25 protein-coding genes, 5 tRNA genes and 1 riboswitch are annotated in these 44,228 nt (G+C 49.1%); of the genes, 4 read left to right on the top strand and 26 right to left on the bottom strand.

Annotated elements, in window-relative coordinates:
- Window positions 1-452: 452 nt before the first annotated feature.
- The 5 genes from sdaAA to DWY89_RS07560 all read right to left on the bottom strand — a co-directional run bounded on the left by sdaAA (window position 453) and on the right by DWY89_RS07560 (window position 5,541).
- Entirely contained in the window at window positions 453-1,337 is an 885-nt protein-coding gene (gene sdaAA / locus DWY89_RS07580; protein ID WP_118468104.1) for an L-serine ammonia-lyase, iron-sulfur-dependent, subunit alpha, read from the bottom strand.
- Between the two features lie 42 nt (window positions 1,338-1,379).
- Entirely contained in the window at window positions 1,380-2,039 is a 660-nt protein-coding gene (sdaAB, locus tag DWY89_RS07575; RefSeq protein WP_107000463.1) for an L-serine ammonia-lyase, iron-sulfur-dependent subunit beta, read from the bottom strand.
- Window positions 2,040-2,060: 21 nt separating this feature from the next.
- Window positions 2,061-2,825, bottom strand: coding sequence for an SDR family oxidoreductase (locus DWY89_RS07570; RefSeq protein WP_333491434.1), 765 nt, complete (start codon window positions 2,823-2,825; stop codon window positions 2,061-2,063).
- A gap of 211 nt (window positions 2,826-3,036) precedes the next feature.
- Window positions 3,037-3,909: a phosphoribosylaminoimidazolesuccinocarboxamide synthase gene (locus tag DWY89_RS07565; RefSeq protein WP_022359439.1), complete on the bottom strand. Its 873-nt coding sequence runs from the start codon at window positions 3,907-3,909 to the stop codon at window positions 3,037-3,039.
- A 348-nt stretch (window positions 3,910-4,257) separates the two neighbouring features.
- Window positions 4,258-5,541: an O-acetylhomoserine aminocarboxypropyltransferase/cysteine synthase family protein gene (locus tag DWY89_RS07560; protein WP_118524559.1), complete on the bottom strand. Its 1,284-nt coding sequence runs from the start codon at window positions 5,539-5,541 to the stop codon at window positions 4,258-4,260.
- 547 nt (window positions 5,542-6,088) lie between these two features.
- On the opposite strand from DWY89_RS07560, the gene DWY89_RS07555 reads away from it, so the two are divergent.
- Entirely contained in the window at window positions 6,089-6,517 is a 429-nt protein-coding gene (locus tag DWY89_RS07555; protein WP_022359441.1) for an Rrf2 family transcriptional regulator, read from the top strand.
- Between the two features lie 93 nt (window positions 6,518-6,610).
- Here DWY89_RS07555 and DWY89_RS07550 read toward each other — a convergent pair whose 3' ends face one another.
- Window positions 6,611-7,129, bottom strand: coding sequence for a MazG nucleotide pyrophosphohydrolase domain-containing protein (locus DWY89_RS07550; protein WP_207663373.1), 519 nt, complete (start codon window positions 7,127-7,129; stop codon window positions 6,611-6,613).
- 533 nt (window positions 7,130-7,662) lie between these two features.
- Here DWY89_RS07550 and DWY89_RS07545 point away from each other — a divergent pair.
- On the top strand, window positions 7,663-8,601 hold the full coding sequence (locus DWY89_RS07545) for a DUF4392 domain-containing protein (RefSeq protein ID WP_118468109.1): 939 nt from the start codon (window positions 7,663-7,665) through the stop codon (window positions 8,599-8,601).
- Between the two features lie 144 nt (window positions 8,602-8,745).
- Here DWY89_RS07545 and DWY89_RS07540 read toward each other — a convergent pair whose 3' ends face one another.
- From DWY89_RS07540 to DWY89_RS07490, 11 genes are all read right to left on the bottom strand, one after another.
- Window positions 8,746-10,149, bottom strand: a complete 1,404-nt coding sequence (locus tag DWY89_RS07540; RefSeq protein ID WP_022359445.1) for a sodium:alanine symporter family protein — start codon at window positions 10,147-10,149, stop codon at window positions 8,746-8,748.
- A 149-nt stretch (window positions 10,150-10,298) separates the two neighbouring features.
- A riboswitch (glycine riboswitch) is annotated at window positions 10,299-10,403 on the bottom strand.
- 120 nt (window positions 10,404-10,523) lie between these two features.
- A complete protein-coding gene (locus DWY89_RS07535) occupies window positions 10,524-11,507 on the bottom strand; it encodes a hypothetical protein (RefSeq protein ID WP_118468111.1) in 984 nt (327 codons plus the stop codon).
- Between the two features lie 142 nt (window positions 11,508-11,649).
- Complete coding sequence (locus tag DWY89_RS07530) at window positions 11,650-25,245, bottom strand: SpaA isopeptide-forming pilin-related protein (protein WP_118524558.1); 13,596 nt, start codon at window positions 25,243-25,245, stop codon at window positions 11,650-11,652.
- Window positions 25,246-25,304: 59 nt separating this feature from the next.
- Complete coding sequence (locus DWY89_RS07525; protein ID WP_118524557.1) at window positions 25,305-26,249, bottom strand: hypothetical protein; 945 nt, start codon at window positions 26,247-26,249, stop codon at window positions 25,305-25,307.
- Between the two features lie 108 nt (window positions 26,250-26,357).
- Complete coding sequence (locus tag DWY89_RS07520; protein ID WP_118524556.1) at window positions 26,358-30,260, bottom strand: peptidase A26; 3,903 nt, start codon at window positions 30,258-30,260, stop codon at window positions 26,358-26,360.
- A gap of 116 nt (window positions 30,261-30,376) precedes the next feature.
- The gene (locus tag DWY89_RS07515) at window positions 30,377-31,606 is read right to left on the bottom strand and encodes a DUF6273 domain-containing protein (RefSeq protein WP_147353330.1); all 1,230 of its coding nucleotides are present in this window, start codon (window positions 31,604-31,606) and stop codon (window positions 30,377-30,379) included.
- An 852-nt stretch (window positions 31,607-32,458) separates the two neighbouring features.
- On the bottom strand, window positions 32,459-33,910 hold the full coding sequence (locus tag DWY89_RS07510; RefSeq protein ID WP_118491573.1) for a 4Fe-4S dicluster domain-containing protein: 1,452 nt from the start codon (window positions 33,908-33,910) through the stop codon (window positions 32,459-32,461).
- A gap of 15 nt (window positions 33,911-33,925) precedes the next feature.
- Window positions 33,926-35,110, bottom strand: coding sequence for a SpoIIE family protein phosphatase (locus DWY89_RS07505; RefSeq protein WP_107000473.1), 1,185 nt, complete (start codon window positions 35,108-35,110; stop codon window positions 33,926-33,928).
- Entirely contained in the window at window positions 35,111-36,826 is a 1,716-nt protein-coding gene (locus tag DWY89_RS07500; RefSeq protein ID WP_118522987.1) for a [Fe-Fe] hydrogenase large subunit C-terminal domain-containing protein, read from the bottom strand. It lies immediately after the preceding gene.
- Between the two features lie 37 nt (window positions 36,827-36,863).
- Entirely contained in the window at window positions 36,864-37,109 is a 246-nt protein-coding gene (locus DWY89_RS07495) for a (2Fe-2S) ferredoxin domain-containing protein (RefSeq protein WP_022358982.1), read from the bottom strand.
- A 304-nt stretch (window positions 37,110-37,413) separates the two neighbouring features.
- The gene (locus DWY89_RS07490) at window positions 37,414-38,028 is read right to left on the bottom strand and encodes an HAD family phosphatase (RefSeq protein WP_118524554.1); all 615 of its coding nucleotides are present in this window, start codon (window positions 38,026-38,028) and stop codon (window positions 37,414-37,416) included.
- A 188-nt stretch (window positions 38,029-38,216) separates the two neighbouring features.
- On the opposite strand from DWY89_RS07490, the gene DWY89_RS07485 reads away from it, so the two are divergent.
- A complete protein-coding gene (locus DWY89_RS07485) occupies window positions 38,217-38,552 on the top strand; it encodes a cyclic-di-AMP receptor (RefSeq protein ID WP_022358984.1) in 336 nt (111 codons plus the stop codon).
- Window positions 38,553-38,701: 149 nt separating this feature from the next.
- Here the strand turns inward: DWY89_RS07485 and DWY89_RS07480 are convergent.
- The 9 genes from DWY89_RS07480 to DWY89_RS07440 all read right to left on the bottom strand — a co-directional run bounded on the left by DWY89_RS07480 (window position 38,702) and on the right by DWY89_RS07440 (window position 43,879).
- Window positions 38,702-38,785, bottom strand: a tRNA-Leu gene (locus DWY89_RS07480).
- 11 nt (window positions 38,786-38,796) lie between these two features.
- Window positions 38,797-38,876 (bottom strand) — tRNA-Leu (locus tag DWY89_RS07475).
- 265 nt (window positions 38,877-39,141) lie between these two features.
- Window positions 39,142-39,214, bottom strand: a tRNA-Ala gene (locus tag DWY89_RS07470).
- Between the two features lie 103 nt (window positions 39,215-39,317).
- Window positions 39,318-39,390: transfer RNA gene (locus DWY89_RS07465), tRNA-Thr, on the bottom strand.
- Window positions 39,391-39,624: 234 nt separating this feature from the next.
- Window positions 39,625-40,389 carry a 23S rRNA (guanosine(2251)-2'-O)-methyltransferase RlmB gene (rlmB, locus tag DWY89_RS07460; protein WP_022358985.1) on the bottom strand — a complete coding sequence of 255 codons (765 nt, stop codon included), beginning with the start codon at window positions 40,387-40,389 and terminating at the stop codon, window positions 39,625-39,627.
- Between the two features lie 19 nt (window positions 40,390-40,408).
- Complete coding sequence (locus DWY89_RS07455) at window positions 40,409-40,846, bottom strand: ribonuclease III domain-containing protein (protein WP_118524553.1); 438 nt, start codon at window positions 40,844-40,846, stop codon at window positions 40,409-40,411.
- Window positions 40,831-42,240, bottom strand: a complete 1,410-nt coding sequence (gene cysS / locus DWY89_RS07450) for a cysteine--tRNA ligase (RefSeq protein WP_107000478.1) — start codon at window positions 42,238-42,240, stop codon at window positions 40,831-40,833. Before cysS ends, DWY89_RS07455 begins: the two co-directional genes overlap by 16 nt.
- 18 nt (window positions 42,241-42,258) lie before the next feature.
- On the bottom strand, window positions 42,259-42,834 hold the full coding sequence (gene ispF / locus DWY89_RS07445) for a 2-C-methyl-D-erythritol 2,4-cyclodiphosphate synthase (RefSeq protein ID WP_118522989.1): 576 nt from the start codon (window positions 42,832-42,834) through the stop codon (window positions 42,259-42,261).
- A gap of 97 nt (window positions 42,835-42,931) precedes the next feature.
- Window positions 42,932-43,879 (bottom strand): YegS/Rv2252/BmrU family lipid kinase, encoded by a 948-nt coding sequence (locus DWY89_RS07440; RefSeq protein ID WP_243022792.1) that lies wholly within the window; start codon window positions 43,877-43,879, stop codon window positions 42,932-42,934.
- 241 nt (window positions 43,880-44,120) lie between these two features.
- Between DWY89_RS07440 and DWY89_RS07435 the strand changes: the two genes are divergently transcribed.
- A tRNA-Val gene (locus DWY89_RS07435) sits at window positions 44,121-44,193 on the top strand.
- Window positions 44,194-44,228: the final 35 nt, after the last annotated feature.

Below are 44,228 nucleotides of genomic sequence, written 5' to 3'. Positions count from 1 at the left end.
TTAGAATTTTCAGGGTTTTACATACTGTTCAGTTTTCAAGGTTCTTTGTTGTTGCCTCAGCAGCAACTTTTATAGTTTATCAAAAGTTTTTGCTTTTGTCAACACTTTTTTATTTTTTTACAAATCCACGTTTTTTTGAAATTTTTCTGAGTTCATCAAGAATCTTCAAATCATTTCTTTCGTTTCGTGTTTTGTTTTTGTCCTTGTCTCGAGGACGTATGTTATGATACCAGAGCATTCCCGGAAAGTCAAGCATTTTTCTAAATTTGCTATTTTATATGTTTTTTTGTGATTTTCAAGAATATTCTGGCATCATTTAAACAGAGCTATTTCTATATTGCTGTTCTTTCTTCTACAATTTTATTTTCTAATCAGCAGCTGGAACAGTTCTGACAGGTTCTGCAATCGCGTGCTGTCTGGTTCTATTGATTTTCATTGCCTTCCCGGGTTTTCTACGCAATGTTTTCCTTCTTTCCCATCCGTTCTGCTATCTTTCTGGCGCTCTCGGTCACTGCCAGACCGCCTTCACTCGTCTCGCGTAAAGCAGCCGGAAGCGCATTGCCGATCCGGCGCATGGAATCGACGACCTCGTCTGCCGGGATCGCGCTCTTGATTCCCGCCATTGCCATCTGCGCGCTGACCGCCGCATTGACGGCGCCGGCGGAATTCCGCTTGATACACGGAACTTCAACCAGACCACAGACCGGATCACAGGTTAGTCCCAACATATTTTTGAGGGCAAATGCCGCTGCATTCGCGATACACTCCGCATCGCCGCCCTGCAGATATGCCAGCCCCCCTGCTGCCATCGCACTTGCTGAACCAATCTCCGCCTGGCATCCACCCGATGCACCGGCGATGCTCGCATTTTCTGCAATAACCGCACCGATTCCTGCACTGACAAAGAGTGCCTCGACCATCCGGTTCTCCGTTTCCTTACAATATTCCTCATACGACAAAAATACCGCCGGAATCACCCCGCATGCGCCCGCCGTCGGAGCCGCCACGATTCGTTTCATACAGGCGTTGGACTCTCCCATTTTCACCGCTTTTTCCATCACAAGCCCCATGTATCCGCCCGCCAGGCTGCGACCGGAGGCATTGTATGCGTGCAGTTTTTCTCCGTCGCCGCCCGCCATTCCACTTGCCGAGACGATCGAGCCGTCGTATTCCTGATCTGCCTGGCGCATCGCCTGATACATCTGCCGCATTGTTTCAAACGATTCTTCCACCGTCACCTGGCGTTCCTGCACATCTGCCAGAAGAACCACCTTCCAGAGCGGAATTTGATGTTCGTTCGCTAAGCGGACCAGATCACTCACTGAATGATATAACATTTCCATTTTCCCGTTCCATTCCTTTTCTTATATGAACCTTTCCTATCGAAGACTTAAATATGTTACCTTTCGGATACCCTCCTGACGGCGCAGCCACACAAGCCCTTCTTCCGGAATCTCTTGATCGCACTCAATAACCATCACTGCCATGCCGCCGCGCGCCGCACGGTAGAGCTGCATCGTCGCAATATTGATCGATTTGTGCGCCAGCATCGCCGTCACATCCGCCACATGTCCCGGCTGATCGTCGTTGTGGACAACCAAGGTTGGATAACTGCCGGAAAAATTGGCTTCAATCCCATCGACCTTCGCAATATTGATCCGGGAACCGCCCAGTGATTCACCTACTACCGTCAGACTGCGTCCAGAAATACCCTCAAGCTCCAGTTCCGCCGAATTTGGATGCGCCTCTTTTAAATTAGCTTCCTCAAAGGAAAACTCAATCCCTTTCTCCTCTGCCAGGTGAAAGCTGTCCGGAATCCGCATGTCGTCCGGCACCATTCCTAAAAGTCCCGCAATCAGCGCTTTCTGGGTTCCGTGTCCGGTTCCCGTTGCCAGAAATGAGCCGTACAGACCAATCCTTGCCCGCTTAACCGGTTCCCCAAGAAGCTTCTGCGCCACAAATCCAATCCGAACCGCGCCCGCTGTGTGGGAACTGGACGGTCCGACCATCACCGGACCTACTATATCAAATAGATTCATATTTCTTTCCTTTTCTCTCGTTTACTTCGCCAGGTAGCCGCCATCCACCGGGATTACCGCTCCCGTTATATATTCTGCCGCGTCACTCGCTAAAAACACGGTAATTCCTGCCAGATCCTCCGCCTTCCCCCAGCGGTACATCGGGATCCGCGCCGTTACCTCTTCATACTGATCCGGATTTTTGGCTTTCATATCCGATGTGAGCTTTGTCTCCATATAACCAGGTGCGATCGCATTGACGGTCACACCACGCGATGACCATTCATTGGAGCAGGCTTTCGTGAGCTGCGCCACACCGCCCTTACTTGCCGCGTATGCCGGTATCATCACACTTCCGAAGAAGGAGGTCATCGATGCCACATTAATAATTCTGCCGTATCCATGCTGCAGCATATCCCGCGCCGCCAGCTGAGACATCTGGAACATAGCACCTAAATTTACTCGCAGAATCCGATTCCACTCTTCCATCGGAAAATCTTCTGCCACGCACCGGTGCTGAACTCCCGCACAGTTTACCAGTATATCCGCCTGACCATCAAGGCTTTCCACCAGACGCTTATAGATATTCGGAACCTCCTCTTCTCTTACCAGATCTCCCACTATTCCGTGAACCACCACACCGGTTGTCCGTGCAAGCGCATCAGCGCTCTCCCGCACCTTCTCACTTGTTCCCAAAATAGCAACCTCCGCCCCAGCTCTGCACAGTCCCTCTGCCATGCCATAGCCGAGTCCTCTGGTTCCGCCCGTGACGATCGCTTTTTTCCCCTTTAAGCTAAATAAATCCATGAAATCGCGCATCTTTTATTTTCCCTTTCAAAAGCACACATCTGTAAACAGCCCCTCTGCTGCAGATTACGAACTAGCGATATATTTGTTTTTTATTTCCATATATAAAAGCTGCCGCGAAACAAGAATTTCATTCTTTTCACAGCAGCTTTTTGACTTTTATTCAATGCATTTTCTTCCGCTGCCTGACTGGCTGCATCGAGTAATCCGCTTATGCCAACTTTTCGCCGGTCAGCATCTCATAACTCTGAAGATATTTTTCAATGGTCTTGTCCACAATCTCCTGCGGGAGTGTCCAGTCATTGCCCGGATGAGCGGTCAGCCAATCGCGTGCAAACTGCTTGTCGAAGGACGGCTGGGAATGTCCTGCCTCGTAGCCCTGTGCCGGCCAGAAACGGGAGCTGTCCGGAGTCAGCATCTCATCACCAAGAACGATGTTGCCATTCTCATCCAGACCGAACTCAAACTTGGTATCTGCGATAATGATACCTTTTTCCAGTGCGTACTCCGCACATTTTTTGTAAAGTGCAATCGTGTATTCACGCAGCTTATCTGCATACTCTTTTCCCTTGCCCGGGAAGTATTTTTCCAGATGATCTACGCTCTGCTCATAGGAGATGTTTTCATCATGATCGCCAATCTCTGCCTTAGTGGACGGTGTGTAGATCGGCTCCGGCAGTTTGTCAGACTCTTTTAAGCCTTCCGGCAGTTCAATTCCACAAACCTTTCCGGTCTTCTGGTAGCTTGCCCAGCCGCTTCCTGTGATATAACCGCGGACGATGCACTCAATCGGAAGCATCTCAAGCTTACGGCACATCATGCTCTTTCCTTCGAATTTCTCCTGCTGGAAGAATTCCGGCATGTCTTTTACATCTACGGAAATCATGTGATTCGGGATAATGTCTTTCGTCAGGTCAAACCAGAACTTGGACATCTGTGTCAGTACTTTGCCTTTGTTTGTCACTTCATTATGTAATATAACATCAAAGCAACTGATACGATCCGTTGCAACCATAATCAGGCTGTCTCCATTGTCATAAATTTCACGGACTTTTCCTTCTTTAATCGGTTTCATCTCCTGCATTTTTTGCACCTCATTCTTAAATTTTATGGTGGAATCCAGAGCCCCCCTATATCACAAATGTACAGCTCTGTATCCTTCTATCTGATAAATTACCACTTACCCGCCCTTATTGTCAAGACTCGCCTCCCCGTTTCCTCCTTAAATCCCAACAATTCAGCATTTTACCCTGTGGAAGGCGGTTTGGTATGAATTTTTCTACGCCGTTTTCTTCCAAAATGGAATAGTAAAAATGCAGCGTTATCTGCCGTTCTTCCCTGCTTAAAGAAGAGTTGGCAGATGACACCGCATTTTATCAATTTACCATTTATTATGTATATGCTTCGGATTCTCAGACCGACACACTCTTACTTATTTCAGAGCTGCAAATCCACGCTCCAGATCCTCGATGATATCGTCGATATGCTCAGTACCGATGGAAAGACGGATGGTGTTCTGCTTAATGCCCTGATCTGCCAGCTCCTCGTCAGTCAGCTGGGAGTGGGTTGTTGTTGCTGGATGGATAACCAGGCTCTTTACATCTGCTACGTTTGCTAACAGGGAGAAGAGCTGCAGATTGTCGATGAACTTATGAGCTTCTGCCTGTCCGCCCTTGATCTCAAAGGTGAATATAGAAGCGCCGCCGTTCGGGAAATATTTCTCATACAGTGCATGATCCGGATGATTCGGCAGAGACGGATGATTTACATGCTCTACTAACGGATGTTTGGACAGGTACTCAACAACCTTCTTGGTATTTTCTACATGACGGTCGATACGCAGAGACAATGTCTCAGTTCCCTGAAGAAGCAGGAATGCGTTGAACGGGGAAATCGTAGCGCCCATATCACGCAGAAGGATCGCACGGATGTAGGTAACGAATGCTGCCGGACCTGCTGCCTCTACGAAAGATACGCCGTGGTAGCTCGGATTCGGATCTGCGATTGCCGGATATTTGCCGCTTGCTTTCCAGTCAAATTTACCGGAATCTACGATGATGCCGCCCAGAGTGGTTCCGTGTCCGCCGATGAACTTGGTAGCGGAATGTACGACAATGTCTGCGCCATGCTCGATCGGGCGAATCAGGTACGGTGTACCAAATGTATTGTCAATGACTAACGGAAGTCCGTGTTTGTGTGCAATCTCAGCAATCGCGTCGATGTCCGGGATATCACTATTCGGATTTCCGAGAGTCTCCAGATAGATAGCACGGGTATTTTCCTGAATTGCACTTTCTACCGCTTCAAGATTATGAGCGTCTACGAAAGTTGTAGATACACCGAAATGGGAAAGTGTATGCTCTAAAAGGTTGTAGCTGCCGCCGTAGATGGTCTTCTGTGCTACAATGTGACCGCCGTCCGCTGCCAGTGCCTCGATTGTATATGTAATAGCAGCTGCGCCGGATGCGGTTGCCAGTGCTGCAACGCCGCCCTCCAGTGCTGCGATCCTCTTCTCAAAAACATCCTGTGTGGAGTTGGTCAGACGTCCGTAAATGTTACCGGCATCTGCCAGACCAAAACGTGCTGCCGCATGTGCTGAATTTTTAAATACATAAGAAGTGGTCTGATAAATCGGAACGGCTCTGGAATCGGTTGCCGGATCCGACTGCTCCTGACCTACGTGTAACTGAAGAGTCTCAAATCTATAGTTTCCCATCTCAAAATACCTCTCTTTCTATTTCTGAAAGTTTATTTCCTAGTATGTAAATTTGTTTTTATTTTATATTCATTTTTTATTTGAGCAAGCGTTTTTCCATTTATTTTCAAGTTTTATATAAAATAATTGCTTTTTCCGCAATATTATATTTGCTTATGCAAATGTATATTTAGCTTTTTGGGTAAACAAAAAGCCGGACCGCTTAATTTTCTTTAAGCTCCCGGGCAAATGGCTTGCATCTTAAATCGTTGTCATTCTCTTAAATGGCAGATATGCAAATTTACCTGACCATATAAAATGCCCGGGAATTACACATTCGACAACAACACATCAGATTTCCGTTCCATATAATATTCTGTCTTGCCATTGTATCTGCCTCCTTTTTATTTTCATGTTCTTTCTGAACTCGATGGCTTAATGATACTCTTATAAACCAACTTTGTCAATAGGTATTAGAAAAAAACTTTTTTCTATGTTTTCCACGCTTTTCTCCTTGAAAGTCCTATTACCTTGCGTTATAATTGGTTAATAGTAAGGAGGTTACCGAATGATATCGACAAAAGGAAGATACGCTCTGCGCGTTATGATCGATCTGGCGGAACAAAATTCTGCTGGATATATACCACTGAATGAAATTGCCACCCGTCAGCAGATTTCTGAAAAGTATCTGGAAATCATCTTGAAGGTTCTGGTCAAAAATAAATTACTGGAAGGACAGCGCGGCAAAGGCGGCGGTTACCGTCTGACCCGTCCGATTAATGAATATACCGCCGGAGAGATTCTGGAACTGACCGAAGGCTCTCTCTCTTCCGTTGCCTGCCTTGCACCGGATGCGCCGCCGTGCGAACGTCAGACAAGCTGTGTGACCCTGCCGATGTGGAAACGCTTTGATCAGGTTGTACACAATTTCTTCTATAATATTACTTTAGAAGATCTGGTAAAGGAAAGTCAGTCTTTGCCGAAAAGTACGAATTAGCATTTATAAATGAACGAAGGCATTCCATTTTGACCGAATGCCTTTTTATATATAGATTTTTCTATTTATTTCAGTATTGAAGCATCTCAAACGTTATTTTTTGATGCCTTTCCGCTCCTCTGCCCGCTCGAGCAGTTTCTCCGCCTCTTCCAGAGCTCCTGGAAGATACGCTTCCGTCCACTCTTTTCCGGCTTTTTCCTGCTTCTTGATTGCATCCCAATCTGTGATCGGTTCCCCCTGTTCGGACAGCATAGGCTTACCAAACACGTGCGGATGGCGGCGGATCATCTTTTCGCTGGCGCCATCCATGACCTCCCGTATCGTAAACAGTCCTTCTTCCTCCGCGATCTGCGCGTGAAGAAGAATCTGCAGCATTAAATCCCCCAGTTCTTCTTTCAGGTTCTCCGCATCGCCGGTCACCTCCCAGATATTGATACCGCCAATCACCTCTGCCGCTTCTTCAATGCAGTACGGTTTCAGCGATGTATGCGTCTGCGCCCGATCCCACGGACAGCCGTCCTCGGCACGGAGATGGCGGACTACCTCGCAGAAGCGCATGAACGATGCGGCGCGGTCATTTTCTTTTTTTATCTCATTTGATTCTCGTTTCATTCTCTCTATCCATTTTCTTGTCTGCTTTTATTTCTGAGCTTGTTTATATGCCTATTTTGTAGCTGTTCAGTACCTTCACAGCCACAAGCAAAAATCCATTAAAAATTGCCTACGGCAATGGGATTTTTGCCTGCTGACCCATATTTTCGTACGGTCAGCGCAGTAAATGCGCTGACCTACTGAACAGTTACCCCATTTTTTATTATATTCCAAATTTTGCTTTCTGTCAGCCGTAAAATAAATTTGGAATTGACAGTCTGATATTTTTCATTTACAATATAATTATAACAAAACAGATTCTTTTATTTATCGGGACTCCTGCCCGGATGCTCCCTTCGTAAATAAGAGCCATGAATCTTACAGGATACGTGGGTCTTTTTTTATTGCACATGATTCCGATACAGCTACCATACCGGACTGCTTCCAATCTTTTTTGATTTGGAAATTATCCAGTAAATAAGCGCTCGGATCATCCAGATAGAAAATCCCCTGTCAATTTCTGCACAATGCAGTATACCTGGAGGATTGATACCATGACTTTTTATGAAACTTTAGATTTAATTATGAAACAGGATTTTGGCGGTCGCGGACTTTTAGCATCTCTGCCTGCTTCCCCACTTGCGGCTGTGTCTGCTTCTCTCGCCCATGCGAAAAGAGCCGTTCTTCTGACCGGTTTCCCGGTTCGAATGCCAGACGGTTCTATTACCGGCGAGACGGATGGACCTTCCGGAACTGCCAACCTCGCAGCAGCGCTGACGGCAGCTGGCTGCGGCGTGTCAGTCGTAACCGACTGGTCTTCTTATCCGCATCTGGAAGCGGCTCTCCGCTTCCGCGCTCCGCAGGCAACCTTGATCCGTCTGCCGGAACAGAATACGGATAACTTTATCCGCACCTTTATCCGTGATGCAAAACCGACCCATCTGATCAGCCTGGAGCGCCCAGGTAAAGCTGAAAACGGACATTATCACAGCATGCGCGGTGAACAGCTCGACGACATGATCACGGATTCGGCTCTTTTCCTGTCTGCTGCCAGAGAAGCTGGTGCCACGGTCATTTCCATCGGAGATGGCGGCAACGAGATGGGAATGGGGACCTTCCGCCGTGAAATTCTCGCAGGTGTTCCACACGGCGAACTTATCTGCACCGCAGAAGCAGCAGACCTGACGCTGGCAAGCGGCGTTTCCAACTGGTGGGGCTGGGGCATTGCCTCCCTGCTCTCCCTGGAATTAGGACGGAATCTTCTCCCCTCTGACCGCACCGAGACAGAATTGCTCCGCCGGGTTGTGGCAGCAGGCGGTGTGGATGGATGCACGAAAAAAGCGGAACTGACCGTTGATGCACTCCCTCTGGAGACGCATCTGAGGATTTTGCAGTCTGTCCGCAAATTGACCGATGAAACACTTAAAAAGCAGACAGCAAAGAGAGAAACTCCTTATTTTTACAGAGAGCGGAAGGTAATGGCAGCTATTTAGGGATTTTTGGTTTTTTATTTGTTTTCATTTTCATAAAAAAGACCTGCTTATGTATTTCACTACATAAGCAGGTCTTTTTTGAATGATTGTTTAATGCTTGCTTTTTACGCTTACAGTTACCTTTTATCTTCTCTTTATTTGCTCTTACTTTTCTTCTGCAGCCCGATATGCCTGTGTCACATTTTTCGTGATCGCTTCCGCTTTCCGATCAGCCGCCACAACCACATGACTCAATGCAAGTAATGCCAAAACGTTCGGAATAACCATCAGCGCGTTGAAGAAATCTGCCAGAGCCCATACTAAATTTACCTTTAACATAGAACCAATGACAATACAAATCACTACGATGAAGGAATAAACCTTTGCCGCCCCCTCGCCGAACAGATATTTCGCATTCGTCAGGCCAAAGAAATGCCATCCCAGAATCGTCGAAAATGCGAAGAACAGCAGGCAGATCGCAATAAAAATAGAACCAAAGTTTCCAAAACTCTGCATGAATGCCGCCTGCGTCAGCGCTGTACCATCCTTGCCGGAGCTCATCGCATCCGTTGTCAGGACTGCAAATACGGTCAGATTTAAAATAACAAATGTATCAATAAAGACACTGATCATCGCACAAAGCCCCTGATGATGCGGGCTTTCTGCTTTCGCACGTGCGTGAGCATGCGGTGTGGAACCCATACCTGCCTCATTGGAGAAAAGTCCTCTCGCTACACCAAAACGGATTGCTTCGCGGACGGTGATACCAGCACCAGCGCCCATTACCGCTTTCGGATCAAACGCGCCCTTGATGATCATCATAAATGCTGTCGGCACGTGATTGATATGAAGACCAATCAGAATCAGGCTTCCTACAATGTAAACGCCTGCCATAACTGGCACAACCTTCTCTACCACAGCTGCCAGACGTTTGGTTCCACCAATGAAAATGAATCCTGCCAGTACTGCCAGCACAAGACCGATCGTGATCGGCGGAATATTGATTCCATATACCTGAAATACCTCTGTAAACGCAGCACCGATCGAGTTGGACTGTACCATATTGCCCATAAACCCAAGTGCTAAAACAATAAAGATAGCAAACAGAGTGGATAATACCTTTCCAAAATTACCTTTAAATGCCGCCTTGATGTAGTAGACAGGTCCGCCTGTCACCTCACCATTTACCTCTGTCTTGTAGGTCTGTGCCAGAACCGCCTCGGAGTAGATGGTCGCCATTCCGAAGAACGCGCTCAGCCACATCCAGAAGATTGCCCCCGGACCGCCGCCAAACAGCGCTGTCGCCGCACCTGCCAGGTTACCAGTACCAACCTGTGCTGCGATCGCCGTCATGATCGACTGAAACGGGCTCATTTCCCCTTTTTCATGTTTTTCTCCGTTCAGGCTGAAATGTCCAAACACATGCTTGCAGCCCTCTCCAAATTTTCTTACCTGAATGAATTTGAGACGAATCGTGTAATAGATGCCCGTTCCACACAGCAGAATCAGCAGAAGAAAACTCCACAGAAAATCATTGCCTTTGTTTACCAGTGTCAAAATCGTGTCCATTTTTTATCCTCCTCTATGTTTTCGTTACGATTCCGGCTCTTTTATAAATCCGGGATCGAGTAATAAAATAAGAGCTGATACAAATCAGCTCTCCAAAGAGTAGAACATATGCATACAATAGAACTCATCCCCTGGTTCCATTGTGATTGGTTGTATGCCCTGTCCTTTTGCCTGAGAGATCAACGAATACCATGGACGTGCATCCGTCTTACACCTTCGGCGCTCCTTCTTGGAGACTCTCCAGAGTGTCCCTGCCTGACTGACCTTCGATCACTCGTCAGGACGGTTCAGTAAACAGGAACGAACTTATGTGAGGTATGCTATCACATTTCTTCTGCTTTTTCAACTGATTTTTATAAATTATACGAAAATCCTCAAAATATTACGGTTCGCGACACGTTTTCCCCCTTTTCATTAAACTGCTCATACTTTTCCCCAATCAAAAGAGAATCCATCTGCGGGTATGCACCATCTTTTAAAATATACGATGGAATTTCCCCTTCTGGCTGCCATCCCGGCTTTTTCCCTCCCCATTCTTCCCGGTTTTGAGCTGCCTCTGCCTCCGTCACTTTCCTCCATGCCGATTCTGCTGCCTGACCACGCTTTCCCTGCTTTGTCAGAGGAATCACTTTAAAATGATATACACCCGCAGTCTGCATCAACGGTACAAAATCGTACTGTTCAGCACTCGTCCGATGCGGATGTCCGACACGCTTCGCATCCCGGTAAAGCATCACCAAATATGCCGAAGCCCCCGGCGCTTTCTTCCACCTGCCAATTCCTCTTTCCGCCCAGCCTGCTGCATCCACCGTTCCTATTATCTCTCCGGCATCCTGTAATTCGATCGTCAAAAGCAACGTAGTGCCATTATCTTTCCGAACTGCCTTGCTGCATACCGCGCCAAGCCCTGAAAACTGGATGTCCTCCTGGCGAAGGACGGAAAAAGAATCATCTGCGTCGGATTCCAGTTCTATTTCGTATAGAATTTCCGGAGCAGGTTCTTCTGCATGGATTTCTTCTATCTTTCGTTCTTCTAAAGAAACTTCTTTGGTACCTATATTTTCAGAGTCGGCTTGTATGCTCCCTTTATATTGTTCATTTTCTTTTTTTCCCACCTCTGCCCCATCCATCGCCGGTCCGCTTGCCGGATCACCGGAGATTCGTTCCACACCAGTGACGCTATATGCCCTGTCCCGGCTTTCTGCCTCCAAAACAGGCATTCCCATTTCATCCAGCTCTTCTGCTGCCAGCCGAATCCTGACCCGATCGATGGATGCTGCGGCAGCGGAGAAACATCCCGCAGCCGTCTGGCTCAGTACGGCTGCTCCGAAGAGCAGCCCTTTCGCCATCTGATTCATAAAATTCCTCCTCTCCCACTTTATGTGCTCTCGAAATCTTTCTGTGCTTGATTTTGTGAAATGTTTTTTGTTAGCCGCAAAAGCAAGTGCAGAAAAGACTCCGAGAGTACATCTTTCTTCTGTTCATTTTTCTCTTATTTTTTTACTCCTCCTTGCCCTTATCATTCCTCTCCATATTCTTTTTTATATTTTCCTCCTTTCTTCGCCGCTCTGCGAGCGCCAGTCCTGTCCCAACGCTCATACATATCAGTCCAATCACCAGTTTCCACTTCCAAATCAGTGAAATCACTTCATTCAGACGTTCTTTTTCGTCCTCAATCTGATAAGCGCCTTCCACTCCCCAGGTGGCTGATTCTCCATATCCCATCCTCGGAAGCGGCTTCATCTGTCTGCTGTCGAGAACAATTTTCCCCTCTCCACAGATCGACTCTGGCACGTGAACTGTTAAATAGCCCTCTTTCAGCTCTTCTATCACTTCCTTTGGATATTCCGGCTGACCATGTCCCGGTCGCCCTGGCTTCTCCGGCTTCAAACGGTCATACATCCGCACAACCGTCACCGTTCCGTCCTCTGAAACCGTAAATGAAACTGGTTCGGCTTTTTCGTAGCCCTCCGGCGCTTCCAGCTCTTCCAGAATATAGCGGCAGCCCTCCTTTAAAATGCCCTGTATACATTTCTCCTTTTCTTCAGAAATCCATTCCAATATTACCTTTCCAGCCTCATCGGAAATCCTCAGGAGGGCACCTTTTACAAATTCGCTATCTCCTTTCTGCTCCCTCCATTTCCGCTTCTCCACCTGCACTTCCGTCGGTCTGTCATACATCTTCACCTGATCGACTCGACCGTCCAGTGATACCGTAAATGTCACTTTTTCTGCTTTCCAGTACCCATCCGGCGCTATTTTTTCTACCAGCACATAGTTTTTTCCAGCGTTTAACTTTCCTTTTATCACATGGGCGCCCCGATCAGATACCCACGAATCAACCAAGGTTCCGCCTTCCTTCTCCTCCCAGAGTTCCATCCGCGCCCCCGGCAGTTCCTTTTCTCCCGTCACACTGTATTTTGTGATTTCCACGTGCGTCGGCTTGTCCTGCATGGAAATCCGCTCGACCGTTCCATCCTCGGAAACAGTAAACGGAATCTCTTCCGCATACGCAAATCCATCCGGCGCTCCCGTCTCGCGCATTATATAACTCTTTCCCGGTGTCAACGTTCCAATTATCTCATGAGGATGATCCGCAGAAATCCATGATTCGATTACATTTCCAGACTGATCCAGAATCTCTATCTGAGCACCCGGAAGCTCCGTTCCGACCAGATCTGTCTTTGAAAAGACCAGCTTTGTCGGGGAATCTATCATTCCAATTCCGTCTATCTGTGCATCGTCCCCCAGAGAAAAAATCATCTGATTCGACTCCACCTCTTCCGTTTTTCCACCGTCCAGTTCCAGCAGTTCAACTAGGCGGTATCTATTCCCACGTTTGAGCACTTCGCGCACCGACCGATCATTCTGATGAAATTCCCAGAGCACTGTATTTCCCTGCCGGGAGGTCCGTCCCGTGCTTCCTGTACTCTTCCACTCGATCGGCAGTCCATCCGGAGTCTGTGCCGGAACTTGTGCCCGAACCTCATAGTTTGTTCCCCACGGCATTCCTGTCAAAACAACCGATTCGCCACAAGAAAGCGTCAGGCTTCCTCCACTTCGCAGCGTTCCCGATTTAGAACCTGTGTACGAAATCAAGCCTGGAAGCTCTTTTCCCTCCGCATTCTTTAAGTATAACGTATATGTTATATCTACCTGCCTTAACAACGCCGCAGCAGTTCCCGTCACCCGCCCGGCGATAGCAATTGCGCCCGGAGATAGAATTGGATGGAAGGATTCATAGCTTTTGCCCGTTTTTCCCCATATCGTTGCCGTTACCGTCATACCAGAATGATTTTCCTGTCCGTTTTCATTTATATGATCTCCAACCAGAACAGCCACCCGCAAAATGCCTCCTGATCCGGCTGCCACATTCTCTATATTCCAATACCAGGATTCACCTATTTGTTCCGCTCCGCCCATCGAAGCCGCTGTCATTAGTTCACACCCAGCTGGAATTTCCAGTCCAATCTTCATATTTTCTTTTTTATCTGACTGGTTCCGATATGTAATTTCATATACAATTACACTTCCCGGCAGCACCGCTGCTCCGTCTTTTCCAATCGGGGAAACGGCGCGGATGCCACATGGATCGCTGTATTCCGGATTTCGTATTTCATGGATATATCCCAGGCCATCTCTGTTTTCCGGGATCCAGCTTTCCACTTCCCTGCCATCTGTCTCTTTCTGATGATATTCTTCCAGACGATACCTCGTTCCTTTTAATGTTCGAAGCGTCAGCGGATAATGTCCGTTCTCATCCCAATTCAGACGGAATGTATTTTTTCCTATCGTCCGACGGCTGCCGTCACTGAACTCAATGATCTCCCGCAGTTCGAAACGATGTCCTTCCGCCACCCCCTCTTTTTCACATTTTTCTCGTTCCAGATAAGGCACAGAAGCTTCCATCAGTGACGAAAGTACAAATTCTTCCCCACTGTCCAAATCCCACAGAGTTCTCACCAGACGAAGCGCTTTTCTTCCCTGCACCTGCAGAGACGTTATGCTGTCAAATAAACCGTCTGCTGTCTCTGTCTCCAGCGCATTTGCACCATCTCTGGCTGCGTTAATCCCCCTGCCTGTATCTGACACCGTGAAAATCATCGGTTTCTGCACAGTGTATCCATCCGGCGCTTCCAGTTCTTTCAGAAGATACGTGTGCCCGGCAATCAGCTTTCCTTCTATCACGTGTGTTTTCCCATCGCAGATCCAGGTTTCCAATGCCTCACCCGCTTCAGTGTACACACCATCCAAAAATCCGGCTTCATACACTGCCAGCTTTGCTCCTGACACAAAGAGACCCGTATCGAAATCCAGCTTGGAAATTTTGATTTTCGTTGTTTCATTCGGCACCGTCAGATCATACGTTAGCACCTCGCATTCCTTCTGATCTTCTATCAGCACCTCGTACACGCGCGGAATAAGTTGATATCCATCCGGCGGCATCGTCTCACGGACTTCGTAATGGTACGGAATCCAGCTTCCATTCTCCCCTATCGTTCCGATTGGCAGCAATGGGCTTTCCGCCTGACCGCTCTCGTCTGTCTCCATCTGAACCTTTTCTCCCGTCTCTCTGTTTTTCACTTCAAACACCGCACCTGCCAGTTTTTCCTCTGGCTTTCTCTCATCCACCTTTTCAACCCGAACCCGTCCCTGTTTCAACGTATTAACCGCTTCGATTGTCTCCCCCGAAGCAGCCGCCACCGTAAATTTCTTAGGTTCCATGAGGCGATAACCTGCCGGTGCCGAAAGTTCCACCAGATAATACACTCCATAGGCAATCGGAGAAATCCGATGCGGCTTCCAGTCCCCTACCTTCCAGCCTGCCGGAATCTCCTGTTTTTCTGCTTCTTCCTCTGTAAATTTTCCATCCGATCCAGAAATCCAGCGTTCCACTAAATATTCTTTTTCCTGCATCAGACTTCCATCCTGTGCCGCCCGGAAAACAGCAAGTTCTGCGCCTGCCAGATAAATTGCCTCTTCGGATGCCTCTCCTGAGCTTCCCAGCTTGGAAATATAGACAGACTTTGCCCTGTTTTCCAGCCCGTAAAGCTGAATTTCAGCAGTTTCTTCGACAATCACCGGCTTCGGTGCTGCTTTCTGATAGCCGCTTGGTGTTTTCGTCTCCACCAGAACGTAATAGCCTTTCTTTCTGTTCGAAGCCAAATCATTTTTCGTCGGATTCAGCGGTAAATAATCAATCCGGTGAATCCCATCGGAGGTATCATAACTGACCAGAGTCCCCTCCGTCTGGTAATTCCAGCGGAAATCATAGCTGTAGCCTGCTTTTCCATCCGGCTGCAGATTTTTCGTTACCTGAACAAGCACCTGCGAACCATTTCCCAGATTCCAGAGCTGACGCACTGATTCGCCCTGTTCTGTCGCTGTTTCTTCCTGTTTTTCAGCGGTATATCCACACCATGTAACCGTGTTGAACCTTGTATGATATTCTGCATACAGCTTCTGATAGCGGGTTGCAAAGCTGTCGCTTCCTTGGCTGTAGGCTTTCGCATCTTCGGTCTTCCAGCTCTTCACCCGTTTTTCCCGGTCATAGCGCGGTGTTCCATCCGCTTCCATGACAATTCCATTTTCATCTGTCACTGCCTCGTACAGGGTCAGCTCCGCCGCATATGCATTCGGCAGACATTCTTTTTTTCCATCCTTCTTCTCATATTTGAAAAAGGCGGTTTTTATATGATCTTCCTGCATCGTGATGAGCTGCAGCTTAGAAGTTTCCTGGATTTCCACCTCCATTTGATTTGTCAGATATCCCGGAGGCGTCTCTATCTCCCCGAGAATATAATCGCCTGCCGGAATCCCCTCCCATGCCATTGGCGTCTTTCCGACGGTCCATTTGGCAGTCACTGTCTTTTTCTGGTTTCTCTCATCCAGTACCGTCCAGTTCGCCGGAAGTTCCCCTTTCTTTTCCAGATAATACCCGGACGGATGTGTTTCCAAATCACCACTCGCAACTCTTTTTGCTGGATAGAGCGCTAACACGGCTCCTTCCACACTTGAAAACGTATAACCTCCTTTTCCTTCCTCCCAGGTCTTAGAATCCGATTCGTTCAAAATGCGATCATAGTCCCGGACTGGCTGCTGATATTGTTCTGGCGCGTCGATCTTTTCAATCTGCACCGTGATCGGGCGGTTAGTAAGGCGCAGCTCCTGTACTTCACAGGTTTCCTCTACCATAAGACCTGTCGGCATCCGTTTCGCATAGCCGGATGGGGCACGCGTCTCCTCTAAAATATACACTCCCACCGGAACGCGTTTTAAAACGTCCACCTGCCCATCTCTGATCCGTGTATGGAACGGATCGTTTGGCGTTTCATCCCCGGTTATCCAGCTGTTTTCCATCAGATACGCCTCCCCCTGACGGTGGTACAGCGGTCGATCGTCTTCCCGGTTTTCCGGATCATTTCCAATATCATAGAGCGCTGCCTTCAACTGCAGATCCCATGCATTGGCATTGTAAGCTCTGAGAAGATCGCTGTATCGGTAACGCACATAATCGCCATCCCGATCATAAACGGGATATCCTTTGATATAGGTCTGATCGGAACGCTGGTAATAAACCGGCAGCCCATTTTCATTCAAAACCGGATTGACATGGGGCTGCAGCAGACCTCCGTCATATGTTCCAATCGTGTACTCCTGTTCCGTATCAGCATACATCGTTGCCACGCGGCCGGTCTTTACCTTATCCCTGGCAATCACATTTCCATAGTGATCCTTAGATACCTGGATCACCCACACCAATGTTTTACCGGTTTTCTCCTCCGTCACATATGCCATTCCCGTGTACGGTTCTACCTCGCTGTCCCGGCTTCCGTCTGATGCCAGATGATAGAATTTCGTCCCGGACGGAACGTATTCAAACCGCCTTTCTTTCCGGCTGTACGCCAGTTCTTCATAGCTTGGGCTTACAATTTCCAGAAATGGAACGCCATCTTTCATCGCATAGATCGGTTCGCTGTCTTTTGGACGCACTGGTTCGCCTTTTTCGTTATAGGCATACCGCACACCCCGGAGTGTCGTAAATACCTCCAGAGCCCCGAGATCATAATATAAAATGTCTGTATCTTCGCGTTCAATCCGCTTGAGAATCCATCTGCCTTTTCCCTGGTCGTTGAACCGGTCATCCTGCGTATATCGTGTATAATTGTTATTTTCTCCTTTGCTATCTTCCCCCTCTTGATCTTTATCCCTCACATACAGAAGCCGGTTTCCCGCATAGCCTTTCTGCACATACATCCGGGTCACATTTCCAAACGAATCGCGCACCACATTGACACCGGCATACGCCCGGTCCTCACTGTCCCCGTTCTTCTTTACCTCGATCGCATCATACAGGCGCATTGATGCACCTGGAAGATATCGGTTGAATGCGTGCGCTGTATCTGGAACCCGATGCCAGATCGCCTTTCCAGTAAAAACCTGATCCTCATAAATCAGGTCAATCCATTCCCCGGCTTCCTGTTTTGCCCTCAGACTGTCCAGCCAGCCTTTTGACCACCCGTACCCAAGGAACGTTCCCGACGCATTGTACGCCAGTTCCAGATTTTCAAGACCATAACGGTTCGAAAGCTCGGTCAAAGTTCCCTCTCGCCGATCGCTCAACTCAAACAAAATCTCCGTTTCCTCCTGTTTTACTTTCGCGATTTCCAGCCGGATCGGCGTATTTCCTACATAAATCCGCGCCACATCCCCCCGGTCCTGCGGCTTATTGCCATTTGGCTTCGTTCCATCCGGGTTCTGTACTGCTTCTCCGTTGCTACTTATCCGGGTTACCATTTCTCCATACACGGCAGCTGCCACCCGCTGACCGCGCTCTCCGTCCCGATAATACGTCACTTCATCCGAATACACTTCCACCGCTATCGGTTTCGTTCTCACATATCCTTCCGGTGCAGATAATTCACACAACACATAGGCTCCTGCTCCCAGCGGCTGCGGCGTAATCAGATATCCTGTATTCTGGTTGGACGGCAGAGTTTCCCCCAAACCACCAAAATCCTGCAGCGTCGAATAAACCCGGAATGTGCCCGTCCGCGTCCCAAAGGCATCCTGCATCACCACCTGATCGGTTTCACTGCAAATCGGAGTTCCTGCCGGGATTATGCCTGTATATTTTCCTGTATAAGGTGCTTTCCAGGGGTATTTTGACGGAATTAGCGTTTTCAAATCAACCGGCGCGATTTTCTTTGCCCCCATTGCCTCCAAAAATTCCCGGCTGGCTGTCACCTGTGTATCTTTTTCATAAAACTGCACCTCCCCCTCGCTGTACTTCGACGTGTCCCGGCTGGCGGCATAAATAGCGAACACCGCATCATCATGCAGAATATTCTCTCCCGTCTCCGAATCTAGTTTTTCAATCCGAAGCTTTGCAGCATAAAACGTATTCCGGTATTTTCCATCCGCGTAGCCGGTAAATCCCAACGCATCATAGGCTGACTCCGCCGCTGGTTCTGTCACACTGTAAGGCACCAATCCCTGAAAATACCGCCCGTCAAACCCGGTCAGCGCCCCGGTGATTGTCCTGACATGATCTTTCAGATAAAATCCCGCCGGATTGTTATCATCCGTCTTCTCTCCATACGGATATTCCACTGAATCTGCCCACCCTGCCTGCTCTGAGATCGAACCATAACGGTAATAGCTTTCTACCTTCTCGTTGCTCCGGTACCGGCTGTTTGCATTTTCAGACCGATAAATGTCCTTGTACGGCGCCATTTCCCTCTGAGCGGGCGAAAATCCGCTGTAGTCATAGCTTCCGCCTGGATAGGAAATCGTTCCCTGCCGTTTATCCGCATCCAGACCATACTTATAAATCTCATAATTTCCATCCTGTCCATGTGCGCGGATCACATATTTCCTCAAATCCGCCTGATTTGTATCTCCCCACTCTTCATTCATCCGGATCTGATAGTTCGCCGCCAGCGTTTCCGGCGATGCCGAGGCGTCATATTGATAATCCGCTGACTTTTTTTCCGGAGATACGAGGTTTCCACCTGCCTCATAAACCGACGGGACTTCTATTTCTTTCGGCTGGTCGATCCGATAATGCTGGTTTTTGAAATCTTCCAGTGCTCCCGAATACGGCTGCTGCTCGACTGCCACATAGGTTCCGTAAGGAAGGTATTTCGAAACGCCATAATAATAACCTTCCTCGGATTTTTTTAATTTTTCTGCTGACAACGTTGTTTTGTCCCGATCGGAACCTCCATTTTCCGCGCTGTCCCACTCAATCGCGTATAAATCGTCCAAATCATAGGAGAAAAACGGCTTCAAATATTCCTCTGCTTTTAAAATTGCCTGATATAATGCTTCATCATAGATATAATCCGGATAGCTTTCCTGTTCTCCTGATGCTTGAATGTTCTGCTTCTTTACCTCATTCTTCAAATACCAGTCAATCGCAAACTGACGGACAGCATCCGACCGTTTTGCATTTTCTATGGCTGCTTCTGACGTACGGCTCTGATTCTGTATCGCCGCATTGTTATGATGCACCGGATCTTTTGTTTCTCCGCCGCTGCTTCCAAAAATACCCGTACGGATCCACGCAAACGGCTTAAAGGATGTATCTGCTGCATCTGCCCGCTGCCATTTATCCCGGTTCGCCACCGCCATCGCATCGAAAAATTTCTCATACTGATAGCCTGGAACTTCCCGTACCGCTCCCGCTCCATCTTCCTTGATCCGCATGACTGTCTCAAGAAGTCTTGTATACCCCTGATTGACCTCTTTCGAATCCGCGATCTGCCCGTCTTTTCCATATTCGTACAGACGATCATTTGCCGTCACTGCGCTGTCCCAGACATTGTTATTGACGGAACCAGCCGTCTGGGAATCTTTTTTATGAGTTACCTGCGTGAAAATTTTCTGAACCGGAGCAAAGGATTCTATAAGCAGCGGAAAATTCTTTTTTACCTCCGGCAACGAGACAACTTCTCCATCCCGATTCATCCACACGATTTCGCCATCCGTATTCCGGTACAGACGTTCCAGATTGGATTTCAAATAGAGCTTAAAACGGAATTTTGGCAGTGCCGAAGCGACATTTTCCTTCCCTCCCTCTTTTTCCGTAAACAGATCGGTATGTCCACTTTCCGCATAAGTGTTATGTGCATAGGTGTTCTCCGGGGTCGTCGCTATATCTTTGATGATTTTTATCTTTTGGCGGATCACACGCTCCAGTACACCCAGCGGTTCTTTTCTTGTCCCGGCATCCTGATAGGTAGTCTCCTGCCCAGGGTATGCCAGTGCCACCGGGATCACATAGGAATCATCCCCTATCAAGCCGGAACGTCCAGAATCGATATATGCCTTTGCCCGCGCCTGTTTTACCCACGTGTAATAGCTGGAACTGTTCATCTGGTGGCCGGCAAAGAAACCATTTCCCAGCATTGCGGCTTCTTCCTCGTTCAGTGTAACCTTCTTCTCTTTCAATACCGCCTTAAATCCCAGCTCTTCCAGCACACCCGCATTTGTTTTTTTTACACCAAAACTGTCGGTAAAATTCGCGTTGATCTGCAGTATGTATTTTCCGTCTGCATTCCGCTCTGCTGCCTGATGAACCCATTTTGTCTCCGTCACCTCCCGCTGCTGTGTTTCTGTCTTTTCCTGGTAAATAAATACCCGAAGCGGCTGCCCATCCGCATCGTGCGGAATTTCCCCGGTTTTGTAATAGACATTTACCTCATTTTCCTTCGGAACAATCGTACCATCTCCCTCAATCACAGCATCGGTCTGCAAAAGTGCCGACGCCATCACCTGATTTCCAGCGGTAGTTTCCCTATAATCAGTATACGTTCCAAATGCGTCCCGACCTCGATTATTTGAATATGGTATATACACATAACGCGGACACATTTCCATATTCTCCGGCAGCCACTCTGCCCGGTGAAAAATCAGGCTGTCTTTCTCCGGATCACTTCCCAGTACCATGAAATTCTCCGGTATTCCTAAAATTCCTGCATATACCGTAAATTCAAACGAATCCGAAGACTCTTGCACCGCGTCCAGACCGCCATAGCTGATATATGGATGGGTATGATAAAAATCCAGAATGGAAGTGATCACATCTCCCACTGTCATTGAAATTCCATCTTTTGTTTTCGGCACCGCAATCGTCTGAACCGGAGAACCATACACTGTTTTTTCTGCCTTTTCTCCCGGCGTCACACCGCTGACGCCGTACACATCCCGCTCTCCTTCCCGGACACCCCGGTCAAATACGCCGGTATAGATACTGGAATATGCATTTCCTCCTGCTCCCGGTGTCCTCGGTGTTATTTTCGCATGTCTGCGGAGTACCCGCTCGGCTTTCCCTTTCAAATAACAAAAGTCATCCACATCAAATATCTTTGCCAGCTTGTCCGCATTTTCTTCCTCGGTCATTCCCGTTTCTGCCTGCAAAAGAACTGATTCCACTGTCTCCGGCACAAGTTCCTGCACCCGGACCTGGCGCATCCACCCCGCCGCATACTCAATCGGAACTTTTTTATTCATCGGCGTGCCATCCGCATTGTACTTTGGATACTGATAGTCGTTCTCTGCCACTGCCAGTTCCCCGGTATAAACTTTTTCATACTCACCTGTCCCAGCTTCCACCGAAACCGTTCCTTTTCCCTCGTCTTTTCGATAAAAGCTCACGCCCTCCGGCAGCCCTGACACCACAATCTCATAAACTCCATCTTTCGTGTTCTTCGACTCTGCCGAAAAGAAAATTTCATTCGTGTCAGCGCCGCCATCGCCTGCCTGCTCTTCCCCGTACATCTGCATGGAAATATGGGCATATCCTTCTCCCGGTTCCAGGACCGCTGCCTCCAGATCCTGTCCCAGGTTTGTAACTGCGTGAAGTTTATTTCCAACCGAAAGTTCAAAGCCCTCGGATCGGCTTAATTCCTTGACATAATATTCCCCCATCAGAAGCGGGCGTCCAATCCATGCATTTCCATTCTTTGACGTATTGTTATAATAAATCCGCTCCCAGGCTTTATCTGCCGTATAATCATCGATCGCCGCATCTTGTGTATACAGATTTCCCGGCGCTTTCTTTCGCCATCCATCCGCTGCATCCGCAATTGTCCCCTTCGAATAATCATAGGTTCGCCCCGGCGCCTCTGTACATGCCAGAAACGAGGCATCTCCATTTTTGTCTGTCGTCGCCACCGCCACCAGATGATTGGCCCGGTAAACTACCCCTGTTTTCCCATCCGGATGCAGCAGATCTTCTGCTGCAAACAAGCCATACACTGCGCCTTCCAGCGTCGCATCCCCCTGTGCGTCTCCAAGGGCATTGTAAGACTCATTTTCGCCCCTTTTCAGATCCAGATCCTTTTTATTGATATGTACCTCGCCCTCTGTCCGATGATCGTAGATCCTCCAGGCATCTTTCCCGCCGTCTGCCCCATTGCAATGGCTGAAATTGCCAGCACTTCCCGGCTCTATCGCTGACCCCACACTCGCGGAGACGAGCGCCGATTCATAGGCAGGGGAAAATAGTGACTCTTCTGCCGCACCCGCCAATGTTTCCGTTCTTTGTGACAACTGAGGATTTTGATACAACGAAGAAGGTGAATGCCAGCTTGTATAAAAATCCGCCTCGGTTGTCAATAAATCTGATCCGGTTGCCGTATATCGCCGAATACTTTCACGTTCCGCTTTTTCTGCTTCTTCTAAATCATCATCCGCTTCATCAATAAACACAAACCCTTTCTGGACGCGATTTACCAGACGCTCCGAAATAGAGACTTTCATCTCCGAGGCAGTTGCTTCCTTCTTCTCTTGTGTCAATTTTCTGCCTTTTTCATTTATGTCCTGTTTGTTTTCACTTGTCTTACTCCTATTTCTCCCCGCTTTGCTTCCTGTATCTTGCGGTTTTTCTCCTATCTCCGCCTCCGACGGTGTCCCTTTCCCCAGAAGCGCTGCATCCAATGCCGTAAACAGAACCACTCTCTGCGGCAAAACACGCATTTTTAACGACCCTGGAAATGCAGGACTCTCCCCCAGAAAAGCCGCTAAATTTTCCCGGATCGTCCAGCCAGACGCACTTCGACGATCCCAGCCATTTTTTTCAGAAATTCCTGCCTTCGCCTCACTTTCTCCATTCTGATTTCCGGAAGCCTCTCCGATGCCCTGACTCCTTCTCACACTCTTCGTTCCCAGCGCTACATCACGCGAATATCCGCCTCCAAAGGCTGCATTTGCCCCATGCTCAGATGCATCGGTTGTGATAATCTCAATTGGCAGGTCATCTGCATGTTCATCATGCAGAATATATCCATCCCGCGCTTTAAATTCTTTCCAGGTATAACTGTACTTCATGGAAATGAACTTCTCATACGTCTGCCCACAGTCCTCCTGGCAGCCAGACTTTGCATACGAAGTTTCCCCGTCTGCCCCTGTCGTCGGTCCCGCATCGGGTGTTTCTCCCTCGGAGCCGCCGTCTGACGCGATACCTTCTATCTCCCCTGCATCGACCTCCTCCATTATCCAGTGGAAATGGGCGCCCTCAAAGTCTCCGCCCGCCTTTCTTTCACATTCCTCTTCGCACAAAAGCCAGCTATTTGCCAGGCGGATATTTTCTGCCTGCGCCGCCTCAATCTCATCCTCATTGATGACTTCTCCCTCTTCATCCTCCTCTTCCTCTGGAACAGGTACAAAGACCGGTGCCGGATGACCGTCACAGAACGTCTTGTCATAGTGATAACCATGCTCCACCGTCTGGGAGGCGTAGCCATCGCCATCTGTTACCGCCGAACCCACTTGTCTGAAACCATCCCAGAGAACCGGCTCATCCTGATAATGGCTGGCATATGGTTCTCCGCCCTCATACAATTCGGCAGCTCCGTCCCGCTCAGTATTTACCCTGTTCTTATCGTCAAAGCGCTCAAAGAAGCCAAACCGCGCCCCTTCCAGCGCTTTCCCTGTCTCATGATCGTATTTATACATTTGCAGATTATAGGTGGAAGTAAAATCCTCTTCATGCCTAAATACCTCAAATCGAATGCCTCCCTGCTCCGGTACCGGGGTTGGATCGCCCGCCAATGCAGCAAAATAATTGACCGGAACCATTCCGAGCTCCATCCATGCCATCCGCTGATGAATCCACGGATCACTTTTGGCAGGCGTTCCGCCTCCGTGTGTCCCCGAACAGGTCACACACTCCCAGATTTGAAGCGACTGGTCAATCGCCTCCTCCGCCGAAGCATATCCCCCGCCGCCCGAAGCGTATGGGGTTCCTTCCACCCGGAAACGAATCAGGGCTTTCGACGGTTTTGGATTTGGATTTTTAAATATGATCTGCGAGTCGGTTTTTGTATACGTCCATCCATCGGTCGGAACCGGGCTGAATGAAACACCGTCATTGTTTGAAAATTCAAGCGGTACAGAACGGATAAAATCCCAATCCGAGCCATCCGGCGCAAACGACAGCGTCAGAGTCGCCGCATCTACCTGTTTTGCCGTTCCCAGCGAGGTGCTGGAAGCTATCACATTTGGAATCTTTCCGCCGCCGACACCGGTATTTTCCTTTCCGCTGCCTCCGCCAGACAGCATTCCTCCCATTTGCATGTACGCCTCACTATTTGACGCAGCTGCCTCCAGCCACGGATATTTTGCCCGCACAGCTGGAACATAGAGGATTGTTTTCAGATCTTCCTCGGACACCATCTTGATAATTTCCGGTTTTCCCTGTGCTTTTGCTGCCACATTGATCGCCCGGATAAATGTATTTGCCTTTTCATCCCCCAGCGCGGCTCTGAGCGAGAGCATCGCCCAAAATACATATTTCTGTTCCTGACTGCTCAGCGGAACGGATGCCTGGGAGGGACGGTGTGCTTCATAGAGATCCCCTTTTTCTGCAATTCCCCAGATCGCATAACCGCCCTTATCGATACAATAAAGCTTGTGTCCCAGCAGCGTATCGCCATGGGCTGTCGTCAGTGTTGTCTGCTGACCGCTCGCAGGTGCCGCTTTCGCCGGAAAAACCGGGAATCCTGGCAAAAAAGCCATTCCTCCCAATATAATTGCCAGTACAAACGCCATCCCCCGTTTCACATTCTCTCTGTACCGATACTCCCCCATAAACTTCCTCCTCATTTTTACTGCCCGCGCCCCTTAACACCGGCAGTCCCTCGTTTTCTTTATTTTTCAGTTCCCCAAACTGATTTCAGCAGCGAGATAATCCCCGTTTCATACTCCTGTCTTGGTATTTCCTGTCGTCCCCACTTTTCTTCTATCTGCCCCATCGGTGCCTGTATTTTCTCCCAGGCAGCCTCGGAAATCGTCCCCTCTCCCCGCATACTCAAGGTCAGCGCCAGCACATTGGCAAGACTGTCTGGATCCGCTTCATAGTCCTTTCTTCTCTGCTCCCGCTCCTTATTTTCATAGCGGTAAAACTCCGTCTCAAAGTCAACCGGATACGTTTTCGCATTTGAAAATAGCGGCAGACTGGAGGTCGGATCCGTCGCATACCACTGTGTGCCGATCCGCACCAGGCACGCATCATGGAGATATTCCGGCGTGTAGGTCACACACTCCAGCCCTACGATCCGGCATAGGAACTGAAATTCTTCCGCGAAATCCCGGCAGACGCCAACGCCTCCTTCCAAAACCGGGAAATTCTTTGCCTCTTCCGGCGAACCGTAATGATTCTGGTTAAAACCTCCCTCTCCGTTTGCAATCCGGTTATGCACATACAGAAGACGCGTTTTTTCATCCAAATGAATCCAGTCAAAACTATTGACAAATTTCTGCAGTTCTTCGACCGAAGCCCAGCTATAATTTGCTTTCGGTTCTCCCTTCGTATTCCACCCTGGATTTGCTTCCCCCGGATAACGGACTGCCTCTTTCAGGTAATATTCCGGATCGCTGATCTCTGGGTACTGCTCTGAAAAAATACTTCCATTTCCATAAAAACTCATCTCTCCATTCTGCCACTCCCATCTCAGACTCTCTGTGTCCTTCCATTCACCGCCATGCGTCCCCTGATTGCCCGCATAAGCGCTGAAACCTCCGGCTGCGATCATGGCTGCTGCCAGTACGGCTGTACATTCCGATTTATTGGTTGTTTTCTTATCCTGTTTCATCTTTTTATACCCCCATTTTTCATTCTTTTTGTCTCATTCCACTTCATTTTTTATGGAAAAAATCCCTCCATTTTCCTGTTTACCTCTGTTTTCTTCTCTCCTCCTCTCTCAGCTTCTCGTCTGTACTATTCCGTCCAGCACCCAGGAACCATCCGCATTGACTAAATTCCCATCGGGCGTGTGCGTATTTCGATACAAACGTCCCCTCATTCCATCAGATTTTTCCTGAAAATAGTAACAATGAAACACTCCATCGCTTCCCGGCAGCCAGTTCCAGCCAGTCAGCATACGCCCCTGTGTTCCATCCATTTCCTTCCAGAGATAATATGTGTTTCCATCCACATCCGTATACCAGCCGTTCACCATCCTGCCATCTGCATCAAATCGGAACCAGTCAAACGTACTCTGCCCCTTTGCCGGATCGGCATATGGATTGTGGACAGCCGCCCATTCAGAAGCATAGTTTCTACCGCCCGCTTCAAACTGCCAGCTTCCATCTGCATTCTTCCGCCAGTTTCCAGCTACTACATATTCCGGTATGGCTGCCGCATCCGCATTCTGCCCGGGGCCTGCCTGTCCTTCTGTCAGATTTCCAATACCCGCTCCTGTCAAATCACTGAACCCCGATGCCGGTCCGGTTGCATTCGCTGCACTGCTTCCTGCCGCTGCCCCCTTTCCAGAAGAAGAGCCTCCACCCAAGCCGCCGCCCGAATGAGAACCTCCGCCCGAATGGGAACCTCCGCTGTATGTCTGATCGACCGCCTCATACTGAATTGTGACTGCCGCCCGGTCCGTGAAGCCACCATCCTCGGTTTTCACGGTCACATATGCCGTATGGCTGCCTGATTTTAAGTATTGACGGTCAAGCTCCTGTATCCAGGAAGCCGTCGTATTGACCGTCACGGTTCCATCCGATGATACATACAGCGAATCATCACTTGCCTGATATGTCACTTTCTGGTTAAACGCCTGCGCCGGAAATACCGACGCTGCCAGCTTTTTCGCACCGGTTCCCGTCCATGCCTCCACCGGACGATAACCCGCCCCCGTCCGGGTGCGTTTGATCTCGTATTGCAGCGTTTTCGGTATAAGGCTGATGCCTTCCACACAAATCTTCGATTCGTCCACTGTCCGGAAATCCACCTGTACTCTGCACGATGCCGTCTGCCGGTTTCCAAGCATATCATCGCCGATCACTGTCACCTTCGTCGTGCGGCTGCCGGAAGCTGTCTGTATTTCATACGGTGTATTCACATGTCTGCCCTGATCTGCCGCGATCAGATCCCGGATCCATTTTGCATCCTTTTTCGCCTGCACACCGGCAGACTTGTCCTCGCCGTCCACCGAAATCAGTGCTGCGTCACCGACAGTCCACGATATATCTTTCCGGTCAAAATAATCGGGTGTAAAAGACGCACTCAAGACCTGCGGTGCCGTAACCCGGATCATTTCATCTGGATGTTTCCGATTTCCGTTTAATGTCCGCACCACCTCAAATTTCAACTGATCCTGATTTAGTACCGCACCTTCATTGGCTACATAGGTCTGATCCTTGATCTGGAACGTAACCTCAATCCGCGCATTTCCCCGGCACGGCTTCCCATCAAAGCTCGCCGCCGGTTTCGTCTCTGCCGTCAGCACCGCTACGCCGCCGTTCTGATACCCTGCTCCGTATATGTCGCTTCCGATCGCATACTGGTATCCGCGGTCTGCCTGCTCTTTTTCCAGTTTCCGGACTATATCAGTGATAAACGAACTATTTAAATTTACCTGGACTGACGCGCTCTTTTTCGTATAACCACTTTCCTCATCGTCATTTGGAAGTAACGTAATCAAATCTGAATCATCGATACTCCAGCGCACCGATGCATCCGCCACATCATTATTCCGATCCACAATCGCCTGCACCGTCACCGGCTGTACCTGTGTTCCCGCCTGCAGATTTCCATGGATGTACGTCGCAATTAATTTTCCATTTCCATCCATCACGCGTGTGACTTTCGTCGGATGTTTCCGGTTTCCGGTCCGCTCCTGCACCACCTGGAATTTCGTCACGCCCGGCGTCAGCCCGACCGAAACTGCCACCTTTTTATAAACCGCCGACACCTGCGTATTTTCCTCCGGCATCGTAAAACAATACTCGCCGCCATTTACATAAGTAGTATCTTTCCGGCTCTTCCCACGCGTATACGTCGGAACTCCCTCCATCTGAAAGCGTGCTTTTTCCGCCTGCTTTGCCGAGGTGCTGACCGTCACCGTCTTTCCCGGTGCCACCGCACCGCGGTGTTTTTTATCGAGTGTCCGGTAATACGCGCCATTTCCCCGTGCTTCCAGCACTGCCACATCGTAATAATTCGTTCCATTGGAGACGGTATCGACCTGCGGAATCGTAATCAGATAACCACGGACCGGGCGTCCCGCATCATTTGGTGCAAAATGGTCAAGATCGTACCCGACCGACTCCGCATCCATCTCCCCGCCCAGCTCTTCATCCACAATCGAGAGAATCCCCTGTTCCAGTTCTTCATAAAAATATCGCTCGTCCACATCCCGCGTGACACCGCCGGATACCAGCGTGAAGAAATTGTCTTTCGCGTGGGAATATCCGATGTGCGCCGCGTATGTATACTGGTTATCATCTGAAATGCCGCTTCCACAGACATTGTTTGCGATTTTCGCTTCCGTATCCGCAAACAGGTACGCGATGTCATCCCCATATTTAAAATAATTAGCTGGTGCGCGGTATCCGATGAAGGTTCCTCTGTGTCCGGCAGCCCCGGTTCCCGACTGACCGATCATTCCCTCAAACCGCCCCACTTTCAAGTCTCCGCTGATTCGTTCTCCAACGAGTCCTCCGACATTCTGGCTGCCAGAACCGCCGATCGTGCCATTTACATAGGTATTGTAGAGAGCCGCCCCATTCTGAAGCCCCACGATTCCGCCGACAGTCGCATCCGTTCCCTGAATCCGCGAGGTACTGTTATCCCCGGTGCGGACCTGGCAGTCAATGATACGAGAATCATCCGCCGCTTCCCCGGCGATTCCGCCCGCAAGCGCCTGCGCTCCGGCTGCACGTCCCGTCGTTCGGACGGTTACCTGTGCCATTCCGTTTTCCACCGTGCTGCCTTCCATGTGCCCGATCATTCCACCGACCGCTCCGGTTCCTTCCACATCGCCTTTTACCTGACAATTAAAAATCTTGGAATTCTTCGCATTTCCTGCCAAAATTCCCACCTGACGCACTCCTTTGACCGGCTTTCCTGGTTCCAGCGTCAGATTTCGGATCTCCGCCCCATCCAGCGCACCAAAGAATCCAACATTCGGCGAACTGCCTCCTGCAAACCGGAAATTTGAAATCTTATAACCGTTTCCATCCAGATTTGCCGTAAACGGGTGCGTCACCTCCCCTGAAAGTTCCGAATCATCCCGGTAATAACCGATCGGATTCCAGTCCATTCCTCCCAGATCGATGTTCGCCGTCAGCTCAAACCATGCGCCCCGGTAATCCCCCACGATCTCTTCTTCCACCTCACCGTAATCCGGCTGCATGCCAAACGCCGCCAGGAAGCTAAGTCCCATCAGCTGATGTTTCGTGCGTATCTGATACGGTTTTTGTTTCGTTCCAAGTCCATGTGTTCCATCCAGAAAGCTCAAATCCGCCACATCCCAGTTTTCCCAGAGATTTCCGAGGCTGGCGCTGACGCTAACGCGCGGCATGATTAATTGTGAAGGAGTTGCCTCTATAACTTTGGAAGAACGTAATTCTGAGGGAGTTGCCCTCACATCCGCATTCATAAGCTCACTGGACGATGCAGCCAGTTTCTGCCATTCTTTCTGCCTTTTTATGGCATCGTCTGTATCATCCAACTTTTCCTTTCTTTCCGAAACAATCCCCAAATCCCAATCCTCAAACACAAACCCGCTCGCCGCAAACGCCGGCAGCGTCGCCGACAAAAGCATCGTCGTCATCACCGCAAATGGAATCACTTTTTTCATCTTCTTTTTCCCCATACACGTTCCCCTCTTTCCCCAAACATTAGATTGCTTTCCCCTTGTCCAATCTTTTCTCCTAATCAAACTGCCAAACAGCTTCACTCCCGCTTTCCAAGCTCAACAAGTATTCTTTTTTACATCTGTGACAGTGCAAATGCCGGACGTACTCCATATGTCTCACTGTCCGTCCTCACCGGACGCAGACAGCCATTTACCAGATCAACGCCATAAATCTGCTGATTATAAATGAATTTCCCGTTTTCATCCTGCAAATAAAAAGGCGTCCGCAGATAATATCCCTGTGAATAGGCACTGACCTGACTTTGTGGGTTATCATCCCCGGAATCAAACCGCCATAGATATTCCCGGTACGCAAGTGCCTCTTCCAATGACAGGCAGAAAAGCTGGTCGTTCATAAACTGAAAACCAATATCATGACGCGCCAGTTCCCGCCCGGACGTCTGCGAAAATGCACCAGCCGCCGTGCTTCCCATGTACGCGGTCTGGATTCCCGTATGGATCGGTTCCAGACAGAAGCTGCTGTTCTGACTGTTTTTCTGCAGCCATGCGCGCACCTGCGAAGTTTTATAATTATTGTCTTTGCCAAACGAGAAAATCTTCATCTTTTTTCCCGGTGCCGTGTCCACATCCGCCCGGATCACGCGGTCACAGAGAAACAGCGCTGCTTTCCGGTGTTCATTCTGCCAGTCATGGTAATCGTCGTCGATACAGGTAAATGACAAAATCTCTCCGCCCACCTCGCGCAGCTGGACATCGCCCTCCTTCCAGATCACTTTTTCGGGCATTTCACTTTCACTCCAATCCACGCTTCCACAGCGGTCACAGATTTGATCCCCGTTTTCATCCAGGTGCCCCAGCGCCGGAAGGCGCTCTATCTTTTCTTTCTGACATCGTCCGCAGACATACACTGCCCGCCCATTCTTTAAGCAATCATTTTCCTCCCACTCCCATTGGCTCCACTGATGCGTACAAGTACGGTCATCCCAGTTTCTCCGCACCCGGATGCGCGTAATGATATATTCCTTTCCATCCACCGAAAAGGAATCCTCTTCCACCTCAGAATAAACTGCGTCGTATTCCACCCCGATTGTTTTTGCCGACGGTGTAAAATCCTGACCAATCAGATAAAATTCATGCCACGCTGCATCCCCGATCGCAGATACCAGATTCCGGATCCTGGCATCATTTTCCGACTGATTTTGAACGGTCAGACCGGAACCGCTGCCCGATACCGCCGCATCCTCGCGCCCAAATATGGCGCACTCCGCCTCCCATGCCCTCTGTTTCCATCGTTCCAGGCGTTTCCGAAGTGCCAGCATGGCGGCATCCTCCTCTGCTCCCATTTCTGGAGCCTTGCCGCCTCTTTCATATTTGATATAAATTTTTTCAGTTCCTGTTCCATACAGTTCAAATATTTGCGGTGACTGTACCGCTGATTTCCAGATATGCCCGTCGCTCCCTATGATTTGCTCTGGGAAAGATACATTCAGGGAAGTTCCTTCCAAAACTTTGCCCGTTTGCGTATGAAATATAAGATGATTTGCATTCTCAGCATCTATAAATGAGACGCTGTAGCCGACTATGACAGCTGTTTCTGCCTGTTTCACTGCATTTTCAGCTGCCAGCGCCATTCTACCGGATGAAAATATCAATATCAGTGATATTCCCAAAATGGTACCATTCCGGCAGCGACGCCCTTTATGAGCCCCCATGTTTATTTTTAACAACTCAAACCTCCCCCCTCAAACCTTTTTCACATCCTCACTCTGAGTTAAACAACGGTTCTTTCCGTCTATAAAAAGCTTTCATTTTGCATTGCATATATCATATAATATATTGCACATTTTTTATAACGATACCGTTATTCGATTCTCCCAAATTTTCCTAAATCATCGAATTCTGTGCGAAACGCACCTCACAAATTACTCAGAATAAAAAGATAAATTAGAACGAAACCACCTGCGACCGCAGTTCATTTCGATAAGATATACTGAGTCTAACACATCTATTCTCTAAATGCAAGAACTCTTTTGGAATTTTCACAACGAAAAACGCCCGCCCCAGAAAGTCAAATTCACATTCCAAATTTCATTTTCCAGAGCAGGCACTTTCCCACTAACTCATATATAAATTTTAGTTTATTTTATCTCAGCCAAATTCTCAGAACACGCACATTCTCCCAAGAACATCCCGCATCAATGCCGATGCATCGAGAACGACGACATATCATACGCCTTCAGGTTCTCATGTACTTCTCTTGCATCTGCCTCGGCGATGAGTTTGTCTCTCGACTTCTTCGCCTCCATCTCGGCTTTGTGCTTGCTCGGTCCGCCGACACAGCCGCCGACACACGCCATACCCTCGATGAAGTCCTCCGGCAGACGTCCCACTTTCAGAAGAAGAAGGGCTTTCTTACACTCAGCCGCACCGTTGCAGCGCGCTACCTTGATATCGGTATTCTCACCAGACTCTTTCAGACATTCTAATACCGCCGCTGTTACGCCGCCGCCATTGCCGAAGCGTTTTCCAAATACACTGGCTTCCTGCATGCTGTTCTCTTCCGGCTCCAGATTTACATCTTTCGCCCGCATCATCGCACGGATCTCTCCGTAAGTCATCGCATAGTCCGCATTGCCCTGGATATTCAGATCCAACGTCTCGCTCTTCTTCGCGATACACGGTCCGATAAAGACGGTGACAACCTCCGGATCCTGAGCCTTCAGCATGCGGGAGACCGCACACATCGGGGAAACCGTCGTGGACATATTGTCAAGCAGCTGCGGGAAATGCTGTTTAATCATGTTGACAAATGCCGGACAGCAGGAGGTCGTCATCTTCTTGCCCTCTTTGTAAGCTTCCGCCCACTCTTCTGCCTCAGCTGCCGCGGTCATATCGCCGCCCAGACCAACCTCGATCATATCTGCAAACCCAATCTTCTTTAAAGCTGTTTTCCAGCTTGCAAACGTGATGTCCGGTCCAAACTGGCCTTCGGTCGCCGGTGCCAGCATCGCTACGACCTTTTTGCCTGCGTTGATCAGGCGGATCACATCGACCATGAAGGTCTTGGAACCGATCGCACCGAACGGGCAGGAATGGATGCAGGCGCCACACTGGATACATTTTTTCTCATCGATCACACATACACCATACTCATCGTAGGTAATCGCATCCACTGGGCAGACCTTCTTACACGGGCGCTCCAGATGGGCAATCGCATTGTATGGGCATGCCTGGGAACACTTTCCGCACTCGCGGCATTTATCTGGGTCGATGTGCGCCTTGGTATTTCCCATGCTGATCGCTCCAAACGGACAGGAGTTCTGGCAGGCTTTACCCATACATTTACGGCAGTTATCGGTGACTGTGTAGGACGCAATCGGGCACTCCTCACAGGCTGCATTGATAACCTGTACGACATTGTTTGTATTGCGGTCAGACGGACATTTACCTTCTGCCAGACGGATTCTCTGGCGGACAATCTCTCTCTCCTTGTATACACAGCAGCGGTACTGTGCCTGCGGACCAGGACTGATTTTATACGGAATATCGTCTCTTCCGTCCTCTAACTGATCATTCCAGGCAAGCTTTGCTACCTCGTAAAGTATCTCATGTTTGATGCGCAGAATTGTCGCGTCATTCGTTACCATGGTTTATCCTCCTTATTAATAATACGTTACCGTAACTTTCTTTCCCATACCTTCGACTGCTTCTTTTAGCTGTTTGACCAGGTTCTGGCGGATTCCCAGATCAAACGCCAGCCCTGGATTCTGGTAGGCGCTGTTCGCCGCCGTTCCCACAAACATATGTAATTCCGTGCAGTCTTCAATCAAAATCTTCGCGATCATGGACGCACCATTTTTCTTGTCCAACTCGCTGAAAAACTCAGAACTTAAATCGCATTCGATCAGATAGCGTTTCAGAAGTTCGATCGCTTTTCGCAGCGTCAGGACTCCCTCCGTCACCAGATCGATGCCTTCCATAAAAGCGATCGGCGGAATATCCGGGTCGCTGTAATCCATTGATACCCGCAGCGGTCGTCCCAGCTCCCGCGACAGGATCGTCGCGCTGGTTCCGCCCGATACAATGTGCTTTGCCGACTCATCTTTCATAAAATCCGCCGTGATCGTCTCATCGTCATTGCGGTCGAGCGGCGGTCCCGTCATCAGGTTGACCGGTTTCCGGTCAATGATCCGAGCTACCACAACCGTCGTATCATCGCCCGGTTTTCCCTCGTAAATCTGGCTGCATTCCGCACAGAGTGCCGCCGCCATACGTGCCGACGAAAGAGAGGTCAGACATTGTTCCGAAACAAACTCTGCCACCGACTCCCACGGCCAGCCAAATTTATATTTGCCGCTCTTTCCGACTCCCGCGTGCGTCACGCCGTCGCTGACAAGTACCAGCGCATCACCCTTCTGAACCTGGAACCGGCACTCGCTGATCTCCTTGTCCTTGACGAGACGCTTGTATTTCTGCAGCTCCACCACATGACCACAGCGCAAAAAAATGCATCGCGGGTTATCATATTCAACTAAATATACCTCGCCGTTGTTGAAAATCTGGAGAATCGAGAACGTCGCATACGCCACCTGTCTCGTCTGACAGATCGGAAGCGTCTGCACAATCGTCTCCACACATTCCTCCAGCGTGGCTCCATTTAAAAACATCGTACCCAGAATCTTTGCCGTCAGCGTTGAAAGAATATTCGCCTTGACGCCGCTTCCCATGCCGTCCGCCAGAATGATAACGTCCGAATCTTCCGTTTTCAGGCACTCTACCGTATCGCCGCACAGGATCTCTGAATACTTATTCAGACTTTTAAACGTGACATCTACGGTTACTCCCATTTATCGGACCTCACTTTCGCTCTCATCGTCAATCAGGGAACAAAGCTTCATCAGGGTTGTCTTCGTCTCCGCCGTCGTCTCACCCAGGAGTCCGGCAATATTCTGTGCAACCATCATCTGTTTGTAAATGACATTCTGTGCCAGATCAATGGTCGCCTTTTTCTTGGCATATTCCTGTTTTGCCTGTTTTTCCTCGCGCGTCACATCAATGATCGTGGCAATGACAAAATTGCCGTCATCGATATACGCAATGTTTTGAAGCGTCACAAGATTCCGATCCGGATAGATCACCTTCCGGCTGTGGACGCTTGTGTGCGTCCGGAATACCTCGCGTACATCCTCGGCGTTGATAAAGTCCTCCAGCGGTTTTCCCTTGATCGCCTCCGGTTTGACGCCGAAATACATTTCTGCCGCCACCGAACACTCCCGGATCCGCATATCATCGTCGATGATCATGATCAGGTTCGGGGACGTATCCATCACCAGATGAGACAGCGACTGCGCCCGGTCATGCAGGTACGGAATACACATATCGACCTCCGCCTTTTTCTGGAAAACAGCGATCGCCTTCTCCCGACAGGTCGGATAACCGCATGCACCACAGTTTAATTCCTGCTCCGGCGTCATCTTGCCCGTCTTTTTCAAGATCTCCCGGATCTCTTCCTCGGTCGGAATCCGCTCCTTCTGGGAACGATCCACAAACGTTCGGTGAATCTCCACCTGGCGCGCCGCCTCATGCATCAGGGATAGATCTGCCGGTTCCTTCGGAAGCATCGCTTCCAGATCCAGCTTAACTTTAAAACTCGACACGGAGGTCGCCGTGGACGGTCCATTGACACAGCCTCCATGACAGGCGTTCATCTCGATGAAACAGCCAGCCACCTCGCCGGTTTTCATCGCCTCACAGACATCCAGGCAGTCCTTCACGCCGCTGACGTAGAACTTGCGGTACTTGTCCGGTTTCTTCTGGGTCGCCGTCACCGCCGTAAGCAGTCCGCCGCTGACCGGATAACGCAGATTCGCGCCCGGTTCACGATCTTCGAACGGTTCTTCCTCACATGCTTCGATCTCGATCTGTTCCTCTGACAGCCACTGTTTTAAATCCTCAAATGTGAGGACTGCATCGGGCTTCACAACCCTGTTTTTCTCTTTTTCCGCGATACACGGTCCGATCACAACCACCTTCGCCGCCTCGCCGAACTCCGCGTGCAGCATGCGCGTATGGATCCCCGACGGAATCAGCACCGGTGCCAGATATTTGATCAGTTCTGGATAATGAATCTCAATCAGGTTCACGATACTCGGACAGGCAGTTGTGATGATATTTTTCATCTCGCCCTGCTCTAATAAACGGACATACTCTTCCGTCGCCAGCGCGGCTCCCTCCGCCGCATCACAAACATTCGTAAATCCCAGCTTTTTTAATGCTGACTTGACCTGCCCCCGCTTTTTATACGGCAGAACCCCCATATAGGAAGACGACAGCGATGCAATAACCGGTGCGCCGCTCTCAATCAGCTTTTTGACCTTGGAAAGTTCGCTCGGAACACGTTTTGCCGACTGCGGGCAGTTCAAAAGGCACTGCCCACAGAGAATACAGCGATTTGGCATGATATATGCATGACCATCCCGGATCATGATTGATTTCACTTCGCAGCCCCGCACACATTTATAACAATGCTTACACATCGTCGCCTTAAAATCAATAATCGGCATAGACTCTCCCTCTCTTTTTGCCGCTATATGTAAACGATTACGCGTTCAGGCGTCCCAGAATCTCCTTCTGGAAAAATTCTTCCGTTGTCTCCGGTTTTACGGAATACAGTTCTCCATCTACCGTCACACAGACACCTTTACGGCAGTTGCCGCTGCAGAAATCTCCATTTAAATCCACCTCACTGTCCAGATGATTCTCTGAAACCAGCTTCTGCAGCTTCTGGATTACCTCGCGGGATCCTTTCAGATGACAGGCACTTCCGATACAAATCGATACTCTCATATAATGACCTCCTCACTATCCGTTATAAAACAGACGCAGCCTTTCACCGGAGATTCCCGGTCAAAAAACTGCCTGTTCACATGCATCTTCCAGGGGAATTTACTAAAAATGCATCTTTCCCCATTCTTCTTCATTATCTCATATTGTGATATTATTATCAATCAAATTTCTTTCTGATTTTGTATTTTTTTTAGACCATAAGTACCTGATTCCAAAACCTTTTCACTTTCTTTTCATCAGCTTATGACTCTCCCGGTGTTTTTTAGGAAAATAATCTTTTTATCGGGCACCTTGCACTGCTTTTCTATAATATTTCCATCTTCCCCATGTACGCCCGTAGCTTCTCCACATTCCCGTCCGCAAAACAGTAACCATCCATGCCGCAGCCCTTCGCGCTGTCGATGTTATCCTGACGGTCATCGATGAAAAAGCATTCTTCCGCTTTGAGATGAAATTTTTCAAACAATCTCTCATAGATCGCCGGATTCGGCTTCGCCAGCTTCTCCTCCGCTGAGACAAGCGTGCCATCAAAATATTCAATGCCCGGAATCTCCTGCTCGAACACACGCAGGCGCACGGAACAATTCGAGCAGAGGTAGATGCCGCAGCCCTTTTCTTTCAGTTCCTTCACCAGCTCTCCCATCCCCGGCTTTGCCCAGATGTTGTACTCATGCCAGTGTTCCAGACTTTCCTTCGCCAGCCAGCGCAAATGTTCATTTGGCAGGCGTTTCTGCACCCGCTCCAGCGCCTGTGCATCCGTCAGCGTTCCCTCGTCTAAAAGCGACCACTCCTTCGAATCAAACAATTCGCGGCGCATCCACTCCACATCCTCCGGATTATCTGTGTACTCCCAGCACACCTTGACCGGATCATACTCCAGTAAAACCATTCCCATATCAAATACTATATTTCGAATCATACTTCTGCCTTTCTCTCATCCCGCAAATCTGCCGCCATTCCTGCGGCAGATGGAATTTTCAGTCCAAAAAATTCTCACCTGCAAGCAATCATAATCATTTATATTTTAACATAAATTTCTCATTTTTTTATTTCCATTTTCATAAATTAATGGTACAATAATAGAAAATTTTTCAGGAGGTACCGCTTATGAAAATGATTATCGCAATCATTGGCAGTGAGGACGCCGATGATTTAGTATATGAATTAAACCAGCACTCCTTCTTTGTCACCAAGCTTTCCACGATGGGCGGCTTTCTGAAAAAGAAAAGTACAACCCTGATGCTCGGTGTCGAAGATGAACGCGTCGAGGACGCCATCTCCATCATCAAAAAAATGTCCGGTGCCCGCGAGCAGCTTGTATACACGCCGCCGACCATGGCCGGAAACTGCTGTCCGACCGTCAATATGACCGTTCCGATGAACATGAAAGTCGGCGGAGCAACCGTATTTGTAATAAATGTAGAAGAATTTCAGAAATTCTAATTTTTTGATTTATATTACAAATCCGAATCAAAAAAGGGGCTTTCGCTTGCGCGTCTGCCCCTTTTTGATTCCTTTTATAGAAAAAGAAAAACTCCCGGAGAAATCATCTCTGGGAGTTCCACGCTGCACTCAGGTTCTGCAGCTAATCATGCAGAAGAAGGGACTTGAACCCTCATGATGTTGCCATCACACGGACCTGAACCGTGCGCGTCTGCCAATTCCGCCACTTCTGCGTAATTTCTAGTGCGGGCAACAGGACTTGAACCTGCACACTCTCGTACCAGAACCTAAATCTGGCGCGTCTGCCAATTCCGCCATGCCCGCTTGCTTGTCTTTCTGACTCACAAGTGAGTTTATTATAACATAGGGTAGTTCAAAATGGAAGAGTTTTTTTTATTTTTTTGAATTTTTTCGAAAGTTCTTTTAGAAAAAATGTGCGGCAAATTCATCGATACTGAAAGTCCGTGTGATCCTTGTACCGAAAAGTGTGTACCTATAACGGAATATTTGGTTCCGCTTGAAATCTCAAAAAAACAAAAAAGCCTTGAAAACAAAGGAAAAACCAGTGTTTTCAAGGCTTTCTCTATCATGGAGACAACGGGATTCGAACCCGCGACCTTTGCGTTGCGAACGCAACGCTCTCCCAGCTGAGCTATGTCCCCGTCCAAACTGTTATCATTATAGCACAACTGGAATGAATTGCAAGTAGAGAATAAAAAAAACGGAAACCCTTGTAAATCAAAGGCTTCCGTTCTTTTCTAGCAGAGCTGCTGACGGGAATCGGACCCGTGACCTCCGCACTACCAATGCGACGCACTACCGACTGTGCTACAGCAGCATCTTTTTGTTTTCGGCTCATCTCTAAGCCTCGATTAGTTTATCATGATACAATCGTTTTGTCAACGGTTTTTTTGAATTTTTTTTATTTTTTTAAATTTCCCGTTTTTTTCATCGGATGCCTCCGTTTTCATTCGCAGACATCCGATTCTCATTTCCTATCTTTTCATATTTCTATATGATTCCAACGGGGAGGGGAGCAGCGGAATCGGTTGCCCGATACCTTTCACTTACCCTACATCATTCTCTGACGCACAATCTCATATGCCAGCACGCCAGCTGCCACCGATGCGTTCAGGGAGTCGATATCTCCCTTCATCGGGATCGATGCGATGAAATCACATTTTTCCCGCACCAGACGGCTGACACCTTCGCCCTCATTGCCAATCACCAGACCGATCGGCCCTTTTAAGTCGAGGCGGTACATGCTCTCTCCTCCCATATCGGCACAGACAAACCAGAGTCCTCTCTCTTTCAGCTCCTCGATCGTGGCTGAAATATTGGTTACCTTCGCCACCGGCGTATAATTCAGCGCTCCCGCCGAGGTCTTCGCAACCGTCGATGTCAGTCCCACTGCGCGGCGTTTCGGGATGATCACGCCATGTGCGCCTGCCAGATTGGCAGTACGGATGATCGCACCCAGATTGTGCGGATCCTCAATGCCATCCAGAATAAAGAGAAACGGCGGCTCGCCTTTCTCTTCTGCCAGCTTTAGCATATCTTCCACCTCTGCATAGCGGTATGCCGCTGCCTGTGCAATCACGCCCTGATGCTTACCGGTCTCAGAAAGCTGGTCGAGTCTCTCCTTCGCCACATAGTGGATGATCGTATTCTGCTTTTTTGCCTCTCTCGTGATCGTCTTGACCGGTCCATCCTGGCAGCCATCCAGCACAAACAGCTTATCCACCGTCTTGCCCGAACGGAATGCCTCTAAAACGGCGTTTCTGCCTTCGATCATCGTCTCTTCAAATCTATTTTCCTGCTTATTTTCCTGTTCCATCTATTTTCCTCATCATGATTTATAACGATATTAATTCTCCCATCTGTTCCAGCCCTTTTCCCAGAAGTTCTGCCATCCTGTCAAACTGCTCGGTCAGATAGAGATAGCCCATCAGCGCCTCAAATCCGGTCGCCATCCGGTAATCCTTCATCGTCGCGTGCTTCGGCATCGTAAAAGATTTCGCATTGCGTCCGCGTCGGTATGCCGCCTTCTCCGCATCCGTCAGCTCTTCCTCCAGAAGCAGATAAAAACGTGCCTGTGCGTCCGCCTTGACCAGGTTCGCCGTCTTCTTGTGCATCTTGTTGACCTGCATATTGCCGCGGTTCATGACAAGGGTGCGGATCGCCAGCTCATAGACCGCATCGCCGATATACGCCAGCGCCAGCGGGGAATACTCCCCCGCCTCAACGTGTTTTAAATGCAGCGCTTCCTTAAACGCATTTAAGCCCGTTTCCATTTGACGCCCTCTCTCGTATCTTCCAGAATAATTCCCATATCGAGAAGCTGTCCACGGATCTCATCTGCCAGTGCGAAATTCTTGTCTTTTCTCGCCTGCTGGCGTTTTGCGATCAAGTCTTCTACTTCGCTGTCCAGAATCTCTTCCTTCTTCTCCGTGATAATACCGAGCACATCGCAGAGCTTGTCCATCGTCTCTTTGACATAGGAAACGTATGCCTTCGTCGATGCTTCCGAAATCGTGGAGTTGCTCAGGCGTACAATCTCAAAAATAGCTGAAATCGCATCTGCGGTGTTGAAATCATCGTCCATCGCCGTCTCGAACTTCTGAACCAACTCCTCGACTGCTGCCTGATTCTGCTTCTCCTCTGCCGTCATCTCGCCCTCTTTCGCTGCTTTCAGGCAGTCTGCCTGATGCTCTGCCGCAGTGCGGATGCGCTCTAAGCTGTTTTTCGAAGCTTCCATCAAATCCGCGCTGAAATTGAGCGGGCTGCGGTACTGGGCGCTCAGCATGAAGAGACGCAGAACCTGCAAATCGTATTTCTCACTGATCTCACGCACGGTAAAGAAGTTTCCAAGAGATTTGGACATCTTGCGGTTATCAATATTTAAGAATGCGTTGTGCATCCAGTAGTTGGCAAAGGTCTTGCCGTTCGCGCACTCGCTCTGCGCGATCTCATTTTCATGGTGCGGAAAGATCAGATCCTCTCCGCCTGCATGGATATCGATGGACTCGCCAAGGTATTTCTTGGACATCTCGGAGCACTCGATATGCCAGCCTGGACGGCCCTGGCACCACGGAGACTCCCAGAACGGCTCTCCTTCTTTTTTCGGTTTCCAGAGAACGAAATCGGTCGGATCTTCCTTGCCTTCCTCGCCGGTTACCTTGATCTCACGGAAGCCGGACTGCAGATCGTCCAGATTTTTATGGGACAGTTTTCCGTACTCTTTAAAGGATTTGGTGCGGAAATAAACCGTGCCGTCAGCTGCCACATACGCATGTCCTTTTTCGATCAGCGTATTGATCATCTCGATCATACCGCCGATCTCCTGAGTTGCCTGCGGATTCTTCGTCGCCGGTTTGACGTTCATCATCTCCATATCTTTTTTGCACTCTGCGATATAGCGCTTGGAGATCGTCTCCGCATCCACGCCCTCCTCGATGGCTTTCCTGATAATCTTGTCATCCACATCAGTAAAGTTAGATACATAGTTTACTTCGTATCCTTTGTACTCAAAATACCGGCGGACCGTATCAAATACGATCATCGGTCTTGCATTTCCAATATGAATAAAATTGTAAACGGTCGGTCCGCACACATACATCTTAACCTTGCCCGGTTCGATCGGCACAAACTCCTCTTTTCTGCGGGACAATGTGTTGAAAATTTTCATAACCTCATTACTCCTCTTCTATTTTAAATCTGCTTCCGGTGCTGCCTGACAGCCGCCACAGCCGCCGCATCCACCGCAAGCCGCTGCCTGCGTCATCATTTCACTATCATAACAGTAATTCTCCACTTCCGTCAACAGGGTAATCGCCTGTGAGGAAATGCCCTCGCCGCTGCCTGTAAAACCAAGCCCTTCCTCGGTCGTCGCCTTGACACTCACACGGCTGACCGGAAGCCCCAGCGCATCTGCAATATTTTCTGCCATCTGTGGGCGGTATGCAGCCAGCTTCGGGCGCTGCGCAATGATCGTGGCATCGATATTTTCAATCACATAGCCGCGTTCCTGCAGAAGTTTCCCTACCTTTTTCAGAAGTTCGATGCTCGACGCACCCTCATATGCCGGATCCGTGTCCGGAAAATGCTGTCCGATGTCGCCCAGTGCCGCCGCCCCTAAGAGCGCATCCATCACCGCATGCACCAGCACATCCGCATCCGAATGTCCTAACAGCCCCTTCTCATACGGGATCGTCACGCCGCCTAAAATCAGTTCCCGATCCGGAACAAGTTTATGCACATCATATCCCTGTCCTATTCTCATCGTATTCTAGTTCCTTTCTTGGTCATTTTGTAACTGTCCGGACTGCCCGCAGTTACTTTATTTGATAAATTATTTTATACTTTTGAAAAATATACACTTATCCAACAATTTTTAATTTACGCTCAATACAGCGGACTTCCAGATTGCTCTGGTACTGACAGCCCTCGCCGTCCACGTGAACTGCCATCGGGCGTTCCGTGTAGATCTGGACCTCCCGGCAGCTGAAGCACCGAAGCCCCCGGTTGTGGGAGCGCCGGAACAACGCCCGGAGCAGGGTTCCAAGCACCTGCCGCTTCGAGGCATGGCTGACAATGCAGACCTCCAGGTTGCCGTCGCTGCTGTCCGCCTTCGGCGCAAACCAGAATCCGCCGCCCTCGCAGGGTTGAATCTGTGCACTGATAAAATAAATATAATTAAATTCCACCCGGCGCGTTCCATCGAGCAAAATATACCCCCGGATCGGTTTCGCCTTCAAATACTGTATAAATCCCAGTATCCGGTACGACAATCGCCGCAGATGAATCCGGTTGCAGATATTTTTGATCGCCGAACGCTGCATATGCTGGCATACTTCCGCATCCAGCCCGATCCCCGCGCTGACAATAAAACGCCGATGTCGGAGCACATCATCGCCGTATGCAATCACACCATAATCGATCTGCCGGATCCGCCGCGCCTTAAAAATCCGGCGCAGTTCGCGCATCGGTCTTCTCGAAAGCCGGAGCCCGCGCGCCAGATCACTGCCTGTCCCCACCGGAATATAGCCCAGCGTCACCATGTCGCAGGAAACGATTCCGTCCACGACCTCATTCATTGTCCCGTCACCGCCCACGACCACAATCACCCGTGCCTCCTTGCAGTGGGACGTCAGCTTCCTTGCATACTCTGTCGCCTGCCCCGCATATTCTGTCAAATATGCCTGATACTCAACCCCGTCCCGCACAAGCCGCTGCTCTATTTTTTTCCATATCTTATAGCCGCAGCCACTCTGTGAAGCGGGATTAATAATGAAATAATACATTACTCCATCCTCATATTTTGCCATAACGTCCCCTGCTTTCCGAAAATACAGAAACTCCCCTGCTGGGGCGTTATATTTTATCTTTTACCCTGCCAGAATACCTGTCACAGGATACAGCGCCATTACAATTTTGCATGAGATAAGTATACCATACTTCCTTTTAAATGATAAGAAAATTTCTATAAATTATTTTCTCAAAAGTGTTGACAATCTTGAAAATTTATATTATACTTGCAAAGCAATCGCGATTTGTGCGAGTGTCAGCGGGATCTTAGCTCAGCTGGGAGAGCATCTGCCTTACAAGCAGAGGGTCACAGGTTCGAGCCCTGTAGGTCCCACTTTTCTAAATTTAATATGGCGAGATAGCTCAGTT

The sequence above is a fragment of the Clostridium sp. AF27-5AA genome, from assembly GCF_003478415.1.
Taxonomy (GTDB): Bacteria; Bacillota; Clostridia; order Lachnospirales; family Lachnospiraceae; genus Otoolea; species Otoolea fessa.
Note: the sequence above shows the minus strand (reverse complement) of the source record. Positions and strands in the feature narration are given on the sequence as shown.

Excerpts from the sequence above, each read along its gene's own strand:
- sdaAA (WP_118468104.1), bottom strand. The coding sequence starts at position 1,337 with ATGTTATATCATTCAGTGAGTGATCTGGTCCGCTTAGCGAACGAACAT.
- sdaAB (WP_107000463.1), bottom strand. The coding sequence starts at position 2,039 with ATGAATCTATTTGATATAGTAGGTCCGGTGATGGTCGGACCGTCCAGT.
- DWY89_RS07570 (WP_333491434.1), bottom strand. The coding sequence starts at position 2,825 with ATGGATTTATTTAGCTTAAAGGGGAAAAAAGCGATCGTCACGGGCGGA.
- DWY89_RS07565 (WP_022359439.1), bottom strand. The coding sequence starts at position 3,909 with ATGCAGGAGATGAAACCGATTAAAGAAGGAAAAGTCCGTGAAATTTAT.
- DWY89_RS07560 (WP_118524559.1), bottom strand. The coding sequence starts at position 5,541 with ATGGGAAACTATAGATTTGAGACTCTTCAGTTACACGTAGGTCAGGAG.
- DWY89_RS07555 (WP_022359441.1), top strand. The coding sequence starts at position 6,089 with ATGATATCGACAAAAGGAAGATACGCTCTGCGCGTTATGATCGATCTG.
- DWY89_RS07550 (WP_207663373.1), bottom strand. The coding sequence starts at position 7,129 with ATGAAACGAGAATCAAATGAGATAAAAAAAGAAAATGACCGCGCCGCA.
- DWY89_RS07545 (WP_118468109.1), top strand. The coding sequence starts at position 7,663 with ATGACTTTTTATGAAACTTTAGATTTAATTATGAAACAGGATTTTGGC.
- DWY89_RS07540 (WP_022359445.1), bottom strand. The coding sequence starts at position 10,149 with ATGGACACGATTTTGACACTGGTAAACAAAGGCAATGATTTTCTGTGG.
- DWY89_RS07535 (WP_118468111.1), bottom strand. The coding sequence starts at position 11,507 with ATGAATCAGATGGCGAAAGGGCTGCTCTTCGGAGCAGCCGTACTGAGC.
- DWY89_RS07530 (WP_118524558.1), bottom strand. The coding sequence starts at position 25,245 with ATGGGGGAGTATCGGTACAGAGAGAATGTGAAACGGGGGATGGCGTTT.
- DWY89_RS07525 (WP_118524557.1), bottom strand. The coding sequence starts at position 26,249 with ATGAAACAGGATAAGAAAACAACCAATAAATCGGAATGTACAGCCGTA.
- DWY89_RS07520 (WP_118524556.1), bottom strand. The coding sequence starts at position 30,260 with ATGGGGAAAAAGAAGATGAAAAAAGTGATTCCATTTGCGGTGATGACG.
- DWY89_RS07515 (WP_147353330.1), bottom strand. The coding sequence starts at position 31,606 with ATGGGAGCAGAGGAGGATGCCGCCATGCTGGCACTTCGGAAACGCCTG.
- DWY89_RS07510 (WP_118491573.1), bottom strand. The coding sequence starts at position 33,910 with ATGGTAACGAATGACGCGACAATTCTGCGCATCAAACATGAGATACTT.
- DWY89_RS07505 (WP_107000473.1), bottom strand. The coding sequence starts at position 35,110 with ATGGGAGTAACCGTAGATGTCACGTTTAAAAGTCTGAATAAGTATTCA.
- DWY89_RS07500 (WP_118522987.1), bottom strand. The coding sequence starts at position 36,826 with ATGCCGATTATTGATTTTAAGGCGACGATGTGTAAGCATTGTTATAAA.
- DWY89_RS07495 (WP_022358982.1), bottom strand. The coding sequence starts at position 37,109 with ATGAGAGTATCGATTTGTATCGGAAGTGCCTGTCATCTGAAAGGATCC.
- DWY89_RS07490 (WP_118524554.1), bottom strand. The coding sequence starts at position 38,028 with ATGATTCGAAATATAGTATTTGATATGGGAATGGTTTTACTGGAGTAT.
- DWY89_RS07485 (WP_022358984.1), top strand. The coding sequence starts at position 38,217 with ATGAAAATGATTATCGCAATCATTGGCAGTGAGGACGCCGATGATTTA.
- rlmB (WP_022358985.1), bottom strand. The coding sequence starts at position 40,389 with ATGGAACAGGAAAATAAGCAGGAAAATAGATTTGAAGAGACGATGATC.
- DWY89_RS07455 (WP_118524553.1), bottom strand. The coding sequence starts at position 40,846 with ATGGAAACGGGCTTAAATGCGTTTAAGGAAGCGCTGCATTTAAAACAC.
- cysS (WP_107000478.1), bottom strand. The coding sequence starts at position 42,240 with ATGAAAATTTTCAACACATTGTCCCGCAGAAAAGAGGAGTTTGTGCCG.
- ispF (WP_118522989.1), bottom strand. The coding sequence starts at position 42,834 with ATGAGAATAGGACAGGGATATGATGTGCATAAACTTGTTCCGGATCGG.
- DWY89_RS07440 (WP_243022792.1), bottom strand. The coding sequence starts at position 43,879 with ATGGCAAAATATGAGGATGGAGTAATGTATTATTTCATTATTAATCCC.